A 57,671-nucleotide genomic window follows, 5' to 3' on the forward strand; every position below is an offset into this window, starting at 1 on the left:
TTTTCTGGAAACAGTCCATATCGACAGCGATAATAACTTTAGTGATTTCCGCTTTCCGGTACAGTATGTACTTCGTCCGAACCTCGACTTCAGGGGATTCTGTGGTAAGGTGGCATCCGGCATCATACGCAAGGGAGACAAAGTAATGGCTTTGCCTTCCGGTAAAGTATCTCATGTGAAGAGTATCGTTACTTTTGATGGTGAGCTGGATTATGCTTTTCCTCCACAGTCGGTCACACTGACACTTGAAGACGAGATAGATGTCTCAAGAGGGGAAATGTTGGTTCATCCAGATAATTTGCCTATTGTGGACCGTAATTTTGAAGCAATGTTGGTGTGGATGGATGAAGAACCGATGGATATCAACAAATCGTTCTTTATTAAGCAGACAACGAATGTCAGCCGCACGCGTATCGACAGCATAAAATATAAAGTGGATGTCAATACGATGGAACATTCGTCTGTTCCCTTTTTGTCTTTGAACGAAATTGCACGTGTGGTGTTTACTACAGCTAAAGAACTGTTCTTTGATCCGTACCGGAAGAATAAATCGTGCGGTTCGTTTATCCTGATCGATCCGATAACCAATAATACCAGTGCTGTGGGAATGATTATCGATCGTGTGGAAAAGAAAGACATGAATATTGCCGATGATTTTCCGGTTTTGAATCTGCCTGAACTGGGCATAGCTCCTGAACATTATGAAGCTATTGAGAAGGCGGTAAAATCATTAAGTGAACAAGGTTTCGAAGTCAGAATAGAGAAGTAAATGATTATTCGGTGTGCCGATATGCCTGCTGCATGCAGTTTGTCGGCACATTAACAATGAACACATTATTATGGGATTACTTGAATTTAACAAACTTCCGATAAATACTTTAGTAGGGGCAGACTGGCGGACATTTAAAGCTATTACCGGAGGAAGGGAGATCGATGCGGCTTATACAGGTAAATATCGTCTGACAAAGGCAGTTTGTCGCTTACTGTCTACTTTGGCTCCACTTCAGGATAAACATTATGAGAAGCTGCTGGCAAATAAGCCGTTGGAACACGATCCGGTCTTTATCCTTGGTCACTGGCGTAGCGGAACTACTTTTGTACACAATGTTTTTTCGTGCGATTCACATTTTGGCTATAACACCACTTATCAGACTGTATTTCCGCATTTAATGATGTGGGGACAGCCATTCTTTAAAAAGAACATGAGTTGGCTGATGCCGGATAAGCGGCCGACGGATAATATGGAGCTGGCTGTCGATTTGCCGCAGGAGGAAGAGTTTGCCCTTGCCAACATGATGCCTTATACCTACTATAATTTCTGGTTCTTGCCAAGATATCAGCAGGAATATGCAGATAAATACTTGCTTTTCGATACTATCAGTGAAGCGGAATTGAAGGTTTTTGAGGAGACTTTTACCAAATTGATTAAGATCTCTTTGTGGAATACGCAGGGTACTCAGTTTCTTAGCAAGAATCCCCCTCACACGGGACGCGTGAAGGAATTGGTGAAAATGTTCCCCAATGCGAAATTTATTTATCTGATGCGTAATCCGTATACTGTATTTGAGTCTACCCGTAGTTTCTTTACTAATACGATTCAACCCTTGAAGCTGCAGGATATCACTCCGGCTGAGTTGGAGAACAATATACTCTCTATTTATGCCAAATTGTATCATAAATACGAGGCCGATAAGCAATTCATTCCTGAAGGAAACCTGATGGAGGTGAAGTTTGAAGACTTTGAGGCAGACGCTATGGGAATGACTGAGAATATTTATCATGCTTTGGATATTCCGGGATTTGCCGAAGCGCGCGGCTCGATAGAGAAATATGTGGGAGGTAAAAAAGGATATAAAAAGAACAAATATAAGTACGATGACCGTACTGTGCAGTTAGTGCAAGATCATTGGGACTTTGCACTGAAACAATGGGATTATAGTTTATAAAAAAAGGAGGAAAAATGATTCAGAAGACATATCGCCTGTGGGTGGCAAGTCTGCTAACTTTGTGTTCAGCTTCTGCTGTAGCGCAGCAGAAAGTAGAGATACTCCCTTTTGGGAATATGGATCAATGGGTGACGCGTGAAATAAAAGAGTCGGGCATTATTGGCGGAAATACCAAAAAAGTATATGCCATTGGCCCTACCGAAACCATTGTGGGTGCGAAGCCTTATGCAAATAAAGGTGGTTCACCCTGGGGAACTTCTAACGTAATGGCACGTGTGTCGGGTATTACCAAAACCAATACTTCGGTATTTCCCGAAACCAGAGGAGACGGTTTCTGTGCCCGTCTGGATACTCGTATGGAGAGTGTAAAAGTACTTGGTATTGTAGATATCACCGTACTTGCTGCCGGATCTATGTTTTTGGGAACGGTTCATGAACCGATTAAGAGTACCAAGAATCCGAATAAGATGTTGCAGATGGGAATACCGTTCACTGAGCGTCCGTCGGCTATTCAGTTCGACTATAAAGTGAAAATGTCCGATCGTGAAAACCGTATACGTGCAACGGGATTCAGTAAGATAACGGATGTGCCGGGTAAGGATTTTCCGGCTGTTATTTTATTGCTACAGAAACGTTGGGAAGATGCCAAAGGCAATGTGTATGCTAAACGTATCGGGACAATGGTGAACTATTATTATCATTCGACTGATTGGAAAAATGGTTCAAAATACGATATCATGTATGGTGATATCACGAAAGATCCGGCGTATAAAGCACACATGATGCGACTTCAGGCCTCTGAATATTTTACGGTAAACAGTAAGGGCGAAAGTGTGCCGATTCATGAAGTGGCGTGGGGGGAAGCTGATGATGTGCCGACGCATATGATACTTCAGTTTACATCCAGTCATGGTGGTGCTTATATCGGTTCACCGGGAAATTCGCTCTACATTGACAATGTAAAACTGATCTATTAAGTCCCTGCTTAAATTTTTCTAGATTAAATTTATATAGGCTTATTGACCCGTTTAGAGTTTCTTTCCGGTCTCTTTCCGGGTAAAATTTAAACAGGTTTTAAGTTGAGTTCAAGCTAACAGTAGTTATGGTAGCTTTATGTGGCAACCGGACTTTCAGCCTTAGGAATTAAGAGTTTAATATACTTTTCTATAAATCCGAATCTGGCTGCTGCGGTTTTGCCTGTCTGTGCAGTGTATCAATAACTACTATAACTACTGTTATGTCGACTTATTCTATTTTAATCTTAAATCGATTTGTCCATAGCAGGGCAGAGCCGTTCGAATCGACTGTGGCATTTAAGCTGAAATGGGAAAAGATTTCGGGTAGGAATTCCAATTGCATCAAGGTCGTACCATCTGCTCCGGCTTCAAACAGATGACTGATGTCCGAAGTGGTAATCATAATTTCTCCTTCACGAAAAGTGATACTCTCATGATCCGGATGGAGAATGCAGCTTCCCTTTTTCACATAGTTTATTTCGATACGTAAATGCTGATGTGATCCATACATCTCACCGGGATGGAATGAAATGAAACGAAAAACGTCAGCCAGGCGCTTGGTTTTAATATTTTCTGTGATGCTTTCTAATAGTTCCCGAAGTGAATACTGCTCTGTCCGATTGTCCATGTTATTGCTTTAAGGTTTATATACCGGATATAGATTTACAATCTCTACTTTTTATATAAAAAAACAAATGATGGATAAATTGGGGGGATAATTTTCTTCTTTCAAATTCAGAAAGAACGTATAACAGTGATGGCGGAAGAATAAAAAAGAGTGCGTCTCAGCGACGCACTCTTTAAAGTATAGAGCCAAAAACTTTCCCGCCCTATTGGGAATCGAAACCCTATTATTCTAAAATTACAACACGGTTCAGGAAGTTCTTGCCAAACATGTTGGCTGTTCCACCAAAACCGACGAGTTCCAGTTGATCTTTGCTTACGCCTTCTTTGATAAGAGCGTCATAAACGGCTTGAGCACGGGCCTCAGACAGTTTCTGGTTCCACTTGGCACTACCTGTAGCCTTATCTGCATAACCGGCTATTTTGTATTTCTTATCCGGGTTGGCTTTCAAGATCTTAGCGGCCAGTTGGATGTTAACCATACCATAGTCGTCGATCTTAGATTTACCAATCTGGAAGAAGACTGCGCGAGGACCGGCTACTTCGATTTCTTTCACCACTTCTTTCGTTACAGGTTTTACGTTAGCCAGTGCGTTTTTGGCATCGGCTAAGTCCGATTGCGCTTTTGACAGTTCACTTCTGTAACGATTCAGCTCTTCGTTGATAGCGTTTTGGTCTACCTGCGCACCGCAAGAAACGAATCTCTTGCCACCGAATGTGTAAGTCACACCTGCTGTCAGAGAAACAGCGCCGTCGGTACGGGCAGAACTATAATGTCCGAAGACAGAAGGAGAGACTTCACCTCTTGCTTCTACATTGATATCCAAATATTTGTTGATGTTGAATTGTCCCATCAAACCGACAGAACCATTAATCAACGCATTCAGTTTATCTTGATTGCCATAGGCCTTGGCAAACGTAAGTCCCGGACCTGCAAATACGGATACAGTGAACAAGCGATCGGGATTATAGCCTCCGATAGCGTTTGACAAGTTGAACAATCCGTCGGCACGTAGAGTGAAGTATTTTTTATTCTTCATCTTCTTGTATTCGCCTTCCGGCATTCCATATTCGGAGTATAATGTACTCCAACATCCGGCTACCTGGCCACGGATCCCCCAAATAGGGTCGAACAGTTTACCGACTGATGCGTGTATCAGTGGAGTTATGGCATGTCCAAAGCCATAATCAAAGTTGTCAGGGTTGACACATCCCTGTGCTCCTACACCCACGCTGATAAAGATATTATCTTTAGCTTTTTCGCTATAATAATGCTCTTTTGTCTGCGCTGAGGCTGAGACGGCTGCGCCTGTCAACAGTAAAGACAATATTGCTATTTTACTTTTCATGTTATTTCATTTTTTGTTTTAACTCTTTGTTTCGTTTCTGCTTTTTCATTCCATCTTTTCCGGACAAGCGGAACTGGAAAGTCAATCCACCTGTGAAATATTTCATTCTTTGGAGTTCCACTTGTGCATGCAAATGGTTGAAAAGCAAATAGGTGGCACCTAACGCAAAATCTTTCGAATCATATTCGGCAATTAATCTCAATTGCGGATGGAAAGACGGGTTATAACTGATACCTGCCGCGATCCCATTCAGTTTGTACTCTATCCTTTTGTTATAAAGATAGGAGAGGTGTACTCCCACTGTCTCTCTTCCTAATTGGACATGCCTGGTGGCTGCGATGTAGAAACGACTGAAGTATCCGTTACCTTCCGTCGGAGCCACAACTCCATTGCCGGACGAGGTAAAAGGATCGGAAGTGCCTACTACAACAGCGGGCATGTATTTCCAGAATTGCCCTTCTTCCAGTGCCCGTAATCTGAGAGAAAAATACCGGTCCTGATTCGTAAAGCCTGAGTAACCATAAGGTTTTAATCCAAGAGCTTCCGCCTTAAATAAAGTACAGGTATATGCTACTTCCATCCAAGGTAAAATGGTTACATTCAGGTAGTAATTGTACGTGTGGTAGTACCACGTTGGAGGAGTTATCTCCTTATTCATAAAGTTTGCACCCAGCATGACTGTTTTGTCCTTCTGCATTTCTGCCGAGGGAGCATGCAGCAATCCTGTAGTACCGTAGGTCAATTGAGCCGAAAGCATAAAGGGTATAGCTATAAATAGCGATACTATGAAGATTCGTTTTAAATTTACTGTATACATTCTCTACGCTTTCGGTTCAATGATTTCAATTACTACATTTTATTCTCTCGGTTATTCAGAGATGATAATACCACCACCGGCATTCAGGTCATCGCCGTGACCATGACCATGTCCATGACCGATCGCTTCAATCGTTCTAACAACTACTGAAGAAATCTTGCTGATTGTAACTTCAGCTGTTTTCTTTTCGATTGCTTTCGTTGCTTTATTATAAACAGCAAACGGCAATACATAGGTAGTCTTGATAACGTTTTTTGTTACGTCGAATCCTGTCAACTGAGTATAAGCTGGTACTTCAAGTTCATATGTGAACTTTTTGTCTGTAAATGCAGCTCCCGGAGTAACATTGGCATTATCGTCTTTGATAGCTTCTTCCAAAGCTGCGCTGACCATCTTGATAGTAGTTGTAGTTAGTGTGGAATGTGCTTTCTTGATAATTTCTTCTACAGAAGCACCACCTTCGCACTTGATACCACCCTTCCAGTTGATTTCCATTTTTACTTTGGCAGTTTCACCTTCAGTGTAGCATGCTTTGTCGAATTTCATAGAATCCAAGGCTGCTTCAGCCGTAGCTTTGCTGTCGGCTTCTTCGAAACCGAATTTGAATTTAGAGAAGTGGTGAACATTGCCAACAAATACTCCGTTCTGGTAAGTAGCATAGTTTTCTTCAGCTTCCCAAGTATTAGTCTTTTCATTGAAGTAAAGAGTAGCCAATGCAACTTCAGGAGTTTCTCCTTGAGCTACGACAACTGCAGGAGTAAATTTCACTTCCATCGGAGTTACGAAAATAGTTCCGGTTGGAGTACCGTCGTATTCACGGACAGAAGCACCTTCTTTACCTTCGTCAGTACGGCTGATGTTCAGGGTGCTTGCTACGCCACTTGTAAAAATGATTATAGTGTTAGCCGGAAGAACGATTTCGTCAATAACGGTTTCTTCTTTATCATTATTAGTATCAATTACTTTAGATTCCAGTTTGAAGGTCGTTTCTTTCTCGATCGGAAGAACTGCTACCTTATCGATTTCTGTCAAAGTACCGTTGGCTACATATTTTTCCATAGTGTTAACCACCTGTTCTGCTTGTGCCGGAGTAATCTTGATGTCCGATCCAGCAGCTTCCAAAACCTTGTTAATTGATTCTTCTACAGCAGATTTACTTGGAACTTTTTCACCTTCTGCTTTTTCCGGTGCGGCTTCAACAGCATTCTCTGTTGGAACTTCAATCTCTACATTGCCACCGATAAATACATTATCGTCATCATTCGGTTTTTCTGTATCCGGTTTCAGTATCAGAGTTACATTGACTGTGGTGTTAGATACTTGGCCATTGTCTACCGGTGCTATAAATGCAGTATATACATAAATCTTATAGCTGTTATGACGGATTGTTACAGTTGCTTTAGTCAGACCTTTTACTTTGTCGGCAGGAATCTCGAATTTGTAGAAACCGTTGGAAGCAGTAGTTGTTACTTCGTATCCTGACATGTTCAGTGTTACTTCAGCCTTAGTAACCATGCCACCATCCTGATTGTAGATATTTCCTGCCAAATAGTATTTAGGGGCAACCTCTACTTCTTTTTTCTGCATAGCAACAGTTACCGAAGTTTTTGCAATGAAAATACCTTCACCTTCCGGCCCGGCTACTTCACTGATCACAACGTCGGCAGTAGCCGGTTTGTATCCGTCAGCAGTGATATATATAGTGTGCTGACCCAGACCTACATTGGACATAGTGAATTCGTTACCATTCTGAATGGTTGCTGTCAATATGCCTGGCATAGTTGCGGTTTTGATAGCTACAGGCTCACCGCTTTCCGCATCAAATACAGAACCTTCAATTTGATATTCTACATCTTTTGTCGGTTTTGTTTCTTTGCCTTTTTCCATTTTAGCGTCGATGGTATAGGCTACGATAGAACCGTTTTCCTGTTTAGTAACGAATACCGAGCTTGTCACTGTTTTATAACCGCTCTTTGCAAAAGTTACTACGTTGGTTTCTCCCACTTTAGCTTCCAGAACATACTTACCGTCTGCTGCGGTAGTCATTGACTTTGAGTTTGTGACATTGGTTACTGTGACACCGTCCATTACAGCATTGCTTTCAGCATCTGTAACAATACCTGCTACTTGGTACGTCGTAGCTGTAGGGTCGGTCACTTTGGGAACATCAATCTCGTCTTTTTCGTAGCAACTTGCGAACATACCGCACATTGCCAACAGGGTTAGCGCTAACTTAGCGCCATTACCGAAAAGTTTACTTTTCATTTTCATCTCAATAAAATTAAAAATTTAATAATTCAGATTTTATAAAATATGGATTAAAACTATTGTTCTTCATTATGTTATCGTCAGGTGCTGAGCGATAAGTCTTATAGTAATATTGTTCATTTCCCGCATTATAAGACATTCCCATATTATTGGAAGGAGTGATCCGAGGAATATATCCTTTGCGTTTATATCGGTAAGGGGGTAAAGCTATTTGGAAACGGAATCCTCCATTGGCTTTCACGTCTTTGGCTTTCATTGCATAGAATCCAATGGAAGCATAGCGAAAATGCCGGATTGCTTCTACTCTAACTGCTTTCTCCTTTAATAGATATTGTTCAACTCTTGCATTTAATTCTACATTATAGCGTGGCCAATAAAAGCTTCCTCCCAATGACCATGTAGCCCGCATCTTTGTTCCATAATGCATAGTAAAACCTTCCCAATATCCTGTACCGGTATACCCGATGCGGCCTTCTATACTGAAACGTTCATCTTTAAAGTGGTGGATCAGGTTGAAGTCGATGCCATATCGGCTATTATTAAAGCTACCGATAGCCAATGTTGCCCAAAAATTATAGGGCAGACGGACTGTTTGCGATAGTTCAAGGAAACCCGGATGTAGTTTATCGTATCTGCTGGCATATCCGTCATTATATACCGGAATCACCATTTGAGCCGTGAATTTCATCCCTTTCCAGAAAGAGACTTCTATGGCGGGTGATAAATTGAAAAGCACTTGATAAATCTGTGTGATTACTAAGTTTTTTAGTGATAATTCCGGATATATTGTGATATCTACTTTATACAAAGAGCTATTTGCTTTTTTATTCCTTTTTACTTTGTTCCAGCTATTTCCCAGATTATAACTAACTTCCCAGTCTTGTCTGCTAATATTTACTGTACTATCTTTGAAAGATGGCTGATAATAAAGAGATATTTGCGGCACATTGTTATTCAAAACGATAATACGGCATGGCTTTCTTTCGGGTAATCAGTAGTTTGATTTGTAGAATATCACATCACTTACTTCGTTTCATAATGTATTGATATACATTGGATTGATGTTTTAGTAGATTTTTCGGTTCTATTAGGACTTTGGCTGGTTGCTTCTATATGGAAGTATCTCTGTTACTGAGCTGCTACTTTAATTAAGATTCATAAAGAATCTTTGTTTTATTTATAATATTTTGGTTATCAGAATTATAGTGGATTTTGAAAACCGGTTTTTGTCTGATCGCTTTTTATTAGAAATCTTTTTTCATGGACTTTTGTTACCTGTTTGTTACTTATAACAGAATAATGTCTATATTTATAACTAAAAACATACAAACAAATAATATGAAAAAAGAAGTAAGGATTAAAGAACCGGTCAGGATCAGGACTAAACGTCTGTCGAACGGTTGTGAGTCTATATATTTAGATATTTATATGGATGGAAGAAGACGATATGAATTTTTAAAGCTATATATAATACCTGAGCATACACGGACGGATAAAGATTTAAATCAGAGCACCATGAAACTGGCCAGTGCAGTGAAGGCACAAAGGATTATAGAATTGCAGAATGGAGTATACGGCTTTAACCATCAACAGGAAAAGAAAGATATAATGCTGATAGATTATATCAAGTATTTGGCAGACAAGGATATAGAAAAAACTTCAAGGAAAGTGTCTATGTATACACTGATATACCATCTTCAGCATTATGATAAGATGGGTATCAGGCTCAGACAGGTAGATAAAAAGTATATACTTGGCTTTGTTGAATACTTGAAGACGGCAACTCAGAAACACTGTAAAAGTGTGAAGAATATAAGTGCCAATACTCAAGTTCATTATTATAAGGTTTTTCATCATTGCCTGAATAGTGCTGTAATTGATGAAATTATAACTTCAAATCCAATGGATAAGATAAAAAATGAGGAAAAGCCTAAGCGGAGAAGGACTGAACGGGCATTTCTGACTATTGATGAATTGAAAATATTGTCACAAACAGATTTTCATAATGCGACTTTAAAAAAGGCTTTTCTATTCAGTTGTTTTTGTGGACTGAGACATAGTGATATAGTGGCACTTACATGGGGAAATCTGAAAAAGGGAAAAGTCGGTAAAATGGAGCTGCATATGACGCAACAGAAAACTCAGGAAATCCTCTCTCTTCCTCTGAGCAAGGAGGCTTTGAAACAACTTCCTGTCCGCGGAAAAGTACCTGATACAGAGAAAGTGTTCAAAGGTCTTATCAGTTTAGGAAGAACCAATGAAATATTACCCAAATGGGCTGCTAAAGCCGGTATTCAAAAGCATATTACTTTTCATTCGGCACGACATACCCATGCCACAATGATGATTACTCTCGGTGCCGATCTTTATACGGTATCTAAACTCTTGGGACATACCAATATTCAAACAACTCAGATTTATGCCAAGATAGTGGATGAAAGTAAAGAGAAGGCTATCGATTTAATTCCGGATATAACTTGAGAGGATGATGTACAGCAAGGTTAGATAGTTGCTAAAAAACGAATCTCAAAAAGATACAAGAGGCTAAGAAAATACTACAAAAGAATTTTCGTTTTGTAATGTGTTGAAAATGAATATTCTATATATTAATATCCTGCATTTACAAAGTTAACTTTAAACCTGTGTTAAAGTTAACTTTGTAAATGCAGGATATTAACTTCGTAGATGTATCAAGTTAACTTCGTAAATCGAGAAATATGATTATCTCTTTGGACGATTAACATTGTTAATGCGATAATTTCAATCTTTGTGTTATTATATATAAGAAATACATTATTATATGTATTGATGTTTTTTATCTATTTTTTATTTGGGTGGTTAATAAATATATATTTGGTTAGATTAGCTACTGCCTGATTTTACCGGAATTTAGTAAATTTGTAATATAGTAGATATACTATTGAAAATTTGATCTTACTATATAATACGATTTGATTTTATTAATTTGTTAGCCTTATAACTCTCTCTATTAGTGAATCTAAAATAGGAGGTGGATATTATTTAAGATTACAAGTGGGTTTTTTGGTCCATTTTTAAGCAAACAGGTATTTGGATGAAAAAAAACTGATACAAATATGCGAAAAAACATGTAAAACTCTTTGGTATTATTAAAATTGTGTCTATTTTTGCACCATATTTTGCATCCATAAATTTAGATGCTTAAGTTATAAAGCAAACAAATGAATCACAAAGGCCCTTACATGAGGAAAAACATAACAATTGGCACTACTTTGCGCAGAATTTCACTCATATTATTCTGTTTACTTCCTTTGAAGGGGATTTGTCAAACAGGAGAGGCCACTGTTGACGCACTTGTTAAGATGGGATTTGAAAATGTAGGGTGGACAGAAGATACTGAAGAACGGGTTTTTGTGATACAGAACTCAGCCTATCGTCTTGAGGGAGTTGGAATAGGTAAAGCGGTTGATTTGATCCAGAAGATGGGTTTACCCGAAAATAAGCCATGTAGGTTAATAGTTTTAGACAATAATATTCCTCAGATATCCCTCTATTATCAGCCGATGAAAGGAGATAGTGTTGCTGAAGTCAGTCGGGCTGATTGGAGTGTAAGTTATGATTTGGGAGAAGGATGGAAACAAGCGAGACGGATTAAGAAGCAAAATAGCTCTTTGTTTAAAGTAGATATAGTGGTGTATCCGGAGTTGTTGTTTAGAAACTATATTTTATCTAAGGTCTATGAAATAGTGGTTAATGTTTCTCCTGCCATAGAAGTTTCTTTGTGGAAAGGAATGAAACTGACTGGACAAGTAATTTTTCCTATCTATAATGATTATGGACAAAGGTATAAGCAAATCCGTCCAGGTTTTGTGACTTTGTCGCAGACAGTACGTTTACCACAGCGTACATTCCTGACTGCTTCGGTCGGTTTTTTTAATAAATTTCGTTGGGGAGGAGATTTGAAAGCAAAGCACTTCTTTAAAGATGAGCGCTTTTCGGTAGATGCACGTATCGGATATACCGGAAGAGGATACTTTGAAGATTGGGCTTTTTATCATGGAACCAAATGGACCTTGACAGGTTCTATTGGGGCGAATTTCTATTGGCCAAAGTATAATACGCAGTTTAGTTTAAAGGGGGAAAGATATTTAGAAGGAGAGTATGGTGCACGTTTTGATATGATTCGTCATTTTCGATACGCTTCTATTGGCTTTTATGGAATGAAGGTGCAACATGCGGGTAACAAAGGGCTGAATGGCGGCTTCTTGTTCCAGATAGCATTGCCTCCGTATAAATATAAGAGAAAGGGTTATATCCCAAGAGTGATACCCAATAATTTCGGATTCCAATATAATGCGGGTAATGAGCGTATATATGGTAAAGGATATAGTCCTCAGGCAAGTGATAACGTGATGGAAAATAATAGTTTTAATCCATATTTTATAAAATCAGAATTATTAAATTTTTAATTTTATTGAGATGAAAATGAAAAGTAAATTTTTCGGTAATGGCGCTAAGTTAGCGTTAGCCGTTTTGGCAGTTTGCGGTACACTGTTTACAAGCTGCTATGAGAAAGCAGAAGTTGATGAAGCAACAAAGCCAGCCCCTGCAAAGTATTATATTGCCGGTACTATTACTGACGCAACTACAGGTCAGGTATTGACTACTGCTACAGTTACATTGGGTGGTGAATCTGTCGGAGCTACATTCAACAAAGAAGTTTCTTATAAGGCAGAAGGATATAGCCTGGAAGTTTCTGCAACAGGTTATTATACTGTATCAAAACAAGTATACTTGAATCAGGTTAGTGATGGCCAGACAAGTGTTGCAACTGTAGATGTTGCTTTGGTTTCTGTTGAGGCTACAACTATTCCTCCGGTAGTTCCTCCGACTGATCCTAAGACTGATGTAGCTGAATCTGAAGCTAAAGCACTGGAAGCTAAAGCTGCCGAAGAAGCTAAACCTTCTACTGAAACAATTAAGAACATGTGGGATGGTGCAACAGCTACAGCTGACGAAAAGGCTAGCCTGGAAACTACTAAAGAATTGACTGGTAATGTTACTACCGGTACTACTACTGCTGAAGCTCAAGCTGATGGCTCAATCTTGGTTACTACTCCGTTTGAATTTGCAAACTCTGTTAAGGATGCTGCTATTTTGGTTCCTTATTTCTATAATGAAGGTTGCGAACTTATCGGTGATGTGAAAGAAGTTGCTGCTCCTGTAACAAGAGCTGAAGGTACTGTTTCTGCTGATATTCAGGCTGCTTTCATTGCAAATGCTGCTAAAGCTTTGAATAAGAATGCCGGATTCGTACAGAAGATCGGTTATGCTAAAATCAGCGTATTGAGCGGTTATGGTATTATCGGCTATAGAGTTCAGGGACAATTGGTTTCTAAGAAACTGACATTCTTGATCTCTGGCAAATATTATGAAGGTATCGTTTCTTATCAGAAGGGCGTAATGATCTATCCTAACTATTACAGCCACGATACTCACGATTCTCATGATTCTCACGGTTTCAACCCGAATGCCGGTGGTGGATCTAACGACTAATCAGAGTAAAGTAATTGTTGAGAATTGAAAAGTACGAGTTGAACCGAAAGTATAGAAATTGCAGATAATGATGAAAAAGATACTTCTTATAGGCTTGTTCCTTTGCTGTCATTTGGCACTTTCGGCTCAGTTGACGTACGGAACTACCGGTCTGCTTCATGCCCCGTCAGCAGAGATGCAACGGGATAAGACGGTAATGATCGGTGGAAATTTTTTAAATAAGGAGATAACTCCTCCTACATGGGATTACCATACGTATAATTACTTTTTGAACGTAACTATCTTTCCCTGGCTGGAAATAGCTTATACATGTACGTTGTTTCAGTCGCAGACGATAGGGATTGATTGGAAGGTCGGAAAGAAGAAGTTTACGAATCAGGACAGGTATTTTTCTGCCCGTTTGCGAGTTTTGAAAGAAGGACAATTGTGGAAGTACATGCCGGCTGTTGTAGTGGGAACTTCGGATCCCTATACCGAGTCTGGCGATGGCCAAGTAGGTTCTGCCGATGGTAATGGCTATTTCTGCCGTTTTTATGTCGCAGCCACCAAGCATATCCCGATTGGAAAGGAGAAGATAGGTGTACATCTGTCATATCTGTACAATCGAAGAGTGGATTACCACTTGAATGGATTAGCCGGAGGTCTTACTTACGCTCCATCTTTTGCCCCCGATCTGACAGTAATCGCGGAATATGATGCGAAAGACTTTGCGTTTGGTGCTACCTATTTGCTTTTCAACCATTTGCATGCGCAGGTAGAATTGCAAAGAATGAAGTATTTTACCGGCGGACTTACTTATAAAATCTATTTGAAGTAAGCGAGTGGGTCGGAGCAAATAAGAAACTAAAAGAGTTGAAAATATTTAAAAACAAAAAACAATGAAAAGTAAATTAGTAATATTATCTTTATTGTTGGCCGGTGCTACTGCAGCTACTGCTCAGACTAAAGAGACGTTCTACAGCGAAAGCTTCAAGGACAATATCTTTGTGAGTGTAGGTGTTGGCGCTCAGGGTTGTGTAAACCCGGACAACTTTGATTATGGCTTTGGTAAAGCCATAACTCCGCTGATCAATGTGTCAGTTGGTAAACTGTTCAATCCGGTTTGGGGTATCCGTGGTCAGGTAGCCGGTGCATGGACTACTTTGTATTCTAACTATGGGCAGCCTGCCGATACTTATATTAAGAGCAAGAATAAACATTACTTCACTATGCGTGCAGACGGTATGTTTAACTTGTCCAATGCTATTGGCGGTTACAACCCTGATCGTTTGTTCACCGTTTCTGTTTTTGCTGGTCCCGGTTTGACATTTGCCAAAGCTTATGGCGATCAGGATAAAGTAAATGCGTTGATTAACGGTTCTGTTGGTTTGGCTGGACAGTTCAATATCAACAAATACTTGGATATCAACATTGAAGCAAGAGGAGAAGTTTCTCCGTCTCCGTTTGGTAATATCAGTTCTGCCCATACCGACGGTGCTGTTTCTCTGACTGCCGGTGTGACTTACACTTTCGGTGGCAAGAGATTTGTTTCTTGTGGCTCTCAGGTAGATCAGAACGCTATCAACGAAGAGTTGAATCGTTACAGAAGCGAGTTGGCTAAAGCTCAGTCTGACCTGGCTGATGCTAAGAACGCACTGGCTAACGTGAAACCTGTAACCAAAGAAGTGGTGAAGGAAATCGAAGTAGCCGGACCTCGCGCTATCTTCTTCCAGATTGGTAAATCTAAGATCGATGACTATGGTATGGTTAACATCCAGCTGGCTGCCAAGATCTTGAAGGCTAATCCGGATAAGAAATACAAGGTGGCAGGTTATGCAGATAAGGCTACCGGTAGCGCTAAGTGGAACCAGAAACTGTCTGAAGCTCGTGCACAGGCTGTTTATGATGCACTTATCAAAGAAGGTGTAAGCAAGGATCAGCTTGAACTCGTCGGCTTCGGTGGTACTGCCAATATGTTTGGCAAGAACTTCCTGAACCGCGTTGTGATTCTGGAATAATACAACTTTATAAGGACGATAGTCCGATAAATTTTAGAAAGGGTATCCGTTGTTCGGATACCCTTTTTGTTGCTTAAATAGGCGATAATCCAAATTTTAATCGTATTTTTGCAATCCAAATATGAGTAGAATAGTAGCAATAGATTACGGACGGAAACGTACAGGGATAGCTGTGAGTGATACGATGCAGATCATCGCTAACGGTTTGACAACTGTGCCTACACACGAGCTTCTGGATTTCATTACTAATTATGTGAAACAGGAATCGGTGGAACGTATTATTATAGGTCTGCCCAAGCAGATGAATAATGAGGTCTCTGAGAATATGAAGAATATAGAGCCTTTTGTGCGTTCGCTAAAAAAACGTTTGCCCGATATGCCTGTGGAGTATGTAGATGAACGTTTCACTTCTGTCCTCGCACATCGCACGATGCTTGAAGCCGGACTGAAGAAAAAAGACAGGCAAAACAAGGCATTGGTTGATGAGATTAGTGCAACTATTATTTTGCAATCTTATTTGGAAACTAAGCGTTTGTAAAAAGAGAGAATAATTAAAAAGAATAATTTTAAGATATGATTTTACCTATTTATGTATATGGTCAACCGGTTCTCAGACAGGTAGCGGAAGATATAACTGTGGACTATCCAAATCTGAAGGAACTGATTGAAAATATGTTTGAAACGATGGATCATGCTGACGGGGTAGGACTTGCCGCTCCTCAGATTGGTCTGCCTATTCGCGTCGTTGTTATTAATCTGGATGTGCTTTCTGAGGATTATCCCGAATATAAAGATTTTCGCAAGGCTTATATAAATGCCCATATTGATGTGGTAGAGGGTGAGGAAGTATCTATGGAGGAAGGTTGTCTCAGTTTGCCGGGTATTCACGAGTCTGTGAAGAGAGGCAGCAAGATACACGTAAGATATATGGATGAGAATTTTGTAGAACATAATGAGGTGGTAGAAGGATTTCTGGCACGGGTTATGCAACACGAGTTTGACCATTTGGATGGAAAAATGTTCATAGACCATATCTCTCCTCTGCGTAAGCAAATGATAAAAGGAAAATTGAACACGATGCTGAAAGGTAAAGCACGCAGTTCTTATAAAATGAAGCAGGTGAAGTGATATGCCTGACTCTTTGAAACATTTGAAATAAAAGTAACGGGTAAAGTTGATCGACACGATCAACTTTACCCGTTACTTTTTTAGGAAATATCCTGAGTATCTGTCCTGCTCGGAAGTGTTATGGTTGTTTTAAATATACTATCATCATTACCGGGTTATCGTCTTCCTTCAATCCTTTTAATGGTTCGATTTGGAGGATGGAAGGAGTCTTTTCAGCCTTTTCAAGAATCTCTGCCGCATCCCACATACACAACAGTGTATGCTCGTCAAGTGCCGTTACCGGACGGAAAGGTAAGCCGGGAGTTAAGTCATTTTTTATGTATCCGTTGGCTACCTTAAAACAGCTTCTGCCTTTTTTGTCATAGATTGCCAATTGATTTTCACGTGCTTTCTCTCCTGTCCAGTTTGAATAGGGCATGAATACGTATGAATCGGTTTCTATCGTATTATATTGAAGGTAGGGTGCCGCTAATTCCTGAAAGCGTTTTCCATCTCCGTTCAGATACTCAAATCTGCATTCCATCGGTAATGCGTATTTGCCCATTTGAAATATGTATCGGGGTTCTAAAGAATCCGGAGTGATGGTAAACAGGGTATCGTTGTAATACTCTTTATAACAAGTGTTGTTTTTGTAGTGGAACATATAGCGATCTTCATCGCTGCTCATCATCCAGGAGTATGAGCTGTTCAGTTCGAATAGATCCCAACGATTGAAAATTTTCAGTGTATCACCCTTTAAGTCGGAGAGGTAAATGCGCTCTTTACGCCTTCCGTTATTGTTGCGGATAAACGTTGCGGCAATCGTATCCTGGGTACGCAGCATGGCAAAGTCACCTGCTTCCATGCTGGGAGTTTTCATTGCTCGAACGAATTTTCCTGTTTCTATGGAATAGATATTGATTTTAGCTGAAGTTGTCAGCATATAGACCAAGCCTTTTTCTTCGTCTACATCTATCTGCATAATCCAGTTAAATTCACCCGGTCCATTCCCTTTACGTCCGATTGTACGTACGAATTTACCGTCTCTTGTATATTGAAATAATTTTTCAATCCAAGGCAGGAAGAAATAATCTTTTGTTTGTAGGATGTTGGTGGTCCGTAACCTTTTCATCAGGCATTTATTGTTCGTTTCCAACGGGATGTACCGAATCGAATCGGCGATCTCACTCAATAGTATCTCTTGTTCTGTTTCGATGCCTGTTTCAAAAGGTACAATTTGTGGAAATTCGGGTTTAACGATTTGGACTGCGGTGTCAGACAACTGTCCGCTGTTCTTTTTTCCTCCGCAAGATAGTAGCAGAAAGGGTAGCAGTAAAAGAAGTGATTTTTGTCTCATGTTGATTATAATTAGGTGTATAAAAGGTATAATTCGCAATTAGTCTTTTTTATTCAGTGTTTTCCATCTTCGTATGATCTGATTCGTTTCTCAATTTATGTCTATGTTACAAACGTACGTAATAATCGTAATTAAATAAGGAATAGGTCGTTAATTCATGTTAAGGATGGCTGGGAGGTACTGAATTTTTTTATCAAACGGACTTATAAAAAAATCAAAAAATATAAAAAGTTGCCCGTAATACCGGTTTAATAGATGAAAAGCATTACTTTTGCTCTACTTAAAAAGTAATCAAAAGCCGATGATTAAAAAGATATTAGCAGCATTATTGTTGTTTCCTACATTTGCATATGCTCAGATAAACACAGACAGGGTGATGATGATTGCCCGAAACGCGTTATACTTTGAGGACTATGTCCTTTCCATTCAGTATTTTAATCAGGTGATTAATGCGAAACCCTATTTGTATGAACCCTATTTTTTCAGGGGACTTGCCAAAATCAATCTGGATGATTACCAGGGGGCTGAAGCCGACTGCGATGCGGCTATCGACAGAAATCCTTTTGTAGTGGGGGCTTATCAGATTCGTGGGTTGGCAAGAATTAAGCAGAATAAATACGATGGTGCAATTGAGGATTATAAAAAAGCGCTCCACTTTGATCCGGAGAATATTACTCTTTGGCACAATCTGACCTTATGCCATATACAAAAAGAGGATTACAAAGCTGCTGAAGATGATTTAGGCAAATTGCTTGCAGTCGCTCCGAAGTATACAAGGGCTTATTTGATGCGTGGAGAAGTCGCTTTGAAACAGCAGGATACGTTGCGTGCCCTGAATGACTTTAATACGGCCATTGAGATGGATAAATATGATCCTGATGCCTGGGCTTCCCGGGCCATCGTCAGGTTGCAGCAAGGGAAGTATGCCGAGGCTGAATCGGATTTAAATCACGCGACACATTTGAATGCTAAAAATGCCGGAAACTATATTAACCGTGCTTTGGCACGCTTCCACCAGAACAATCTGCGCGGTGCTATGAGTGACTATGACCTGGCTCTCGATATTGATCCGAACAACTTTATCGGACACTATAACCGGGGCTTGCTCCGGGCGCAGGTAGGGGACGACAACCGTGCTATCGAGGACTTTGATTTTGTACTTCAGATTGAACCGGACAATATGATGGCTACATTTAATCGCGGATTGCTTCGTGCCCAGACAGGTGACTACCGGGGCGCCATCAAGGATTATACAAAAGTGATCGATGTATATCCAAACTTCCTGGCAGGGTATTATCAGCGTGCCGAGGCACGGAGAAAGATTGGTGACCGCAAAGGTGCTGAAATGGATGAATTTAAAGTTATGAAAGCGCAACTCGATAAACAGAATGGCGTAAGCAATGCTGATAAATCGGTGGCAGACAATAAAAACGGTAATAACAAAGACGAGAATAAAACTCGTAAAAAGTCTGATAAGGATATGAATAATTATCGGAAAATCGTTATTGCAGATAATTCTGAGGTGGAACAAAAATATAAGAGTGACATTCGGGGCCGGGTACAGGATCGTAATGTGAATATTAAAATGGAACCGATGTACGCTCTCACTTACTACGAAAAGATGAGTGATGTGAAGCGGGCCGTGCATTATTATAAATACATTGATGATTTAAATCGTGCCGGTGTTTTACCCAAACGTCTGTATATCACTAATATGGAATCGCCACTTACCGAAGAACAGGTAAAGTTCCATTTTGCACTGATCGATACACATACATCGGCTATTGTTGAAAATCCCAAAGATGCGCGCACACGGTTTTCTCGTGCTCTCGACTTTTATCTGGTGCAGGACTTTGCCAGCTCTATTGAGGACTTGACTCAAGCCATTTTATTGGATGACAGTTTCTTCCCCGCTTATTTTATGCGTTCTTTGGTGCGTTGCAAGCAATTGGAATATCAAAAAGCGGAAGAAGCTAATGCCGCTTCGGCAACACCGTCCACATTGCCGGGTATTTCCGCTCCGCAAAAGTCGGAGGTCAGTGCATTGGATTACGACATTGTGAAAAGTGACTTGGATCATGTGATCACTTTGGCTCCTGATTTTGTTTATGCTTATTATAATCGGGCAAATGTGTTGGCTATGCTGAAAGATTATCGTGCGGCGATTGCCGACTATGATAAAGCTATTGAATTGAACAAGGAGTTTGCGGAAGCTTATTTTAATCGTGGATTGACACATATTTTCTTGGGTAACAATAAAAACGGAATAGCTGACTTAAGTAAGGCCGGAGAGTTAGGTATTGTTTCGGCATATAATATTCTGAAACGATTTACAGAGGTGCCGGAATAACATTTTTTAGACAAAAAATAGTAAACTCAAAAAGAAATCCTTATTTTTGCGTGCAATAACGAAAAATATAACATAACATTATGATAAAAATAACATTTCCTGATGGCTCTGTTCGTGAGTATAACGAAGGAGTAAACGGACTGCAAATTGCAGAAAGTATCAGTTCGCGTTTGGCGCAAGACGTACTGGCGTGCGGAGTGAACGGTGAGATTTATGATTTAGGACGTCCCATCAATGAAGATGCTTCGGTAGTACTCTATAAGTGGGAAGATGAACAGGGAAAGCATGCTTTCTGGCACACGAGTGCCCACTTGCTGGCTGAAGCTTTACAGGAACTGTATCCGGGCATTCAGTTTGGTATCGGTCCGGCTATTGAAAACGGTTTCTACTATGATGTTGATCCGGGAGAGGCGGTCATCAAAGAGGCTGATCTGCCTGCCATTGAAGCGAAGATGGCTGAGTTGGTTGCAAAGAAAGAGGCTGTCGTGCGTCGGGATATTGCAAAAGGCGATGCTTTAAAGATGTTTGGCGACCGTGGAGAAACATATAAATGTGAGCTGATTTCCGAATTGGAAGACGGACATATAACTACATATACACAAGGTGATTTTACGGATCTTTGCCGTGGTCCTCACTTGATGACAACCGCTCCTATTAAGGCGATAAAGCTGACTTCTGTGGCAGGAGCTTACTGGCGTGGCCATGAAGATCGTAAGATGCTGACCCGTATATATGGTATCACTTTCCCGAAAAAGAAGATGCTGGATGAGTATCTGGCTTTAATGGAAGAAGCTAAAAAACGCGACCATCGTAAAATTGGTAAGGAGATGCAGTTGTTCATGTTCTCTGATACGGTGGGTAAAGGATTGCCTATGTGGTTGCCGAAAGGTACTGCTTTGCGTTTGCGCTTACAGGACTTCTTGCGCCGTATACAGACTCGTTATGACTATCAGGAGGTGATTACTCCGCCTATCGGTAACAAGCTGCTGTATGTGACTTCGGGACATTATGCGAAATATGGTAAAGATGCATTCCAGCCCATCCATACACCGGAAGAGGGTGAAGAGTACTTCCTGAAGCCGATGAACTGTCCTCATCATTGTGAAATTTATAAGAATTTCCCGCGTTCGTATAAGGATTTGCCTTTACGTATTGCCGAATTCGGAACTGTTTGTCGGTACGAGCAGAGTGGTGAGCTTCACGGGTTGACTCGTGTGCGTAGTTTTACTCAGGATGATGCACATATTTTCTGTCGTCCGGATCAGGTGAAGGGAGAATTCCTCCGTGTAATGGACATTATTTCGATTGTGTTCCGTTCTATGGATTTCGATAACTTCGAAGCACAGATTTCTTTACGCGATAAAGTGAATCGTGAAAAATATATCGGTAGTGATGAAAACTGGGAAAAAGCAGAGCAGGCCATTATTGAAGCATGTGAGGAAAAAGGATTGAAGGCAAAGATAGAATATGGTGAAGCTGCTTTCTATGGCCCTAAATTGGATTTTATGGTGAAAGATGCCATCGGTCGCCGCTGGCAGTTAGGTACTATCCAGGTTGACTATAATTTGCCGGAGCGCTTCGAACTGGAATATATGGGATCGGATAATCAGAAACACCGTCCGGTAATGATTCACCGTGCTCCGTTTGGATCTATGGAACGCTTTGTCGCTGTATTGATTGAGCATACTGCCGGTAAATTCCCGTTGTGGTTGACTCCGGAACAGGTAGTAATTCTCCCGATTAGCGAAAAATTCAACGAATATGCAGAGAAAGTGAAAACTTATCTGAAGATGAAGGAAATTCGTGCTATTGTAGATGATCGCAATGAAAAAATCGGGCGTAAGATACGCGACAATGAGATGAAACGTATTCCGTATATGCTGATTGTCGGTGAGAAAGAAGCCGAAAATGGGGAAGTTTCTGTTCGTCGACAGGGCGAAGGGGACAAAGGAACCATGAAATTTGAAGAATTTGGTGAAATTTTGAACGAAGAAGTTCAGAATATGATAAATAAATGGTAACTTTGCGCCCAATTGTAAAAGCACAGCATTTTGGTAATGTTCTAAAGACAGCTTTTACTTTAATACATAATTAAATTTGGTAGACAATAAAAAACAAACTGGAAGTAAACGTTATTTAATGAAGAATGACAGCATGAAATCGCAATACCGGATCAATGAACAGATCCGTGCGAAAGAAGTCCGCATTGTAGGTGATGATGTAGAACCTAAAGTATATCCCATTTTTCAGGCTTTAAAATTGGCTGAAGAAAAAGAACTGGATCTCGTGGAGATTTCTCCCAATGCCCAACCACCTGTTTGTCGTATTATTGACTACTCTAAGTTTCTGTATCAGTTAAAGAAGCGTCAAAAAGAACAAAAGGCTAAGCAGGTAAAAGTAAACGTAAAAGAGATACGTTTTGGTCCGCAAACAGATGACCATGACTATAACTTTAAGTTGAAACATGCCAAAGGATTTTTGGAAGATGGTGACAAGGTGAAAGCTTATGTTTTCTTTAAAGGTCGTTCCATTCTTTTTAAAGAACAGGGTGAGGTGCTTTTGTTACGCTTTGCCAATGATCTGGAAGATTATGCAAAAGTAGACCAGTTGCCGGTGTTGGAAGGCAAACGTATGACCATTCAACTTTCTCCGAAAAAGAAAGAAAGTGCAACGAAAAAGCCTGCAACTCCCAAACCAGCTACTCCGGCTGCAGTAAAAGCTGAAAAACCGGCTGGAGATAATGAAGAGTAAGAAAAATGCGTAACGCGCAGGTATAGTGCGTTGCCATATCATTTAATAATTTAAAAACAATTAAGATGCCAAAGATGAAGACTAACTCCGGTTCTAAAAAAAGGTTTGCCCTTACCGGAACAGGTAAAATCAAAAGAAAGCACGCTTTTCACAGTCACATTTTGACTAAAAAGTCTAAGAAAAGAAAAAGAAACCTGTGCTACTCTACAACTGTTGATACAACAAATGTAAGTCAGGTTAAGGAACTCTTAGCTATGAAGTAATCAAAAGCGTACAAAGTATTATTAAAGTTATTAACCGAATGCTTTAGCTTTAAGTTCGTTACGTGAAGTAACGGCGCTAACATTCAAAAAAGAGAAAACTATGCCAAGATCAGTAAATCATGTTGCTTCAAAAGCAAGAAGAAAGAAAATTTTGAAATTGACCAGAGGTTACTTTGGTGCAAGAAAAAATGTATGGACCGTAGCTAAAAACACTTGGGAAAAGGGTTTGACTTATGCGTTCCGTGACCGTAGAAACAAGAAGAGAAACTTCCGTGCTCTTTGGATACAGCGTATCAACGCTGCTGCACGTCTGGAAGGAATGTCATATTCTAAACTGATGGGTGGTCTGCACAAAGCCGGTATTGAAATTAACCGTAAGGTTTTGGCTGACTTAGCTGTTAACCATCCGGAGGCTTTCAAGGCTGTGGTTGCTAAGGCTAAAGTTGCTTAAGTTTCAACAGTTTTAAGATTTAGAAAATGCCGGGTACAATAATGTATCCGGCATTTTTCGTCTTAAAGACTAAGTTTACATTTCAAAAAATAGTCTAAGAAAGAAACAAAATTTCGCTTTTCCTTGTTTATCTCACAAAAACTATCTATATTTGTTGTAGTAAAATATTAGCCGCATTGATTGGATCGGGAAACTCATCAATTAAACTGAAAACCGAGACAAGCTTCGCTTCTCAATGGCGGGCCACATCCTTCGGGATAACTTTATAGTCGGTGGATTACAAAGAGGACGGGCACTCAAATCATGTCATTCGGAGTTTCATCACATCATCGGTGCGGCTTTTTAAATAAAAAGAAGAGGGCGGTATCATCTAAAGACTACCGTCCTTTTTTTATGCTGTTTTCTTTAATACATATACATTATAGTTATGATATTCTATTTTTCAGGAACTGGAAATTCTAAATGGATTGCGGAGCAGATCGCTAAGGCACAAAACGAAGTGCTTGTTTTTATGCCGAATGCCATCAGAGACGGAATAGAAGAGTTTGTGTTGGCGGATGATGAAAAAGTAGGTTTTGTTTTCCCTGTTTATTCATGGGGACCTCCGTTGAGCGTATTGCGGTTCTTGGATTGGGTTACTTTATCTAATTATCATTCCCAATACGTCTTTTTTGTCTGTTCCTGCGGAGATGATACAGGGCTGACGGAAGAACTCTTTAGCCGGGCATTGTCTCGTAAAGGAATGGAGTGTAATGCCGGTTTTTCAGTGGCTATGCCTAATAATTATGTTTTGCTTCCCGGATTTGATGTGGATAAGAAGGAACTGGAGAAAAAGAAGTTGGATGAAGCAGTTGGCAGGGTAGAAGAGATTAATGATTCGATAACCGGAAAGAAAATAGGTTTTCATTGTAATGAGGGAAGTTTTCCATGGTTTAAAACCAAAGTACTCAATCCGCTCTTTAATCGTTTTATGACCTCGGCAAAACCATTTTACGCCACTGATGATTGTATCGGGTGTAAACGTTGTGAAAGGATATGTCCGGTTGGGAACGTGGTGATGATAGGGTGGAGGCCTGTGTGGGGAATGGATTGTACATCCTGCCTAGCTTGCTATCATGTTTGTCCGAAGCATGCTGTGCAGTACGGAAGGAGGACTAAACGTAAAGGACAGTATTTAAATCCCAATGTGAGTATTTCACATGAGGCGGCCGCCCAATAGTAATAAGCGTATTGATAAGTGAAAAAACCTTTGTATGATCTGTTTAGAGAAAATACAAAGGTTTCTTTGGATAGTTAATCTTTTATTGTAATCCGGCAATTGGATAAATCTTCGATGATGGCAAGAGACTCTACTCTTACTCCTCTTTCTTCAAGTGTTTTACGCCCATTTTGAAATGCTTTTTCAATGATGAATCCCATTCCAACCAGATTTGCACCGGACTGTTTGATCAAATCAATGACACCTAAAGCGGCGTTTCCATAAGCTAAAAAATCATCGACGAATAATACGTTGTCTTTCGGAGTGAGGAAGTCGGAACTGATGACTACTTCATAATCACGGTCTTTGGTGAAAGAGTGTACTGTGGTACTTAGCGCATTCTGAATTGTTCTGGGCGATTTTTTTTTGGCAAAAACGACCGGCAAGTCCATTAAATATCCCGTCATTATGGCCGGAGCTATTCCGCTGGCTTCAATGGTCATGATCTTATTGACGTTTGTCCCTGCAAAGAGACGTACGAATTCTACGCCAATTGACTTCATTAGCACTGGGTCCATCTGGTGGTTGATGAAACTGTCTACTTTGAGAATTCCCCCCTCATAACATTTTCCGTCCTGTAGGATTCTTTTTTTTAATAATTGCATGATTTATAATGATAAATTTAATGTGCCCAATATACCAATGTATTTATGAATGGTGTACATTGGTATATTTAGGTTCATTGAATGATTATTTATTGTTTCTCAGATCTTTTACTCTGACAGCTTTGCCTTCGCTCTGAGGTAAAGAGCCTTTTTTTACCAACTTGAGTTTAGGCGTAACAAGTATCTCGTCTTTTAGCTGGCGGGTAATGTCTTTGCGTATCTTTTCCAGTTCGATATAATTGTCGGTAGAAAGATCACTCAGTTCTACTTCTACAATCATCTCGTCTTGATTGTTCACAGTTTCGAGCGTAATGAGATAATTGCTTCCTAGTTCGGGGAATTGTACCAATATCTTTTCTACTTGCATGGGGAATATATTTACTCCCTTGATAATGAACATATCATCGCTACGGCCTTTAATACGGTCTATCCGGATATGGGTACGGCCACAAGGACAGTCTCCCGGTAAAATGCGGGTAAGGTCACGTGTGCGATAGCGTATCAATGGCATCATTTCACGATCAAGAGTAGTGAGTACAAGTTCACCGATTTCTCCTTCGGGTACAGGTTCAGCTGTCTCGGGATTAATGATTTCCACATAATAGCAATCTTCCCAAAAATGCATGCCATTCTGCTCGGTACATTCAAATGCAACACCCGGACCATTCATCTCAGTCATGCCAAAGCTATTGTATGCTTTCACGCCAAGCATGCGTTCGATCTTCTTCCGCTGTTCGTCTGTATGCGGTTCAGCACCGATTACGAGCGTTTTAAGGGTGGTACTGCGCGGATCGATACCTTCCTCCTGAAAAACTTCGGCCAGGCGAATGGCGTAGCTGGGGATCGCATGCAGAGCTGTTGTCTTAAAGTCGGTGATAAACTTGATCTGACGCTTACTGTTGCCGGCAGCAGCGGGTACGGTCAATGCTCCCAGTCGTTCGGCTCCGTATTGGAATCCCAGTCCGCCGGTAAACATACCATAACCTGAACTGTTTTGAAAAACATCCGTATTACGTATACCTACACAATATAAGCATCGCGCAACCAGATTGGCCCATGAATCTAAGTCATGCTGCGAATGGACAATGACTGTCGGTGTTCCCGTTGTTCCGCTTGAAGAGTGGATGCGTACTCCGTCTTCTTTCATATTTCCTGCAACAAGTCCGAAAGGATAATTTGCCCGCATATCCGCCTTTGTGGTAAAAGGCAATTTACGGATGTCGTCTAGAGACTGGATACTCTCCGGAGTAATGCCATGCTCTTGAAATACTTTCTTATAATAAGGGGCATTGGCTGCTATATTTATTGTTTTTTTAAGCCGTTGGAGTTGTAATTCCTGTAGCTTCTTGCGACTCATGGTCTCTATCTCTTCTTCCCAATATTTTGTATTCATGGCTTCTGATATTTATTTAGATAGGGGGGATAATATATCAAGGTGATAATGCGACGATTGTTTCAATCACATTATCACCTTTTCCCATATTCAATTATCTTTGGTTATTTCATCGTTTTTTCTGCGATCTCTTTTCCGGCAGCCAAAGCTTTTAAATTCAATTCGACTATTGCATCGCCTTTCCGCTGGAATATTTCACGGATACTATCTTGTATCTTTTCATAATCAATGCCTAAAAACGGGATAGTGGCACCTAATAGAACGATGTTGGCAACTCGTGTAGACCCTAATTCTTTAGCTACTTTATCTACGTTCAATACGACTTTGTGTGGCAGTTTATTAATTTCTGCCATAACATCTGATTCAGCCGGATAATTGGGGATATTAACGAACGGAGTTTCATTCGTGACCAACCAACCCTCATGACCGAGGTAGGGCAGATATCTGAGTCCTTCCATGGGTTCGAGTGAAATGATTAAATCGCATTTACCCGAAGGAATCAAGTCAGAAGCAATGGGTTGATCGCTTATTCGGAGATTTGACTGTACATCTCCACCTCTCTGGCTCATGCCGTGTACTTCTGCCTGTTTCATATACAGACCATCTTTAAGAGCGGCCTTTCCGATTACTGTGGCGATAGACAGGATGCCTTGTCCGCCTACACCTGATAATATGATATCTTTTTTCATGGCTTACTTACTTCTTTTTTTACGTGCTAATGTTTGTATACACTCTCTGCGCGGGATGATAACGGATACTCCCTTATAATTAATTTCTTCGCGTATGATTTGCTTCATTTCTTCATAGTTCTTTTTCAATGGAACTACTACGCGAATGTGAGCCGGATCTACACCTAATCCGGCGCAAATGGCTTCAAGGCGACCTGTGCCGGCAGAATCTTGTCCACCGGTCATTGCTGTTGTTTCGTTGTCCGAAATGACGATGGTAACATTGGCATTTTCGTTGACACAGTCCAATAGTCCGGTCATGCCCGAATGAGTAAAAGTTGAGTCTCCGATTACAGCAACAGCAGGATGGAGTCCTCCATCGGAGGCACCCTTGGCCATGGTAATAGAGGCTCCCATGTCCACACATGAATTGATTGCGTTGAATGGGGCGTTTGCTCCTAAAGTATAGCAACCGATATCGCTGAAAACTTTGTGAGTGGGGTATTCTTCTTTTAGCACTTGAGTCAGTGTAATATACATGTCTCTGTGGCCGCACCCTTCACACAATGCCGGCGGACGCATTTCTACAATATTCGGAACATTGAATTCCGAGCTGTTCTCTTTGCCGAGCGCACGTGCAACCGTGTCCGGATTCAATTCACCGTCTTGTGATAATGTACCGTCAAGACGGCCTTTTACTTTTAATCCGATACCCAGATATCCTTTCAATTGTTTTTCAACAAATGGTTGTCCGTCTTCTAAAACAAGGATTTCGTCGCAAGCGTCGATTAATTGCATCAATTGTTTCTTGGGAAGCGGATATTGTCCAACTTTTAATACCGGATATTCGCAACCTTCCGGATAATTCTCCATTAGATAATTGTAACCGATTCCACAAGCTACAATACCAGTTTTCTTGTTGGGGCCATCGATGTATCTGTTATATGGTGACTCTTCTGATGCTTTGATGAATTCTTCCTGGCGTGTGAGTAGTACTTTATAACGTTTGCGTGCGTTGCCCGGGAGCAGGATAAATTGGCGCGGGTCTTCGCTGAACGAAATTTCGTTTTGTGGCTTTTGTGCTTTGTTTTCTACACCTGAACGAGAGTGAGCCAGACGTGTCACCATACGCATTAGTATCGGTTCACCTATCTTTTCAGAAAACTCAAAACCGTTGTACACCATATCATAAGCTTCCTGCTGGTTGCTCGGTTCGTACATCGGGATCAAAGAGAAATCGCCATAAAAACGGCTATCCTGTTCGTTTTGCGATGAATGCATGCTGGGGTCATCTGCTGCTACTACAATTAGTCCGCCTTTTACACCTGTGATGGCCGAATTGATAAAACAGTCGGCGGCTACGTTCATTCCTACATGTTTCATGCAGACTAATGCACGTTTGCCAACAAAAGACATACCTAAGGCAGCTTCCATTGCCGTCTTTTCGTTGGCACACCAACGGTTGTGTATGTTACGCTCGCTCGTAATAGGAGCCATTTGAATATATTCGGTAATTTCTGTAGATGGAGTGCCGGGATAAGCGTAAACGCCTGAAAGTCCGGCATCCAATGCTGCTTGCGCAATGGCTTCGTCGCCAAGTAAGAGTTGTTTGCTCATATCTTATTTTCTTTTGGTGTTAATCACGTATTTTGTTATAATATCGGGCAAAGATACATTTTTAAGATCATTTTATCACGGGATTACTTAAAAATCTTTCTTTCATTCAGCGCTTTCCAGTATTTTCTTGCATTAACCATATGATCTGCATAATTGGAGGCAAAATTATGCGTACCGGAGAAATCTTCTTTTGCGCACATATAGATATAGTTATGCTTTACATAATTCAAGACACTGTCCAGCCCTTTGGGTGATGGTATCCGGATAGGGCCCGGAGGCAGTCCCGCATTCAGGTAAGTGTTATAGGGAGACTGTACGTTTAAGTGTTGATTGGTGATTCTGCGTAACCCGAAATCTTGTAGTGCGAATTTGATAGTCGGGTCGGCTTGCAGGGGCATGCCGGCATGTAATCGGTTGATGTACAATCCTGCAACCATAGGCTTTTCTGCATTGTTGTTGGTTTCTTCTTCTACGATGGAGGCCAGCGTGCAAACTTCTTCAGGAGTCATCCCTATTGCTTGGGCCTTTGAGAGTCGGTCTTTGTTCCAAAATTTATCATGCTCTTTCTTCATTCGGGCTAAAAAGTCTGCTGCACTGACATCCCAATATACCTGATATGTTTCGGGAATAAATAAGCAGGGGATGGTGGCTTCTGTGTATCCCATTTTTTCCAGAAAAATAGAGTCGTATAGTGCCATGGCAATTTCAGCGGAATCTATCATTAACTGTTTCCCTACGCTGCGGACTAATCTGTCAAGTGTTCGGACACTTCCAATTGTCAGGTTGACAGGAGTTTGATAGCCTCTTGATAATCTACTGTATAATTGATAAGTGTTATCTCCGGGTTTGATGGCGTAACGTCCGGTATGGATATTTTTACTATATTCACGGAAATGGGACATCCATTTGAAGCCATTAAAGCTATGAGGGTTTCCTTGCTTTTTTATTTTATTGAAGATGGAGTCTGTAGTATCATCGCGGTCTATATAGATATAAGTTGTCTTACTTGGATGAAACTGGGGGTAAAATAGGTAGTAATAGACTGTTCCTGCACCGGCGATACAAATGAAGAAAAAAGTAGCCAGTATGCTGAGAAATATTTTCTTTCTTTTCTTATTCATATAGAATATCTAATGGTTATAAAATCGTGCCAAAGTTAAGAAGATTTCAATGATGATTGCTCTTGGATAATAAATGTTTTCTATCTGTTTAGTTATTATTTGCTTTTGGGGACTGTTGTTTTTTTCAATTCTTATCTTTCAATTGATGTGTTTGGGTTTAGATGCTCCATAAGGTGGTATCTATCCGACTTTCTATTTCATTTTCTAAAGAATCGGGGAGTGAAGAAAAGAAATCCAGTCCGGTGAGTTGTTCAATGCTGTCAATAGAGACGGCATAATTTCGTAAAGGTGCTATTGCGCGTTCATTCTTAAAAATAAATCCGATAGCTTTGGGAGTGGAACCGTGAAGAGAGAGAATGACCTTAAAGAACTTTGATGGAACAGTCACCCGGTTTTTGCCGATTACCGGAGATTTTTTATTCGTGACCGGGCCGCAAATAATAAGGATTGCACTATCGGCTACAGCCCATTCGCGGACCTTGTCCTCCAGTGTTTTCCATTTCCGACGGTTAAGTTCGGGATGTTGCGGACATACATTGCTGAAATAAAAGGATTCTTTCATGGCTTCATTACTCCATTTCATGTCGGCAGCAGGTGCCATATGACCTTTGTCAAATCCGGAACGGGAATAATCAGAATTGTTTGCCATACCTCCTTTCACGACAGGATCGGCGATGAATCGTTCGTTTCTTTTTATATTCCCTTGTGTCTTTTGCTTGGTGAGTTCGTAAGCTACCCAATTGGGGATCTTTTTATCCTTATTATAAGACACAGTATAACCTTTGTGATGAATTATCTGCTCTGTTAATGGGAATTGGGAAACCGGAACCTTCAGATTTTCATCGTGAGAATAATTGGGACGTGCAACATTCGGTCTTGATACTTTGGTTGCCTGAAAGAATACAGCTTGAATTTCCGGTGTGCAGAGATAGACTCCGTAGATTAATGGTAAAATCGCAAATAGAGCTATTATCCAAAAGCTCTTAAACGAATTGTGGTGTTGTTTTTTAGATGGTCTTTTTCGCTTATTTTTCATGATATTGAAAATTTAAAGCCGGGCGTTTCGAATAATATATTGAGCGAGTCATTGTTGACACTCTCAGAATAACTATTGGGGATGATTTTTGTCGCATCAAAATTAATCAATCGATCAAGAAGTAACAAATTAAACAGGTAGAATTATGAAAGCGGCCATTGATTACAAAAAAGCAAATAATGAACTAACCGGGGTTGACACATTCGAGGGTATATTGGGTTATATTGTAGCGACAGTTATTTCAAATAAGAATATTCAAGCTCATGAAAGGAGCGGGAAGATATATGAATGAATTTGATTATATGGAAGTATAGCATAAAACGAGGAACTAATAGAATATAGTTATCTGCCTGCAAATGATACCGCCTTTGTAAAACTTTTACGCAGACGGTTTATGCATTAGCGGATATTAAGACTCTGTTTGAACTTTTTTGAATAAACTTTTATATAGGTTTTATCGATTTGTTTTGAGTTCCTTTTCGATTTATTCCCTCGTTTTTTATTCGTCACATAACCCGCTATGCAGCTCACAAAACGGGAAAATATCTTCGAAAACAAATCTCAAAACAGCTTCGAGCGAAATTTAAACAGACCTTAAAGGGCAACGATTTTTTCAGCGAATGGCTTCCAAGCTTTGTTCTGCTTGTATGTTTCGACAAGGTTTTGGGGAACTCTTATCTTTTGAATTCCTGGCGGTACGGGGTAATAGTCGGCAGTAACCATCGTAGGCGACATTAATGAAATTTCGTCCAGCGAAACAGCATTTCCGAAAGCATTGAAGTCTAATGCCTTCACACTTGCGGGTAAAATAAGAGTTTTTACTTGACACTTGTTCAGAGCACTTATTCCTATTTTAGCTATGCTTGCGGGAATTTTAAGAACAGTGAGTTTAGGAGAATGGTTAAAACATTCGCTCACTATTGCTGCCGTCCTGTCAACAGGCGAAGGTGTTATCCGGGTTCCGTAAGTTTCGATGGTAGTAAGTTCGGGACAGTTGTAGAAAGAGCGGTCAATGTGGTAAATAGTATTCGGAAGGGTTACTTTCTGAATGGAACTGCCGGAAAAAGCCTCCAGGTCAATCACTTCACTTCCTTCGGGCAGAGTCAATTCTTTCAAGTTCTTTGTCTCTATGAAAGCCGATGCACCTACAATCCTAAAAGTGGAAGGTAAAGATATAGAAGATATACCGGATTTCCCGAAAGCTCCGTTCTGTAGTTCTTTGACGGAAGTATGGCTTATGTCGATAACATTCAGATCAGTACACCCGTAAAATGCCTCCTTTCCAACAACTTCCAAAGAAGCAGGCAGTGCTATTTTTTTTATTCCGGAAAATAAAAAGGCCTCTTCCGGCAATTCCTTAATCGATGTGTGGCTTAAATCGACGATTTTCAGATTTCTGCAATAAGCAAATGCTGCCTGCTCAATCGTACTCAAAGAGGCAGGGAACAGAAGTTCACTCGCTTTGATATTCTTATTTTCAAAGGCCTTTGATCCTATTGTGCGAATACCATCCGGGAAGGTTATTGATGTAAAGTCGGAATCAATGACACTTACAACTTTATCTCCGTCTACTTTTACAGGTAATATTTGCACATCAAAAGATACTTGTTTACCATCCAATTCAAGTGTCACTATTTGAAGTTGTGCCGGTACGGAAGAATTGAAACCCTGTACCCAATCAGCAGATGGAGCTGAATTTACTTTTATCGTACCATCGGCATAGTTTATTTCAAGTACCATATTACTGAGGGAGAGAGGCTCTCCTAATGTATATACGGTTTTTGAAGGTAAAGTCTTAATTGAAATCGCTTGAATATCATTAATCAGCACTTGTATTTTAAAAGTAACGGTAAAACTACCTTTGTGTACCTCTAAAATCTGATCGTTTTCGGGTACCGTATTGTTGAATCCAGTGATTTCGTCTTTTTTTACAGGAACTATTTCAGACGTTTCATTTGAATAAAATACTTTCAATGTCATATCGGATACATCCAATTCTTCTCCTATGAAATATATTCTTTTTCCAGGTAGTTTATCAATCTCGATTTTTACTATTGTATTAGGAATTAATTCGTTTGGAGAGTCTTTGGAACATGCACCCAAGAAAGTCATTGACAGAAGGAAAACATAAATAAAGTAAAACTGCTTTTGCTTCATCTTTTTCTATTTTTTTTTAATGCGGACATAATTATCCTTAAACTAAAGAACAAGAACAAGGGAGGAAATGTTCTTGATGCCATTGAGCACAAAATGTTTTTTATGTAATAGTAATATTGGTAATGTTTTGGTTACCAGTGAATTTTTCTTCTACTGGAAGTTACTCTATACGATTGCATATAAAGTTATTAAAAAAGAATACATAGGATGGATATTTTTTTGTTGAGATACACAACAAGATAGGAAAATATTTCCTGCTGTTGGTTTTGCCTTTAGAATAGTAAAGGATAATATTGCCATAAGCTATACTTTTGTGACACTCCATCAGACACTTCCAATGATTTAGATGTAGTTCGGTTTCACTTTTTTATAGCTTTGTAAATTGCCCTATATATGATGACCCTTTTATATCTCTTATAAAAGAGCCGCTAGCCAGACTTGAACTGGCGACCTACGCGTTACGAATGCGTTGCTCTACCGACTGAGCTATAGCGGCGTGACACTTTACCGTTTACGGCGTGCAAAATTACAGCTTTATTTTTAAAAACAAAATGAATCTATACTTTTTTCGTGATAATTTCTCTGAAATGTTTATAAAATAAAAAGGTTAGGGATTAAATTAGAAAATAGTTGTAGATTCAAATATTTAAACTCATATTTGCATATTTACTGATAAATCTACTTTTATATTACTATGAATATACGATTTTATTATAAGTATCTTTCATCGCGAGTTGCTTCAAAATGGCTGATACTTGCTGTCGATGTTCTTTTAGTGATCTTTTCAATGTTTCTGGCAAGCCTTTTGCAAATAGGTCTGTCGGCATTAGTCTTTGAGTTTTCGTTGTGGGTGTGGACAACACTGTTTTGTGTAATATTCAATGTGTGCTTCTTTCATCTGAATCGTACTTATGTAGGGGTCATTCGATATTCTTCCTTTATTGATATTTCTCGTATTTTCATTTCCTTAACCTTGGGATATTTGGTTACCTGTGTAGGCAATTTGCTTTGGATGGGGTGGAGTGGACGAGAAGTATTGCCGATTAGTGTTATTCTTACAGCTTATATCGTCAATTTCTCCTTGATGGTCTGTTTGCGTATTTTGGTGAAAATGATCCATGAGTTGATGACTTTCGATCGTAGACATAGTATTCGGGTGTTTGTTTATGGTTCGAAGGGATCTGGTATTAATATTGCCAAATCATTACGAGTTAGTAGAAGTAATCATTTTAGATTAAAAGGATTTATTTCAGACGATACAGGCTTTATAGGGAAGCAGACGATGGGGTGTAGGGTATATGCGAATAATGAATCTCTGTTTGATATTTTAGAAGAAGAGAGAATTGAAGCTATTATTGTTTCTTCTGAGAAAGTGCACCGACTTGAAACCTCCGGTATGATTGACCGGTTGATAGCCGAGGATATTCGTATTCTTACAGTTCCTCCATTCAATGATCTGGGAAAGGAAGGTATGCAAATAAAGGATATTCAGATAGAAGATTTGTTACAGAGAGACCCTATTCATGTAGATATTCGAAAAATATCTTCCCATATAGAAGGAAAGAGAATAATGATTACGGGAGCTGCCGGTTCAATTGGGCGTGAAATGGTGAGGCAGATAGCCGGATTGAATCCATATAAATTAATTTTGGTTGATCAGGCAGAATCACCTTTGCATAATGTACAATTGGAACTGTTGGATAATTGGCGGGATATTGATGCTAAAATGCTGGTTGCCGATGTGACTAACCAAACGCGCATGGAATCAATCTTTAAAGACTATCGTCCGCAGTATGTTTTCCATGCTGCTGCCTATAAACATGTGCCCATGATGGAAGATAATGTATCTGAAGCCATACAGGTGAATGTGTTGGGTACTCGTATTATGGCTGACTTAGCTGTAAAATATGGTGTGGAAAAATTTGTGATGGTCTCTACGGATAAGGCTGTCAATCCGACTAACGTAATGGGATGTAGTAAAAGACTTGCTGAGATTTATGTTCAGTCTCTCGCACATCAATTATCTAAATATGCCAATGATGGGGCATTAGTGAAATTTATCACAACTCGTTTTGGGAATGTGCTTGGCTCGAACGGATCTGTGATACCTAGATTTAAACAACAGATAGAGAAAGGAGGGCCGGTTACTGTAACGCATCCTCAGGTTATACGTTATTTTATGACTATTCCGGAAGCGTGCCAATTGGTATTGGAAGCGGGAAGTATGGGTAATGGGGGTGAAATCTATATTTTTGATATGGGCAATCCTGTGAAGATTGTTGATCTAGCCAGAAGAATGATCTATTTGAGTGGGCAGAAAAATATAAAAATAGAGTTTACCGGCTTGCGGCATGGTGAGAAGCTATATGAAGAGTTATTGAATGTGAAAGAGTTCACTTGTCCTACCTACCATGAAAAAATAATGATAGCCAAAGTTCGTGAATATGATTATGAAGAGGTTAAGCAAGAAATTCAAAAGTTAATAGATTTGAGCTATACTTCTGACACCATGGGAATTGTCGCTTCTATGAAAAAGATAGTTCCTGAATTTGTAAGCAAGAATTCGGAGTTTGAGATATTAGATAAAGCCTCTTTTTAATCTATTTTCGAAAACTTAGGAATGAAATAAATGTATATTATGAAAATAATATATTACCTTTGTGGCCGATTTATAATTTATTAGAGGAACACTAAAGATTAATCAGAATATCTTATGCGTAGATTTATTACACTATTCTTCTTGATTTTTACCTTGTCCGGAGTGGCTGTAGCTCAGCAAATGTCCGATGATCAGGTCGTGCAGTATGTAAAAGATGCTCAAAAGATGGGTAAAACTCAGAAGCAGATTACAACAGAGTTGATGAGAAGGGGCGTTACGAAAGAACAAGTCGAACGCATTCAGGAAAAATATGAAAATGGAAGTGGCAGTACCGGTACACAGAACAACCAGAACTCAACAAGGTCGCGTACGCGTACTCAGCAAAATGATGAAAGTGATTACTCTAATCGCTCTCAAAAAAATCTGAGAGATCAGAAAAATCAAAAGAACCAGAAGAATATAAAAGGGCTTCGTCAGTCGAACAACCAGAAAAACAAGCGTGGAATAGGAGATGAGAATCTGGAAATGACAGATGAAGACATGATGAATGAGGAAGACTGGTCTGACGAGTACACCGTGAAGCCGGAAGAGGATCCGACTCAACAAATTTTCGGACATAATATTTTTACGAACGAGAACCTTACATTTGAACCCAATCTGAATATAGCAACTCCTGTAAGCTATCGTTTGGGACCTGGAGACGAGGTGATTATAGATGTGTGGGGAGCTTCTCAGACTACAATCAGACAAACCATTTCTCCGGAGGGTAGTATTTTAGTCGATAATCTTGGTCCTATTTACCTAAGTGGAATGACTGTTCGTGAGGCTAATAATGCGGTACGTCGTGAATTTGCGAAAATCTACGCAGGTATATCCGGCCCGAATCCTAATACTTCAGTTGATCTGACGTTAGGCAATATCCGTACTATTCAAATTAGTATTATGGGAGAAGTTGCTGTTCCGGGTACTTATGCGCTCTCGGCATTCTCTTCTGTATTCCATGCTCTCTATCGTGCCGGTGGTGTTAATAAGATAGGTAGTTTACGTAGTATTAAAGTTGTGCGTAACGGCAAAAAAATAGCAGATCTGGATGTTTACGATTTCATAATGAAGGGGAAACTGAATGACGATGTTCGTTTGCAAGACGGTGATGTGGTCATTGTTGATCCATATGAATCTTTAGTGCAGATTACCGGTAAGGTAAAACGTCCGATGTTTTATGAGATGAAGCCTTCTGAGACAATGGCTACTATTTTAAAATATTCAGGTGGTTTCACCGGGGATGCTTATAAAAAAGCTATACGCTTAATTCGTAAAACAGGCCGTGAGCATCAGGTTTATAATGTAGATGAAATGGATTATTCGGTATTTAAACTGGATGATGGAGATGTGCTGGCTGTGGATTCGGTATTGGAGCGTTTTGAAAACCGTGTTGAAGTCCGTGGTGCTGTTTATCGTGCCGGTATGTACCAAATCGATGGAACTGTAAACACAGTAAAACAATTAATAAAGAAAGCTGAAGGAGTGAGAGGGGATGCTTTCTTAAACCGTGCTATCATCGATCGTGAGAATGATGATCTTACTCATGAGATGATTCAAATTGATTTAAAGGGATTGTTGAATGGTACTGTAGCTGATATTCCTCTTCAGAAAAATGATATCCTTTATATTCCGAGTATTGAAGATTTGAAGGAGGAAGCAACCCTTACGATTCATGGTGAAGTAGCCAATCCGGGTACTTATTTGTATTCATCCAATATGTCGGTTGAAGACCTTGTTCTACAAGCCGGAGGATTATTGGAGGCAGCTTCGACAGCCCGTGTGGATGTGTCCCGACGAATAAAAAATTCAAAAAGTACTGAATTGAGTAATGTAGTTGGTAAGACTTTCTCTTTTGAATTGAAAGATGGTTTTCTTGTAGGAGGTGATCAGGATTTCCATTTGGAACCTTTTGACGAAGTATATATTCGTCGTAGCCCTGCTTATCATCAACAACAAAATGTTACAGTTGGAGGCGAGGTCTTATTTGGTGGACGTTATGCGCTATCAAAGAAGAACGAACGTCTTAGTGATTTGATTTCTAAAGCGGGCGGTATTACTCAAGATGCTTATGTGAAAGGTGCCCGTTTGATTCGTAAAATGACAGAAGAAGAGTTGCGCCGCAAGGAGGATGCACTTCGTATGGCTAATAAGGGTGGAGCTGATTCCATTTCTGTTAAGACCCTTGATGTCTCTGATACTTATTCTGTCGGTATTGAGTTGGAAAAGGCTTTGGCTAATCCGGGGTCAGACTTTGATATGGTATTACGTGAAGGCGATATTTTGTTTGTGCCGGAGTATGTAAGTACCGTCAAAATCAATGGTGCTGTGATGTATCCCAATACAGTATTATATAAGAAAGGCGAAAGTTTGAAATACTATATTAATCAGGCCGGTGGTTTTGCAAGTCTTGCAAAGAAAAAAAGAGCTTTTGTGGTTTATATGAATGGAACAGTGTCTCGTTTACGTACGGGAAATTCTAAAGCGATAGAACCGGGCTGTGAGATTATCGTGCCAAGTAAAGATCCGAAGAAGAGAATGTCGGCAGCCGAAATTATAGGAATGGGTACTTCTGCTGCTTCATTAGCAACTATGATTGCAACGATGGTTAACCTCTTTAAGTAATAACTATGACTGAAGATAAGAATATAAATAAAACGACTCCGCAATCTGAGGAACAAGAAATTGATCTGATAGAGTTGGCTCAGAAAGTTTGGGCCGGTCGTAAACTAGTATTAAAGGTTTGTGGTGTTGCCGTGTTAGTAGGACTTGTAGTGGCTTTTAGTATTCCTAAAGAGTATTCTACAAGTGTAACACTGGCACCGGAAACAGGTAGCAAGTCTTCTACTGGAGGCATGGGGGCATTAGCCGCTATGGCCGGTATTAATCTTGGCAGTTCAACCGGAGAAGATGCACTTTCTCCCGAATTGTATCCTGATATTGTTAGTTCCACACCTTTTCTATTGGAAATGTTCGATGTGAAGGTTGCTGATCAGAAAGGCAAGATTAATACAACTCTGTATGAGTACTTGGATAAATATCAACGGGCTCCTTGGTGGGGAGCGGTTGCATCAGCTCCTTTCAAAGCATTAGGTTGGGTTGTATCTTTGTTTAAAGATGCACCGGAGGAACAGGGAGATGCAAAGATAGATCCTTTCTATTTGACTGCAGATCAAGCTGGAATAGCGGATGCTTTGAGTCATCGTATATCTGTTTCGGTAGATAAGAAAACAGGAGTGACTACACTTACTGTGACAATGCAGGATCCATTAATTTCTGCAGCATTAACAGATACGGTAATGCATTGTTTGCAAAATTATATCACAGATTATCGTACCAATAAAGCGCGTCATGATTTGGCTTTTACTGAGAAACTATTTAATGAAGCTCAGGAGAACTACTATGAAGCGCAGCAGAAATATGCTCGTTTTATGGATGGTAATCAAAATATCATTATGCAAAGTTTTCGTACAGAGCAAGAGCGTTTGCAAAATGAGATGAATTTAGCTTATGGAGTATTCACTCAAGTGTCGCAACAATTGCAATTGGCGAAAGCTAAAGTACAGGAAATAACTCCTGTTTATACTGTAGTACAACCTGCTACAGTCCCTTTGAGACCGGCTAAACCTAATAAAATCATGATTTTAATTGGTTTTGTATTCTTAGCGGGTGTAGGTAGTATAGGATGGATTCTCTTTGTTAAAGATTTATTGAACGGATGGAAGAAACAGCCAGAAAAATAAAAGAAAATGCTTCTTGCTGGTATGCTGTATATACAGCACCGAGAGCAGAGAAGAAAGTGAAGGAACAACTGGATAAGATAGGCGTTGAAAACTATTTGCCTCTTCAACCGGTAGTTCGTTTGTGGAACAATCGCAAGAAAAAGATTTTCATTCCTGTTGTTCCGGGATGTCTATTTGTGCACATCTCCTCTGAGGAGATTGCTCATGTAGCCGGTATTCATGGAGTAGCTTTTTTACTGAAGGAAAAGGGACAATATGTTTCTATACCGGAAGTTCAAATGGAGACTTTCAAGACTATGATAGAGCACTCTTGCGAACTGGTCGAGTTTGCGCCAAATGAGTTTGTTCCTGGAACCGTAGTGCGAGTAATAAGTGGACAATTACAAGGATTGGAAGCTGAGCTAGTTGAGTGCCAAGGAAATAATAAGTTGTTACTGCGAGTTGAAGGGTTGGGATGCGCTTTGGTTACAGTCTCAACGGATTGTGTAGCTTCAAAAGAGGAATAATGAAACTGATTACCGAAGGGCTTCTTGATAAAGTGACTGATCAGGCAAAAGAGAATTCACGCCTGCGGATGAATTACAATTTCCATGACTCCATGGATGCTCCTATTCACAGGATGTTGAATGCTTTGGAGCCGGGAACTTACTTGCCGCCACATCGTCATAAGAATCCGGATAAGGAAGAAGTTTATCTTGTATTGAGAGGTAGTTTGTTGGCTATCCTGTTTGATGATGAGGGTAATGTAACGGAAAAGGTTCATTTGAATCCAGCTGAGGGACATTATGGAATTGAGATTCCTCCCTGTGTATGGCATACTATCGTTGTCTTAGAATCTGGAACCGTTATTTATGAAATAAAGCAAGGGCCTTTTGCTCCTCTTATTCCTGAAAATTTAGCATCTTGGGCACCTCCTGCAACTGATGAGGAGGCGGCCCGAGTATTTATGCAGCGAATGCTTGAGCTTTAACACTCAAACATTCTGCTCCTTGCAAGCATGCAAGCTCCGACAATACCGGCTCTGTCTTTTAGTTTTGAAGTGACGATTGCCGAGTCTTTATTGACCAGATTAAGTGAGTACTTGCGGACAGCTGTTTTTATTGGTTGAGTAATGTAGTCTCCTGTCAGCGAAATTGTTCCTCCGATAATGACAAGTTCCGGATTAAAAAGATTGATAAGTCCGGCAATTTGTTTGCCTAATTTCTGCCCGATTTCTTCCACTATTTCAATACATAAAAGATCTTCCTTGTTTACAGAAGCAATGATTTCATCCAAGGTTATAGGATTATTAATGTCTCCTATACGATTGGATAAGATTGAGTTTTCACCATTTTGTATACGTTCCAGCAAGATGCGGTGTAGCGCAGATCCGGAAGCTTCTGTTTCGAGACAGCCTTTTTTGCCGCAGTGGCAAATAATTTCATTGTCAAAGGTACTGGTATGGCCGAATTCTCCGGAAAATCCGGATTTTCCTGTATAAATTTTGCCATCGATGATGATTCCAACACCTAGCCCCCAACTGATATTTACGAAGATAATATCTTTTTCGCCATTTACACACCCCTTTAGGTATTCTCCATAGGTCATGGCGCGCGTATCATTATCTATTGTTACCTTATACCCTAATTTTTCAGCTAAAACTTCAGATAATGGGCGTTCTTCAAAATTGAATTGACTAAAACTATATCCGGATTCCGGATTAACGCGTCCGGAAACATTTACATTGATATTTAATATTTTGTCTTTAGCTATTGTCAACTTCTTGATAAAATTTGAAATGAGTTTGCATAACTCATTCAATCCTTCTATTGAATTTTCAAATTTATAAGGAATATTCATTTTAAGTTCCATCATGTCACCTTTGAAGTTGATCAAGCCGATATTAATGGCAAATCTTTTGATATCGACTCCTATAAAGTAGCCGGATTCAGGATTTAAGCCATATAGGTTAGGGTGCCGTCCTCCACTTGTTTCCAATTTGCCATAGTCGTTGATATAACCTTCTTCGCACATTTCACTGATAAACTTAGTGACTGTAGGGACACTAAGATCCAATTCTTTGGACAGGTCGGTAATTGTTGAACTGCCATTATATATATAATGTGTAATAATTTTCTTTTTGAGAAGAGCGCTTTTGGTACCTAGTTCTATTTCTTTTAAAAGATGTTGTTTCATATAGATTAATAATTTTGGTAATATCTACAAAGATAGTTAATTTGTTTATTAATTTAGGGTTTATAAGGTGAAAAGATGTTTCTCTATTGTTTTTAATTAATAATAATAGTGAATGAATTTTATTAAGTAGATCTTTGGAATCTCTTTTTATTAATAAAATATTTTATTATATGATGATTGTTTAATAAATATGCGTATATTTGTAGCGATATACTAAGGATATCAAGAGTGTATTATGAAAAACTGTTCCCAATCTATATTAAAAATCTATATCATTAATATAAAAACGAAATTATCATGGAAAAGATTATTGGATTGATCAATGCCCCTTTTACTCCGTTTTATGAAAATGGAGAGGTTAATTATGAACCAATTGAAGCATATGCTAAGATGTTAGTAAAGAACGGACTGCAAGGAGTATTTATTAATGGATCTTCCGGTGAAGGATATATGTTGACCGATGAAGAACGTATGAAGCTTGCTGAACGTTGGGTAGAAGTTTCACCTAAAGGATTTAAGGTGATTGTACATGTAGGTAGTTGCTGTGTAAAATCAAGTCGCAAGCTTGCCGAACACGCTCAAAAAATCGGTGCATGGGGAATTGGTGCCATGGCTCCTCCTTTTCCTAAAGTAGGTCGTGTCGAAGAGCTGGTGAAGTATTGTGAAGAAATCGCTTGCGGTGCTCCCGATCTTCCTTTCTATTATTATCATATTCCTGCATTTAATGGAGCATTCTTGTCAATGGTTGCTTTCTTGGAAGCAGTAGACGGTCGTATTCCTAACTTTGCCGGAATAAAATATACTTTTGAAAGTATGTATGAATACAATCAGTGTCGTTTGTATAAAGGGGGTAAGTTTGATATGCTTCACGGACAAGATGAAACGATCCTTCCATGCCTAGCTATGGGAGGTGCCCAGGGAGGTATTGGCGGAACTACCAACTACAATGGTGTAAATCTGGTTGGTATTATAGAAGCATGGAAAGCAGGTGATCTTGAGAAAGCACGTGAATTACAGAATTTCTCTCAGGAAGTTATTAATGTCATTTGTCATTTCCGTGGAAATATCGTAGGTGGAAAACGAATCATGAAGTTGATAGGATTGGATTTGGGTAAAAATCGTACTCCTTTCCAGAATATGACGGACGATGAAGAAGTACGTATGAAGGCTGAACTGGAAGCTATTCATTTCTTCGATCGTTGCAATAAGTTTTAAGATAAACTAATACTGCGATTGTTATGAATACTACAGAATATTTACAGACTTGGTCTGACTCTTATAAAAATGACATGATAAGCAACATCATGCCTTTTTGGATGAAATATGGTTGGGATCGCAAGAACGGAGGTGTTTATACCTGCGTCGACCGTGATGGTCAGTTGATGGATACCACCAAATCTGTTTGGTTCCAAGGGAGATTTGCTTTTACATGTTCATATGCATATAATCACATTGAGCGTAATACTGAATGGTTGGCAGCTGCGAAAAGCACTCTCGATTTCATAGAAGCACATTGTTTTGATACGGATGGACGTATGTTTTTTGAAGTAACCGAGACCGGATTACCTATTCGTAAACGTCGTTATGTCTTTTCTGAAACATTTGCTGCTATTGCAATGTCCGAATATGCCATTGCATCAGGAGATCATAGTTATGCTGTAAAAGCTTTGAAATTGTTCAATGATATCCGTCACTTCCTTTCGACTCCGGGAATCCTGGAGCCCAAATATTGTGAACGTGTACAGATGAAGGGACATTCTATTATTATGATTCTTATCAATGTAGCTTCCCGCATTCGCGCCGCTATTAACGATCCGGTTTTGGATCGGCAAATAGAGGAGTCTATAGCGATTCTGCGCAAAGACTTTATGCATCCGGAGTTTAAAGCTCTGCTTGAGACTGTAGGTCCCAATGGAGAGTTTATAGATACGAATGCCACTCGTACCATTAATCCCGGCCATTGTATCGAGACCTCATGGTTTATTCTGGAAGAAGCCAAGAACCGCAATTGGGATAAGGAAATGGTTGATACAGCACTTACGATTCTGGATTGGTCGTGGGAGTGGGGCTGGGACAAAGAATACGGGGGTATTATAAATTTCCGTGATTGTCGAAACCTGCCTTCACAGGATTATGCCCATGACATGAAGTTCTGGTGGCCACAGACCGAAGCGATTATCGCAACTCTATATGCGTATCAAGCTACTAAAAATGAAAAATATCTGGCTATGCATAAACAGATCAGTGACTGGACTTATGCCCATTTTCCTGATGCAGAGTTTGGTGAATGGTATGGGTATCTCCATCGTGACGGAACGATTTCTCAGCCTGCGAAAGGAAATCTGTTTAAGGGACCATTCCACATTCCTAGAATGATGACGAAAGGCTACGCACTTTGTCAGGAATTACTGTCAGAAAAATAACCTCTTATTTTTATCATGAAAAACTCAAAAATTTATCCTTGGATAGTGGTTGCCCTCCTTTGGGGGGTAGCCCTACTCAATTATATGGACCGACAAATGCTTAGCACAATGAAAGATGCTATGCAGGTAGATATTGTGGAACTTCAGTCGGCAACCAATTTTGGCCGTTTAATGGCTGTTTTCCTTTGGATTTATGGCCTTATGAGCCCGATTTCCGGTATGATTGCCGATAGATTGAATCGCAAGTGGCTGATTGTCGGCAGTCTTTTTGTCTGGTCTTTTGTAACCTATTTGATGGGTATTGCAGAAACATTTAATCAGGTTTTTTGGCTGCGTGCATTAATGGGAGTGAGCGAAGCTCTTTATATTCCGGCCGGTCTTTCTCTTATTGCCGATTATCATACTGAAAAGTCACGTTCTTTAGCGGTCGGTATCCACATGACTGGTCTTTATACCGGACAAGCTATTGGTGGATTTGGAGCTACTGTTGCCGCTGCTTTCTCATGGCATACCACATTCCATTGGTTTGGTATTATTGGTATTGCCTATGCTTTGGTTTTGGTATTATTTCTGAAAGATAAGAAAGAACACGTTAAAACAGAACGTTTGAAACCTTCATCAAAGAATGGTGAAAAAGCTGGCTTGTTTAAAGGTTTGTCGTTGCTGTTCAGTAACATAGCTTTCTGGGTGATATTACTTTATTTTGCAGCACCTAGTTTGCCGGGTTGGGCTACTAAGAATTGGTTGCCTACTCTGTTCGCTGAAAATCTTGATATTCCAATGTCACAGGCCGGACCTATGTCGACTATCACGATTGCATTATCTTCATTTATTGGCGTGATTCTAGGTGGTACCCTTTCTGACAAATGGGTACAAAAGAACATCCGTGGTCGTGTATATACCGGCGCAATAGGCTTGGGATTGACTATTCCTTCTTTATTGTTATTGGGATTCGGGCATAGTTTTGTTGCTGTTGTGGGAGCCGGATTATTATTCGGTATCGGTTATGGTATTTTTGATGCTAATAATATGCCTATTCTTTGTCAGTTTGTCTCTTCAAAGTACCGTGCGACAGCATATGGTATCATGAATATGACCGGGGTATTTGCAGGAGCGTTTATCACGGATTTGTTGGGTAAGTGGACCGATGGAGGAAATTTAGGTTTAGGTTTTGCCATGTTAGCTATCATTGTATTTATTGCTTTGGCAGTGCAACTCTACTTCCTGCGTCCGAAGACAGATAATATGGAATAAAAAAATAAAAGGAAATGATTGTATCTAATTTGCAAAACAGTCAACGGGTGGAAGGACTCCACCCACTGTTTAAAACTCTGTTTGATTACGTAAAAACACATGATTTATTTCATGCCGAATTAGGACGAATTGAGATAGATGGTGATAATTTATTTATCAATAACGTGAATCCTGAGTGTGTTGCACGTGACAAGCAAGTTTTGGAACTACATCGCGATTATATTGATGTACATATTTTGTTGGAAGGTACTGAGACTATTGGTTGGAAGGCTATCGAAGATCTGAAAGATGAAGTGAAACCTTATGAGGCGAACGGTGATTGTGCTCTTTACTCTGATGCACCTACCACCTTTGTTGATTTGCTTCCTGGGCAATTCATGATAGTATATCCGGAGGATCCTCATGCTCCTCTTATAGGACAAGGTAAGATTCGTAAATTGATAGCAAAAGTTAAATTGTAGTTAGTTAAAACATATAGTTGAGTTATATAATTACCATCCTAATTATTAAATATTAATAATTAGGGTGGTTTTTTATTGTCACTCATGTTGTAAACTTATATCATCATTACTGGAGTTGTAATCTTATATCTGTATAAGGGGGAGGGGAGGAGGAAATGTTTTGGTGTTGCAAAATACTACTTTGATGTTATATATGACTTATAATCAGCATTATCCTGCTTTTACAGTGTTCGTGTTTTAAGTGGGGGAATGACTATTATGATACTGTTCTAAATGAATTAAATTCGTACATTATATATTGATAATTAATGTGTTGATATGGGATTAAGTAGATGATTTATAGGCATATAATGCTATTGCTTATTTAGTAATTTGAGGGTGATAATTTGATGTGGTTCCGATAGAACTTAGTTTAAATAACCAAAAACACATATAAACATCTTTATTATTAACTCAAAAAGCAATACTTATGAAGAAAACCATCTTCTTGATTTTGTGCATTTTATGTTCTCTTGGAGCCATGGCACAAAAGAAATCAATCACAGGTGTGGTTACGGATGCTAGCGGTGAATCAGTCATCGGAGCAAGTGTTGTCGAAGTCGGTACCACCAATGGTGTAATTACCGATATTAGCGGCAAGTTTACATTAATGGTCGATCCTAATGGAAAGATCAAAGTTTCTTATGTTGGGTATCAGCCTCAGGTACTCGATGTAAAGGGCAAAAATTCTTTTAATATTAAGTTGAAGGAAGATTCTGAAATGCTGGATGAAGTGGTAGTTACCGGTTATGGTGGTAAACAGCTACGTACGAAGGTTACGAACTCTATTTCAAAAGTAAAAGAAGAATCGTTAAAAGTCGGTTTGTTCTCTAATCCTGCACAGGCATTATCTGGGGCTGTTGCAGGTTTGAAGGTAACACAAGCTTCAGGTAGTCCGGGAGCAACTCCAACAATTGTATTGCGTGGGGGTACCAATCTTGACGGAACAGGATCTCCATTGGTTATGATTGATGGTCAGCTTCGCGATGGTTTGAGTGATATTAATCCTGAAGATATTGAATCAATGGAAGTCTTGAAGGATGCAGGTGCTACCGCTTTGTATGGTGCACGTGCTAGTAATGGTGTTATCTTAGTCACAACTAAAAATGGTAAAGCGGGTCACCGTGAAATAAACTTTAAAGCAAAATTAGGTCTTAACTATGTGAATAATCCATATGAATTCTTAGGAGGTGAGGATTATATCAACATTTTGCGTACCACCTATGCTAAATCTGGCTATAAGTGTTCTGATGGTGAATACGTGTCAATTGCTCCATTGAGTAATCTAACGGGAGCCTCTCCTTTTGGTACAGGGAATGTATTAGGTAAATCTGCTTGGAATATTATGGGAAAAACAGCAGATAATGCTTACTTGTTGCAGAAAGGCTGGAAGGAAATGGTTGATCCATTGGATCCTTCAAACATGATTATTTACAAAGATATTAATCCTGCCGATTATAATTTAAATAATCCTTCTTTCTCACAAGATTATAACATTAATATGTCAGGAGGTAATGATCGGGGGAGTTATTATGCCGGTCTGGGGTATAACCGTCAGGAAGGTCTTCCTGTTAGTACTTTTTATGAGCGTTATAGCTTTGTATTAAATGCCAGCTATAAAATAACAGATTGGCTGACAAGTACTTCCAATTTTAACTATAATCGCGCCAACTGGAAAAACATGCCGGGGTCAAATGGAAGTGAAGGAAACTATTTTGGTCGTATCATGTCAACTCCTCCTACGGCTCGTTTTGAAGACGAAGATGGAAATCCGACTTTAGGTCCCAACGTTGCTGATGGAAATCAGGCTTTTCAACCTGAAAAATGGCAAACCTTTAATCAAACAGATAAGTTTACCATGATTCAAGGATTTCAGATTGATATCATGAAAGGGCTGTTTATCAAAGGTACAGCAAACTGGTATTATTCTGAAGGCTTATATGAATCTTTCACTAAAGATTATATGGATAATATGTTGACTGAGCATTATACTAAAACACGCACAAGTACTGCCAAGTTTGAACGTAACTTTGCACAAACGTATAATGCGGTCCTGAACTTTACTCATACTTTTGCCAAAGACCACAATGTTAATTTAATGTTAGGTATGGAATATTATGATAACTACAAACGTGGATTTGAAGCAAAAGGAAGTGGTGCACCGACAGATGATTTCTCAGATCTGAGCTTAACAGATAACGGAAAAGGGAAACGTACTATTAATTCTTGGCATGAACAATATCGTATTCTTTCATATTTCGGCCGCCTAAATTATGACTATAAGAGTAAATATCTTCTATCTGCAGTATTCCGTCAAGATGGCTATTCGTCATTATTAGGCGATAACCGTTGGGGATTCTTCCCGGGTGTATCTGCTGGTTGGATTTTCGGTCAGGAGAATTTCATAAAAGAAGCTATTCCATTCTTGTCATTTGGTAAATTGCGTGCTAGTTATGGTGTTAACGGTAATGCTTCTGGTATTGGCGCCTACACTTTACAAGGCTCTTATAACACAGCCGTATATAATGGAAATACAGGTTTCCTAATTGGGACTTTACCTAATCCGGGATTGAGATGGGAAAAAACGAAAACGGCTGAAGTTGGTATGGATTTGAGTTTCTTTGAAAACCGCTTGAATGCAAACTTTACCTATTATAATCGTTTGACATCTGATAAGTATGCCGCTTTTAGTTTACCGTCAACGACCGGTTTTTCTTCTATTACTAATAACAATGGAAAATTCCGTAATAGTGGTGTTGAAATTGAACTGTCTGGAAAAATTCTAAAAACAAAAGATTGGAGTTGGGAAGCGTCCGCAAATATTTCATTTAATAAGAATAAAGTAGTTGCGTTACCTGATAACGGACTGGAACTTAACCGCCAGGGTGGACAACAAATCTATACAGGAGAGAAGTTCACCAATGAAAAAGGTGAAATAGAATATGCGAAAAAATGGGTTGGTGGCTATCAGGAAGGAAAAGAGCCGGGAGTAATGGTTGTTTATAAGTCAGAAGGAATTTATCGTAATTGGAATGAGATTCCCGGGGACTTGGTTATTACTTCCGGTAATTATTATGGTAAGAAAATGTACGGTCCTGAAGCATGGAAAAAATTGACTAAAGAACAGCAAAAGAATGCGTTGCCTATTATGCCGGGTGACATGAAATGGAAAGATATCAATGAAGATGGAATTATTGATTCTTATGATCAAATCGTAGCAGGTAATACAACTCCTCACTGGATCGGTGGTTTCAACACTACTTTGCGCTGGAAGAATTTTCAACTTTATGGTCGTTTTGACTTTGCTTTGGATTATTGGATCTATGACCACACTTTACCTGAGATATTCTTAGCTTGCGCTCAAGGTACTTATAATACAACTAAAGAGGTATTCAATACTTGGTCAGAAGAGAATCCCAATGCAAAATATCCCCGTTATGCATATGCAGATGTCTTAACGAACGCCAATTATGCACGAAACTCAACTATGTTTGCTTACAAAGGAAACTATTTGGCTATCAGGGAGATTTCTTTGAGTTATTCACTTCCCAAAGCATGGGCAAACAAAGCATATTGTCAAAAAGTAGATGTGTCAATCACCGGTCAGAATTTGGGATATATTACTTCTGCCAATGTAGCGACACCTGAAGTTTCTAATGCGGGATCAGGATATGCATTGCCAAGAACTCTCTTATTTGGATTGAATGTAACGTTCTAATGGTTAACTGATTAAAAAAAGAAAAATATATGAAAAGAATAAAATCTACAATATTATATGGCTTATTGGCAGCGTCTTCCGGAGTACTTTGTACTTCTTGTGCCGATAAATTAGATCTTTCCCCGATTGATTACTACGGGAGTGGTTCATATTGGAAAACAGAAGCACACGTAATAGGATATATGGATGGTATACATAAGCATTTACGTGATGCGGCCTTTCAACATACTTTTATTTGGGGAGAAGCCCGTGGCGGCGCTTTAATACCTTCCGGTACCAGTGCCGATGGCATGGGTATGTTATATGGTGACATAAAATTACAGAATTTTGACGAAGACCATACTGGAGGCATTAATAAATTTGGTGATATTTTTGGGCGGTTGACCAATATAAACCTTTTTATCGCCAGAGTAACGGATGCCACCTATATGGACGATACCAAAAAAGGATATTACCTTGGACAAGCTTATGGTTTAAGAGCCTTTTACTATTTCGACTTGTATCGTACTTATGGTGGTGTACCTTTACGTCTCACTGCAGATGTAGTAGAAGGAGTTATTGACCCCAATAAACTATACATGGCGCGTGCTACTCCCAAAGAAGTCATGGATCAAATAAAAAAAGACTTGGATAAATCCATGGAGTATTTTGGTGATAATAACTCATTTGATCCAAATAATCGTGGAAATAAAAAGGGATATTGGTCCAAAGCCGCTACTGAGTGCTTGATGGGTGAGGTTTATCTTTGGATTTCCAAGGTATCTACTGGGGATGATTCTGCGAATGAATCGAATCTGGAAATAGCAAAAACACATTTGCAAAACGTCTTGAGCAATTATGGACTGAAAATGTTAGATGACTTTTCATCAGTATTTGATGCCAAAAATGGAAAAGGAAATTCTGAAATCATATTTGCAGTTAGATATGCAGAAGGTGAGGCCACTAATAACAATAATTTGTTCACCTATGCAATGGCTACTGGAAGTACTAAAGATAATTATTTAGCTAATGGTGAAAAATTTCTTGATGCATTGAATATTGCCAATACTGGTAGTCAGCAGTTGGAATATAAACATGAGATTTATAATAGTTTTGATGTAACAGATACGCGACGTGAAGCTACATTTATTGCTTCATATAATAAAAATGTTGAGACAAATGAGCTGACCTTAAGAGGAACGCATGTTCGTAAAAACATTGGTTATGTGAATGCTCAGGGAAGCCGTATCTATTGTGGTGATTATATTATTTATCGCTTGCCACTTGTCTATTTAATGCTTGCCGAAATTGAGAATATGCAAGGAGGAAATGTTGCTCAATATATTAATATTGTTCGTAAACGTGCTTATGGCACTAATTGGAATGAGGCAATATACGGATATAAAAACTCTGATTATACGACAAATGAATTAGCGATTCTTCATGAAAAAGATAAAGAGTTCATTCAAGAGGGACAGCGTTGGTGGGATATTCGTCGCATGACATTGACTAAAGGAGGAAAACATCTCGTTTTTTGTAAAGAGGGAAGCATTGGAACAGATACGCCTACTTTAGACGAAACAACTGAGGCTCATAAAGTGCTTTGGCCGGTTGACAAAACCTTATTGGGTAATGATCCTTTGATTTATCAAACTCCGGGGTATGCTACTTATAAAAAACAAGAATAGGTATTATTAAATACGATTAATCTTGATTGCCAACATGCCGTGTACTTTGTTTAGTATACGGCATGTCCTTTGTCCGTCCATTAAGACGAGAAAGAGCTCGATAACTATCTATTTGCATAAAGGTAGATCCCGTTTATCCGTCCTCTGATTTGAATCATGACAAACTGAGACAGGCGAAATATCCCACTTTGGTGAAGTATTACAGTAAATTGTATCATAGATAAAGAATCGCCATGTACCGAACAGTATACGTGGTGATATGAGAGGGCGGATAACAAAATTCTTTTCTTCCTGTTTTTGTTTTCCGTCTACTCAATTAAAATTGATTGTTTATTTAAGTTTCAATTACTACATTTCATCTTTCTTCCAATAATTTTCTCAACCAGGGTACAACCAGTTCTGATTTAAAATAATGATTGGGACCATCTACATTTACCATCCGAAAATATTCATTACGATCTAGTCCTTCAGGTAAATATTCTACATTTTTTCGTGTATCCGGATCTGAGAACTTCTTATAATGATATATTTTCACGTTATCGGGAGTGCCTGCTATAGCATACGCTTTTCTCACAAGGTCCAAGTCTCGATCTAATCCTCCTTCGGTCAGTATGATAGGACGGGGTGCCAAAGCCGCTACGATGTCCGGAAAATTAAAATTTTTCCAGAAATCAGGTATTAAATGGCGTATAGAATTAGGGAATGGACGACGTCCGTTTTTGTCAGGCATAGTCATTACTTCCGCCCGTTCTTGAGTTTGACATAAGAAATCATTGTAAACAAAAGCATAAATTGAAGTATCAAGCGTACCCAATACCATCATAGGTTCGGTTCCCAGAGAAAATCCACTTACTACAATGCGATCTTTACGAATATGCTTCTGGGTCTTCATCCAATTTAAAACCTGCATATCCAAATATGAAGCATATCCCAAATAACTCCATCCCAACTCTAAAAGATAGCGAGATACAACATCGTAATCATAATTAGAGCCCAATGTATATCTCTCAAGGTCTGAGGCTTCTCCGGCAGCCGGGTTATCTACTGCCACTGCTATATACCCTTCTTTTACAAAGTTGAGGGCTTGGGTCAGTTTCGGATCTTTGTACCGGTCATTCAATTTGGGAGCTATCCCCGGTTCACCTGCAAGTCCCTCCTTATTTCCTCCGGAACCGGGAATACACAAAATGGCAGGTACGGGCTTGTTTATATTATCAGGTATTAAAACAAGAAAAGTAGAAACGCATTCAGGAAGCGGATAAAATTCCCATTTTTCTAATCGATACCCTTCCCGCTGTTCTCTTTTTATACAGACAGGAGCTGGAGAGTTTTTTATTTGAGGAAATTTCATTATTTCTTCCATCGCATGGCGAAGTCCCTTTTGCCATTTTCGAAATTCTTTGGGAGAAAACTCTCTATGAAAAGCATAGCGTGGCTCAGTATTTCTGAGCATGGCATGCACTACACCATAAGAACTTGAGAATCGCCCGTCCTCACGTACAGACTTAATTAAATTATGATTCTTAGGAGACCAGTCATCGGACTGAGCATATAGGCTGCCATTAAAAAACAGTGATATTCCAATTATTAAAAAAATATTTTTCATTTGATTTAAATTTTATAGATATTACAAATATAGTTTTATTTTTTTGATATACTCCTTTTTAATTGTCGAAATATACAATTAGACATATAGTAAGTGACAAGATAAAATATGATGCAAAAAGATAGCATTTTATTTGTTTGGGAATCCTGTAATTTTATCACTAATCCTACAGATTGAAGATAATATGAATAAATTGGGGAATAATATACTGTATTGGCGAAAGTAGTGTATATAAATTCGTTATAACTACCGGAAGATATTAACTGATTAAAATCAGAATGTTAACTTTGTGTTTTCAAGAAGTTAACTTCGTGCAGATACGAAATTAATTTCTTGAAAACAAATTGTTAGTTCTCTGTCAACAGACGCTCTAAATCACTGTTAAGAGTGTGAAAAGAATCTTTTATATGTTCTATCTGACAATGAAATTAAGAAAGAAGAAATATGTGATAATATTCCTTTTTTGAAATTTTCCCAAATAAGAATAAGTCGTAAATAGGTAAAAACATTCTATTTGGTAGTAGAATGATAATTTTACTTTCCCTTTGATTTTGTGAAATGGTTCAGATTTTGTTTTTTCTATTACGGTTCCGGTCACTCCTTTGATTAGCACGATACAGGGACATCAAGATATACAAAATGTCAGCTCTGTACCAATATAGCAAATTGATAAAAGGGGGATTCAATCTACTACATATCCTCTAATGATAAGCAGACTGTGTTTATTTGATATTTAGCCAGGACTTTATTCTCTAAGTGTTCCACTTTCTTTTGGAAAAGTTCTGGCTTGAAATTCTTTTTTTGACGTTTGACTTCTGCTACAATTGCACTTTTGTTATCTAAATAAATAGCTACAATGTCAATTTCATTCTGATTGCCTTTAGGCTCCCACCACGAACCAATAAGACGGAACTCGTAACTTTCAGCATATTTTTGTTTGAAATACTGTTCCAGGATTTTTCCTGAATATGTCGGATAGTCAGCTTTTATTAATTTTCGTAAGCCAATGAAATTTTTTATTTCAATGAGTGAACGATTTCTATCGAAATAATTAAACCAGAAATGAATAAAGTTATCGCATATCCCATATCTGACAGTTTGAGAACCCTCTTTTGAAAAGACAGGACGTTGGCGCACTACTATGTTATAATCTTCAATTAATCGCTTTAGATAACCGCCCAAACTCTTTTCGCCAAGCAACGCTTCTATTTCTGTCTGAGTATTATATCCACCTGAGATAGCACTTAGGATTGAGAAATAGGTACCATAATTCTTGCCGAATTCTTCTATTAACAGATTTTTTCCTTCATCTGTAAAAGGGGAGTTGTCTCTGACCATGAAATCAATCATTCCATCAACGGTTAATACTCTGTTATCACAAAATAATTCAACGTATTTAGGAACCCCACCGGAAAATGAGTATAGTGCCAATAAATCATCATTTGTATATTGGGGATGATAGTCTTTTATGATTTTCTTTAAAACATTCAGACTGAAAGCTGAAAGTTTTATAATATTGTCAGCACGGCCAAAAAGAGGTTCCTTTTCATTATGGAAAATCTTTTCCATTAAAGAATAAATAGAACCACTCACAACGAAATTCATGTGAGTTTTTTGTCTATACTGATCCCAGATATCTTGTATATCACTATAAATCGACTTATTGATATTATAGAATTCTTGAAACTCATCTATAACCAAATTGAATGACTGTCTGGTAGCAACTTCCATAATATACCGAAAGAGAGATTTGAAAGTCGATATTTCTTCTGGCACATAAATATCAAGTGCTTGGGAAACTAAAGTTATGAATTCCCTACATAAAGATGCTTCATTTTTTCTCCCCACAAATAAATAGATAGTAGGAGTTTTTTCAAAAGCTCTCATAATAAGACTTGTTTTACCTATTCTTCTCCTTCCGGTAACTACTGTCAGACGAGAGTTCTCTTCAAAAGATAATTCTTGTATCCTTTGTAATTCAGCTAATTCATTCTCCCTATTGTAAAACTTCATATCCTTTGTTTATTAAGTCTTGATTCTGTAACGATGGTTACTGTAACCGCGGTTACAAAGATAATCCTATTTTTATTATTTCAATTACAATATTTTATAAGATTCTTCTTACAGTTTGTATAATAATGTTAATGGCTAATTGTGTGCTTCTCGATACGTCATTTTATACATGTCAACTATTTTAAACTAATGAGTTATTTATTATTCTATAAGTTAATTATGAAGATTATATTTATAATATAGCATTATTTGTTTGTCTTTTATACCCTTATGCTACCATTGGATTTTATAAATAATAAGTCTGAATTTTTCTTTTTTATAATACTATTTGATATTTAATCTTTTGTATATAAGTTCTTTATGTGATATGGCTATTATGACTTTTTTCTCCATTTTTCGCCTACCGTCCCGATAGAACTTAGTTTAAATAACCAAAAACACATATAAACATCTTTATTATTAACTCAAAAAGCAATACTTATGAAGAAAACCATCTTCTTGATTTTGTGCATTTTATGTTCTCTTGGAGCCATGGCACAAAAGAAATCAATCACAGGTGTGGTTACGGATGCTAGCGGTGAATCAGTCATCGGAGCAAGTGTTGTCGAAGTCGGTACCACCAATGGTGTAATTACCGATATTAGCGGCAAGTTTACATTAATGGTCGATCCTAACGGAAAGATCAAAGTTTCTTATGTTGGGTATCAGCCTCAGGTACTCGATGTAAAGGGCAAAAATTCTTTCAATATTAAATTGAAAGAAGACTCTGAAATGTTGGATGAAGTAGTAGTCACAGGATATGGTGGCAAACAGTTGCGTACCAAAGTGACCAATTCAATTGGCAAAGTAAAGGAAGATGTTCTACAAAAAGGACTCTTTTCCAATCCGGCACAAGCTTTGTCTGGGGCGGTATCGGGTGTACGTGTTCTTCAGACCTCAGGTGATCCAGGAGCTACTCCTACTATAATCCTACGTGGTGGTACCGATTATAACGGAACGGGATCTCCATTAGTGTTAGTAGACGGACAAGTCCGTGGAAGTCTGAGTGATATCAATCCTGAGGATATTGAGTCAATGGAAGTCCTAAAAGACGCCGGTGCCACTGCTATTTATGGTGCTCGCGCTAATAATGGTGTAATCTTAGTTACTACTAAACGTGGTAAAGAAGGTAAAGGTGAGGTCAGTGTAAAGGCTAAAGTCGGTATCAACTATTACAATAATCCTTATGAATTTATGAATGCCGGCGATTATATCTATTGGATGCGTACGGCATATCAACGTTCTGGGCAAATCTATAAAGATTCCAAAGGTAATTGGGTTGGTACAGCAGATATGAATAGTCTAAATAATGCAACTCCCTATGGTACGGGTAATCTCTATTTTGATCCTAGTACCGGGGCCGTACTTGATGGAAATAAAGACGTGCGTGCCGTATGGAGTACAATGAAATATACGGATGATCTGGCTTTTTTATTGAAGCAAGGTTGGCAAACCATGACAGATCCTGTATATGGTGATCAAATAATTTATAAGAATACAGATCCTGCCTCGTTCAACCTACATACTCCATCACTTTCTCAAGACTACAATATCAGTATTTCTGGAGGTAACGATAAAGGAAATTATTATGCTGGAATCGGATATAATAATACAGATGGTACAGCTACAGGGAATTGGTATAAACGTCTAACATTTACGTTTAATGCTGATTATAAAATCAAACCTTGGCTTACATCCAGTTCATCGTTTAATTTTGCAGATGCTACTTGGTATGGACTTTCTCCTGGTTCCAGAGGTGAAGTGGAATATTTCAATCGAATGCTTTCATTACCTCCTACATTCCGTGGTTACAACGCTGATGGTGAAATGTTATTAGGTCCTAATTCTTCTGATGGGAACCAGTCATTCAATTTAAGTAAGTTTAAGCGTGATAACAACACCGACAAATTTACCATGGTACAATCCTTCGATATAAAATTAATGAAAGGACTGAATTTAAAGTTGACAGCAAACTGGTACTTTGATGAAGCTAAATATGAAGCATTCAATCAAGACTACTTGTCAAGTCCCAATAACATGAATACATCTCGTTCTACATCAGCAGAATTTGATAGAACGCTCAATCAGACCTACAATGCGGTTTTAAATTATGATTATCAAATTACGAAAGATCATTATCTGGCTGCAATGTTAGGTTTTGAATACTACGATGCTTATCAAAAAGGATTTAACGCTTCTGGATCGGGTG

At 39.1% G+C, this 57,671-nt stretch carries 44 protein-coding genes, 1 tRNA gene and 1 pseudogene (2 of these 46 cut by a window edge); 29 read left to right on the forward strand and 17 right to left on the reverse strand.

All coding sequences use genetic code 11. From position 1 onward, the window contains the following. From cysN to BSHG_RS10185, 3 genes are all read left to right on the forward strand, one after another. Window positions 1-769: the 3' portion of a sulfate adenylyltransferase subunit CysN gene (gene cysN / locus BSHG_RS10195; protein ID WP_005786535.1), read on the forward strand. It extends 662 nt beyond the left edge of the window; 769 of the gene's 1,431 nt are visible here — the last part of the coding sequence; the start codon falls outside the window, past its left edge; the stop codon is at window positions 767-769. Between the two features lie 70 nt (window positions 770-839). Further along, a complete protein-coding gene (locus BSHG_RS10190; protein WP_032497383.1) occupies window positions 840-1,946 on the forward strand; it encodes a sulfotransferase family protein in 1,107 nt (368 codons plus the stop codon). 14 nt (window positions 1,947-1,960) lie between these two features. Beyond that, window positions 1,961-2,923, forward strand: coding sequence for a PCMD domain-containing protein (locus BSHG_RS10185; RefSeq protein WP_008659393.1), 963 nt, complete (start codon window positions 1,961-1,963; stop codon window positions 2,921-2,923). A gap of 304 nt (window positions 2,924-3,227) precedes the next feature. Here the strand turns inward: BSHG_RS10185 and BSHG_RS10180 are convergent. From BSHG_RS10180 to BSHG_RS10160, 5 genes and pseudogenes are all read right to left on the reverse strand, one after another. Continuing rightward, window positions 3,228-3,590, reverse strand: a pseudogene (locus BSHG_RS10180) (cupin domain-containing protein); the annotation flags it as partial. A gap of 223 nt (window positions 3,591-3,813) precedes the next feature. Then, window positions 3,814-4,935, reverse strand: coding sequence for an OmpA family protein (locus BSHG_RS10175; protein ID WP_008659394.1), 1,122 nt, complete (start codon window positions 4,933-4,935; stop codon window positions 3,814-3,816). Between the two features lies 1 nt (window position 4,936). Next, window positions 4,937-5,752: a YjbH domain-containing protein gene (locus BSHG_RS10170; protein WP_008659395.1), complete on the reverse strand. Its 816-nt coding sequence runs from the start codon at window positions 5,750-5,752 to the stop codon at window positions 4,937-4,939. A 51-nt stretch (window positions 5,753-5,803) separates the two neighbouring features. Further along, the gene (locus BSHG_RS10165) at window positions 5,804-8,023 is read right to left on the reverse strand and encodes a carboxypeptidase regulatory-like domain-containing protein (protein ID WP_008659397.1); all 2,220 of its coding nucleotides are present in this window, start codon (window positions 8,021-8,023) and stop codon (window positions 5,804-5,806) included. 10 nt (window positions 8,024-8,033) lie between these two features. Continuing rightward, window positions 8,034-8,987, reverse strand: coding sequence for a hypothetical protein (locus BSHG_RS10160; protein ID WP_224223221.1), 954 nt, complete (start codon window positions 8,985-8,987; stop codon window positions 8,034-8,036). Window positions 8,988-9,358: 371 nt separating this feature from the next. On the opposite strand from BSHG_RS10160, the gene BSHG_RS10155 reads away from it, so the two are divergent. The 7 genes from BSHG_RS10155 (at window position 9,359) to def (ending at window position 16,680) form a co-directional block, all read left to right on the forward strand. Then, window positions 9,359-10,501: a site-specific integrase gene (locus BSHG_RS10155; RefSeq protein WP_005786550.1), complete on the forward strand. Its 1,143-nt coding sequence runs from the start codon at window positions 9,359-9,361 to the stop codon at window positions 10,499-10,501. 719 nt (window positions 10,502-11,220) lie between these two features. Beyond that, window positions 11,221-12,468 carry a hypothetical protein gene (locus tag BSHG_RS10150; protein WP_005800616.1) on the forward strand — a complete coding sequence of 416 codons (1,248 nt, stop codon included), beginning with the start codon at window positions 11,221-11,223 and terminating at the stop codon, window positions 12,466-12,468. A gap of 10 nt (window positions 12,469-12,478) precedes the next feature. Then, window positions 12,479-13,555: a DUF3869 domain-containing protein gene (locus tag BSHG_RS10145; RefSeq protein ID WP_005800615.1), complete on the forward strand. Its 1,077-nt coding sequence runs from the start codon at window positions 12,479-12,481 to the stop codon at window positions 13,553-13,555. A 67-nt stretch (window positions 13,556-13,622) separates the two neighbouring features. Further along, entirely contained in the window at window positions 13,623-14,372 is a 750-nt protein-coding gene (locus BSHG_RS10140; protein WP_005800614.1) for a YjbH domain-containing protein, read from the forward strand. 61 nt (window positions 14,373-14,433) lie between these two features. Then, complete coding sequence (locus BSHG_RS10135; RefSeq protein WP_005786560.1) at window positions 14,434-15,552, forward strand: OmpA family protein; 1,119 nt, start codon at window positions 14,434-14,436, stop codon at window positions 15,550-15,552. A gap of 121 nt (window positions 15,553-15,673) precedes the next feature. Continuing rightward, window positions 15,674-16,090 (forward strand): Holliday junction resolvase RuvX, encoded by a 417-nt coding sequence (gene ruvX / locus BSHG_RS10130; RefSeq protein WP_005786562.1) that lies wholly within the window; start codon window positions 15,674-15,676, stop codon window positions 16,088-16,090. Window positions 16,091-16,125: 35 nt separating this feature from the next. Next, complete coding sequence (gene def, locus BSHG_RS10125; RefSeq protein WP_005786565.1) at window positions 16,126-16,680, forward strand: peptide deformylase; 555 nt, start codon at window positions 16,126-16,128, stop codon at window positions 16,678-16,680. 118 nt (window positions 16,681-16,798) lie between these two features. On the opposite strand, the gene BSHG_RS10120 is transcribed toward def, so the two are convergent. After that, entirely contained in the window at window positions 16,799-18,016 is a 1,218-nt protein-coding gene (locus BSHG_RS10120) for a 6-bladed beta-propeller (protein WP_008659410.1), read from the reverse strand. 301 nt (window positions 18,017-18,317) lie between these two features. Between BSHG_RS10120 and BSHG_RS10115 the strand changes: the two genes are divergently transcribed. The 6 genes from BSHG_RS10115 to BSHG_RS10090 all read left to right on the forward strand — a co-directional run bounded on the left by BSHG_RS10115 (window position 18,318) and on the right by BSHG_RS10090 (window position 25,050). Beyond that, entirely contained in the window at window positions 18,318-20,366 is a 2,049-nt protein-coding gene (locus tag BSHG_RS10115) for a tetratricopeptide repeat protein (RefSeq protein WP_008659413.1), read from the forward strand. Between the two features lie 80 nt (window positions 20,367-20,446). Further along, entirely contained in the window at window positions 20,447-22,387 is a 1,941-nt protein-coding gene (gene thrS, locus BSHG_RS10110; RefSeq protein ID WP_005786570.1) for a threonine--tRNA ligase, read from the forward strand. A gap of 118 nt (window positions 22,388-22,505) precedes the next feature. Next, the gene (infC, locus tag BSHG_RS10105; RefSeq protein WP_008768315.1) at window positions 22,506-23,117 is read left to right on the forward strand and encodes a translation initiation factor IF-3; all 612 of its coding nucleotides are present in this window, start codon (window positions 22,506-22,508) and stop codon (window positions 23,115-23,117) included. A gap of 65 nt (window positions 23,118-23,182) precedes the next feature. Beyond that, window positions 23,183-23,380, forward strand: a complete 198-nt coding sequence (rpmI, locus tag BSHG_RS10100) for a 50S ribosomal protein L35 (RefSeq protein ID WP_005786574.1) — start codon at window positions 23,183-23,185, stop codon at window positions 23,378-23,380. A 100-nt stretch (window positions 23,381-23,480) separates the two neighbouring features. After that, entirely contained in the window at window positions 23,481-23,831 is a 351-nt protein-coding gene (gene rplT, locus BSHG_RS10095; protein ID WP_005786577.1) for a 50S ribosomal protein L20, read from the forward strand. A gap of 427 nt (window positions 23,832-24,258) precedes the next feature. Beyond that, window positions 24,259-25,050, forward strand: a complete 792-nt coding sequence (locus tag BSHG_RS10090; protein WP_008659416.1) for an EFR1 family ferrodoxin — start codon at window positions 24,259-24,261, stop codon at window positions 25,048-25,050. A 74-nt stretch (window positions 25,051-25,124) separates the two neighbouring features. Here BSHG_RS10090 and xpt read toward each other — a convergent pair whose 3' ends face one another. The 6 genes from xpt to BSHG_RS10060 all read right to left on the reverse strand — a co-directional run bounded on the left by xpt (window position 25,125) and on the right by BSHG_RS10060 (window position 31,529). Next, on the reverse strand, window positions 25,125-25,694 hold the full coding sequence (gene xpt, locus BSHG_RS10085) for a xanthine phosphoribosyltransferase (protein ID WP_005786581.1): 570 nt from the start codon (window positions 25,692-25,694) through the stop codon (window positions 25,125-25,127). An 85-nt stretch (window positions 25,695-25,779) separates the two neighbouring features. Continuing rightward, window positions 25,780-27,087: a phenylacetate--CoA ligase gene (locus BSHG_RS10080; RefSeq protein ID WP_008659419.1), complete on the reverse strand. Its 1,308-nt coding sequence runs from the start codon at window positions 27,085-27,087 to the stop codon at window positions 25,780-25,782. Between the two features lie 104 nt (window positions 27,088-27,191). Next, complete coding sequence (locus BSHG_RS10075; RefSeq protein ID WP_005786586.1) at window positions 27,192-27,776, reverse strand: indolepyruvate oxidoreductase subunit beta; 585 nt, start codon at window positions 27,774-27,776, stop codon at window positions 27,192-27,194. A gap of 3 nt (window positions 27,777-27,779) precedes the next feature. Beyond that, on the reverse strand, window positions 27,780-29,372 hold the full coding sequence (locus tag BSHG_RS10070; RefSeq protein WP_005786589.1) for a thiamine pyrophosphate-dependent enzyme: 1,593 nt from the start codon (window positions 29,370-29,372) through the stop codon (window positions 27,780-27,782). Window positions 29,373-29,455: 83 nt separating this feature from the next. Then, window positions 29,456-30,493 carry an endolytic transglycosylase MltG gene (gene mltG, locus BSHG_RS10065; RefSeq protein WP_008659421.1) on the reverse strand — a complete coding sequence of 346 codons (1,038 nt, stop codon included), beginning with the start codon at window positions 30,491-30,493 and terminating at the stop codon, window positions 29,456-29,458. 157 nt (window positions 30,494-30,650) lie between these two features. After that, complete coding sequence (locus BSHG_RS10060) at window positions 30,651-31,529, reverse strand: DNA/RNA non-specific endonuclease (RefSeq protein WP_008659423.1); 879 nt, start codon at window positions 31,527-31,529, stop codon at window positions 30,651-30,653. A gap of 145 nt (window positions 31,530-31,674) precedes the next feature. Between BSHG_RS10060 and BSHG_RS23255 the strand changes: the two genes are divergently transcribed. Further along, window positions 31,675-31,821, forward strand: a complete 147-nt coding sequence (locus BSHG_RS23255; RefSeq protein WP_005816961.1) for a hypothetical protein — start codon at window positions 31,675-31,677, stop codon at window positions 31,819-31,821. Between the two features lie 302 nt (window positions 31,822-32,123). On the opposite strand, the gene BSHG_RS10055 is transcribed toward BSHG_RS23255, so the two are convergent. Both BSHG_RS10055 and BSHG_RS10050 read right to left on the reverse strand, forming a co-directional pair. Beyond that, entirely contained in the window at window positions 32,124-33,686 is a 1,563-nt protein-coding gene (locus BSHG_RS10055) for a leucine-rich repeat protein (RefSeq protein WP_008659427.1), read from the reverse strand. A 423-nt stretch (window positions 33,687-34,109) separates the two neighbouring features. Next, window positions 34,110-34,182 (reverse strand) — tRNA-Thr (locus tag BSHG_RS10050). 198 nt (window positions 34,183-34,380) lie between these two features. Here BSHG_RS10050 and BSHG_RS10045 point away from each other — a divergent pair. The 5 genes from BSHG_RS10045 to BSHG_RS10025 all read left to right on the forward strand — a co-directional run bounded on the left by BSHG_RS10045 (window position 34,381) and on the right by BSHG_RS10025 (window position 41,037). Further along, a complete protein-coding gene (locus BSHG_RS10045; RefSeq protein WP_005786603.1) occupies window positions 34,381-36,285 on the forward strand; it encodes a polysaccharide biosynthesis protein in 1,905 nt (634 codons plus the stop codon). Window positions 36,286-36,399: 114 nt separating this feature from the next. Continuing rightward, window positions 36,400-38,949, forward strand: a complete 2,550-nt coding sequence (locus BSHG_RS10040; protein ID WP_008659429.1) for an SLBB domain-containing protein — start codon at window positions 36,400-36,402, stop codon at window positions 38,947-38,949. Between the two features lie 5 nt (window positions 38,950-38,954). Then, a complete protein-coding gene (locus tag BSHG_RS10035; RefSeq protein WP_005786605.1) occupies window positions 38,955-40,067 on the forward strand; it encodes a Wzz/FepE/Etk N-terminal domain-containing protein in 1,113 nt (370 codons plus the stop codon). Beyond that, window positions 40,043-40,573 carry a UpxY family transcription antiterminator gene (locus BSHG_RS10030; RefSeq protein WP_008659430.1) on the forward strand — a complete coding sequence of 177 codons (531 nt, stop codon included), beginning with the start codon at window positions 40,043-40,045 and terminating at the stop codon, window positions 40,571-40,573. Before BSHG_RS10035 ends, BSHG_RS10030 begins: the two co-directional genes overlap by 25 nt. Continuing rightward, on the forward strand, window positions 40,573-41,037 hold the full coding sequence (locus BSHG_RS10025; protein WP_005786607.1) for a WbuC family cupin fold metalloprotein: 465 nt from the start codon (window positions 40,573-40,575) through the stop codon (window positions 41,035-41,037). Before BSHG_RS10030 ends, BSHG_RS10025 begins: the two co-directional genes overlap by 1 nt. Here BSHG_RS10025 and BSHG_RS10020 read toward each other — a convergent pair. Continuing rightward, the gene (locus tag BSHG_RS10020; protein WP_005786608.1) at window positions 41,034-42,242 is read right to left on the reverse strand and encodes an ROK family transcriptional regulator; all 1,209 of its coding nucleotides are present in this window, start codon (window positions 42,240-42,242) and stop codon (window positions 41,034-41,036) included. The genes BSHG_RS10025 and BSHG_RS10020 overlap by 4 nt on opposite strands. A gap of 297 nt (window positions 42,243-42,539) precedes the next feature. Between BSHG_RS10020 and BSHG_RS10015 the strand changes: the two genes are divergently transcribed. The 6 genes from BSHG_RS10015 (at window position 42,540) to BSHG_RS09990 (ending at window position 51,804) form a co-directional block, all read left to right on the forward strand. Then, complete coding sequence (locus BSHG_RS10015; protein WP_005786611.1) at window positions 42,540-43,457, forward strand: dihydrodipicolinate synthase family protein; 918 nt, start codon at window positions 42,540-42,542, stop codon at window positions 43,455-43,457. Window positions 43,458-43,480: 23 nt separating this feature from the next. Then, complete coding sequence (locus tag BSHG_RS10010) at window positions 43,481-44,665, forward strand: AGE family epimerase/isomerase (protein ID WP_005786613.1); 1,185 nt, start codon at window positions 43,481-43,483, stop codon at window positions 44,663-44,665. Between the two features lie 15 nt (window positions 44,666-44,680). Then, window positions 44,681-45,919 carry an MFS transporter gene (locus BSHG_RS10005; RefSeq protein ID WP_005793004.1) on the forward strand — a complete coding sequence of 413 codons (1,239 nt, stop codon included), beginning with the start codon at window positions 44,681-44,683 and terminating at the stop codon, window positions 45,917-45,919. Between the two features lie 14 nt (window positions 45,920-45,933). Further along, on the forward strand, window positions 45,934-46,380 hold the full coding sequence (locus BSHG_RS10000) for a YhcH/YjgK/YiaL family protein (RefSeq protein WP_005795018.1): 447 nt from the start codon (window positions 45,934-45,936) through the stop codon (window positions 46,378-46,380). Window positions 46,381-46,849: 469 nt separating this feature from the next. Then, on the forward strand, window positions 46,850-50,137 hold the full coding sequence (locus BSHG_RS09995) for a SusC/RagA family TonB-linked outer membrane protein (RefSeq protein WP_008659432.1): 3,288 nt from the start codon (window positions 46,850-46,852) through the stop codon (window positions 50,135-50,137). Between the two features lie 29 nt (window positions 50,138-50,166). Beyond that, window positions 50,167-51,804, forward strand: a complete 1,638-nt coding sequence (locus BSHG_RS09990; RefSeq protein ID WP_005800588.1) for a RagB/SusD family nutrient uptake outer membrane protein — start codon at window positions 50,167-50,169, stop codon at window positions 51,802-51,804. A gap of 355 nt (window positions 51,805-52,159) precedes the next feature. On the opposite strand, the gene BSHG_RS09985 is transcribed toward BSHG_RS09990, so the two are convergent. Together BSHG_RS09985 and BSHG_RS09980 are read right to left on the reverse strand one after the other, a co-directional pair. Beyond that, window positions 52,160-53,410 carry an alpha/beta hydrolase family protein gene (locus tag BSHG_RS09985; protein WP_008659437.1) on the reverse strand — a complete coding sequence of 417 codons (1,251 nt, stop codon included), beginning with the start codon at window positions 53,408-53,410 and terminating at the stop codon, window positions 52,160-52,162. Between the two features lie 690 nt (window positions 53,411-54,100). Beyond that, a complete protein-coding gene (locus BSHG_RS09980) occupies window positions 54,101-55,423 on the reverse strand; it encodes an ATP-binding protein (protein WP_005792081.1) in 1,323 nt (440 codons plus the stop codon). Between the two features lie 480 nt (window positions 55,424-55,903). Here BSHG_RS09980 and BSHG_RS09975 point away from each other — a divergent pair, with 480 nt between their 5' ends. Beyond that, window positions 55,904-57,671, forward strand: partial view of a SusC/RagA family TonB-linked outer membrane protein gene (locus tag BSHG_RS09975; RefSeq protein WP_008659441.1) — the 5' portion only. Its footprint extends 1,562 nt past the window's final position; 1,768 of the gene's 3,330 nt are visible here — the first part of the coding sequence; its start codon is at window positions 55,904-55,906; its stop codon lies beyond the right edge, outside the window.

Source organism: Bacteroides sp. 3_2_5 (assembly GCF_000159855.2).
GTDB lineage: Bacteria > Bacteroidota > Bacteroidia > Bacteroidales > Bacteroidaceae > Bacteroides > Bacteroides fragilis.

Bases quoted from the DNA above. Each gene is read 5' to 3' on its own strand.
- BSHG_RS10190 (WP_032497383.1), top strand. From the start codon at position 840: ATGGGATTACTTGAATTTAACAAACTTCCGATAAATACTTTAGTAGGG.
- BSHG_RS10185 (WP_008659393.1), top strand. From the start codon at position 1,961: ATGATTCAGAAGACATATCGCCTGTGGGTGGCAAGTCTGCTAACTTTG.
- BSHG_RS10175 (WP_008659394.1), bottom strand. From the start codon at position 4,935: ATGAAAAGTAAAATAGCAATATTGTCTTTACTGTTGACAGGCGCAGCC.
- BSHG_RS10170 (WP_008659395.1), bottom strand. From the start codon at position 5,752: ATGTATACAGTAAATTTAAAACGAATCTTCATAGTATCGCTATTTATA.
- BSHG_RS10165 (WP_008659397.1), bottom strand. From the start codon at position 8,023: ATGAAAATGAAAAGTAAACTTTTCGGTAATGGCGCTAAGTTAGCGCTA.
- BSHG_RS10155 (WP_005786550.1), top strand. From the start codon at position 9,359: ATGAAAAAAGAAGTAAGGATTAAAGAACCGGTCAGGATCAGGACTAAA.
- BSHG_RS10150 (WP_005800616.1), top strand. From the start codon at position 11,221: ATGAATCACAAAGGCCCTTACATGAGGAAAAACATAACAATTGGCACT.
- BSHG_RS10145 (WP_005800615.1), top strand. From the start codon at position 12,479: ATGAAAATGAAAAGTAAATTTTTCGGTAATGGCGCTAAGTTAGCGTTA.
- BSHG_RS10140 (WP_005800614.1), top strand. From the start codon at position 13,623: ATGATGAAAAAGATACTTCTTATAGGCTTGTTCCTTTGCTGTCATTTG.
- BSHG_RS10135 (WP_005786560.1), top strand. From the start codon at position 14,434: ATGAAAAGTAAATTAGTAATATTATCTTTATTGTTGGCCGGTGCTACT.
- ruvX (WP_005786562.1), top strand. From the start codon at position 15,674: ATGAGTAGAATAGTAGCAATAGATTACGGACGGAAACGTACAGGGATA.
- def (WP_005786565.1), top strand. From the start codon at position 16,126: ATGATTTTACCTATTTATGTATATGGTCAACCGGTTCTCAGACAGGTA.
- BSHG_RS10120 (WP_008659410.1), bottom strand. From the start codon at position 18,016: ATGAGACAAAAATCACTTCTTTTACTGCTACCCTTTCTGCTACTATCT.
- BSHG_RS10115 (WP_008659413.1), top strand. From the start codon at position 18,318: ATGATTAAAAAGATATTAGCAGCATTATTGTTGTTTCCTACATTTGCA.
- thrS (WP_005786570.1), top strand. From the start codon at position 20,447: ATGATAAAAATAACATTTCCTGATGGCTCTGTTCGTGAGTATAACGAA.
- infC (WP_008768315.1), top strand. From the start codon at position 22,506: ATGAAGAATGACAGCATGAAATCGCAATACCGGATCAATGAACAGATC.
- rpmI (WP_005786574.1), top strand. From the start codon at position 23,183: ATGCCAAAGATGAAGACTAACTCCGGTTCTAAAAAAAGGTTTGCCCTT.
- rplT (WP_005786577.1), top strand. From the start codon at position 23,481: ATGCCAAGATCAGTAAATCATGTTGCTTCAAAAGCAAGAAGAAAGAAA.
- BSHG_RS10090 (WP_008659416.1), top strand. From the start codon at position 24,259: ATGATATTCTATTTTTCAGGAACTGGAAATTCTAAATGGATTGCGGAG.
- xpt (WP_005786581.1), bottom strand. From the start codon at position 25,694: ATGCAATTATTAAAAAAAAGAATCCTACAGGACGGAAAATGTTATGAG.
- BSHG_RS10080 (WP_008659419.1), bottom strand. From the start codon at position 27,087: ATGAATACAAAATATTGGGAAGAAGAGATAGAGACCATGAGTCGCAAG.
- BSHG_RS10075 (WP_005786586.1), bottom strand. From the start codon at position 27,776: ATGAAAAAAGATATCATATTATCAGGTGTAGGCGGACAAGGCATCCTG.
- BSHG_RS10070 (WP_005786589.1), bottom strand. From the start codon at position 29,372: ATGAGCAAACAACTCTTACTTGGCGACGAAGCCATTGCGCAAGCAGCA.
- mltG (WP_008659421.1), bottom strand. From the start codon at position 30,493: ATGAATAAGAAAAGAAAGAAAATATTTCTCAGCATACTGGCTACTTTT.
- BSHG_RS10060 (WP_008659423.1), bottom strand. From the start codon at position 31,529: ATGAAAAATAAGCGAAAAAGACCATCTAAAAAACAACACCACAATTCG.
- BSHG_RS23255 (WP_005816961.1), top strand. From the start codon at position 31,675: ATGAAAGCGGCCATTGATTACAAAAAAGCAAATAATGAACTAACCGGG.
- BSHG_RS10055 (WP_008659427.1), bottom strand. From the start codon at position 33,686: ATGAAGCAAAAGCAGTTTTACTTTATTTATGTTTTCCTTCTGTCAATG.
- BSHG_RS10045 (WP_005786603.1), top strand. From the start codon at position 34,381: ATGAATATACGATTTTATTATAAGTATCTTTCATCGCGAGTTGCTTCA.
- BSHG_RS10040 (WP_008659429.1), top strand. From the start codon at position 36,400: ATGCGTAGATTTATTACACTATTCTTCTTGATTTTTACCTTGTCCGGA.
- BSHG_RS10035 (WP_005786605.1), top strand. From the start codon at position 38,955: ATGACTGAAGATAAGAATATAAATAAAACGACTCCGCAATCTGAGGAA.
- BSHG_RS10030 (WP_008659430.1), top strand. From the start codon at position 40,043: ATGGAAGAAACAGCCAGAAAAATAAAAGAAAATGCTTCTTGCTGGTAT.
- BSHG_RS10025 (WP_005786607.1), top strand. From the start codon at position 40,573: ATGAAACTGATTACCGAAGGGCTTCTTGATAAAGTGACTGATCAGGCA.
- BSHG_RS10020 (WP_005786608.1), bottom strand. From the start codon at position 42,242: ATGAAACAACATCTTTTAAAAGAAATAGAACTAGGTACCAAAAGCGCT.
- BSHG_RS10015 (WP_005786611.1), top strand. From the start codon at position 42,540: ATGGAAAAGATTATTGGATTGATCAATGCCCCTTTTACTCCGTTTTAT.
- BSHG_RS10010 (WP_005786613.1), top strand. From the start codon at position 43,481: ATGAATACTACAGAATATTTACAGACTTGGTCTGACTCTTATAAAAAT.
- BSHG_RS10005 (WP_005793004.1), top strand. From the start codon at position 44,681: ATGAAAAACTCAAAAATTTATCCTTGGATAGTGGTTGCCCTCCTTTGG.
- BSHG_RS10000 (WP_005795018.1), top strand. From the start codon at position 45,934: ATGATTGTATCTAATTTGCAAAACAGTCAACGGGTGGAAGGACTCCAC.
- BSHG_RS09995 (WP_008659432.1), top strand. From the start codon at position 46,850: ATGAAGAAAACCATCTTCTTGATTTTGTGCATTTTATGTTCTCTTGGA.
- BSHG_RS09990 (WP_005800588.1), top strand. From the start codon at position 50,167: ATGAAAAGAATAAAATCTACAATATTATATGGCTTATTGGCAGCGTCT.
- BSHG_RS09985 (WP_008659437.1), bottom strand. From the start codon at position 53,410: ATGAAAAATATTTTTTTAATAATTGGAATATCACTGTTTTTTAATGGC.
- BSHG_RS09980 (WP_005792081.1), bottom strand. From the start codon at position 55,423: ATGAAGTTTTACAATAGGGAGAATGAATTAGCTGAATTACAAAGGATA.